The sequence below is a fragment of the Acidiferrobacter sp. genome, assembly GCF_054609335.1.
Genome location: NZ_JBTRWP010000013.1, coordinates 26,348 through 67,281, shown reverse-complemented (window position 1 = coordinate 67,281; position 40,934 = coordinate 26,348). Strand labels below are relative to the sequence as shown.

The following is a 40,934-nucleotide window of genomic DNA, read 5'->3' as shown; positions in this document are numbered from 1 at the left end:
GCCAAGGTCTCGGCATAGCGAGCCGCTACCAGCAGCTTGTCAGCGGTCGTCTGCCCCGTGAACCCCGAACCATCGATGAATTGGGGTGCGAGTACCGCGGCCAGGATACCCACCACGATGAGCACGGCCACGAGTTCGAGCAAGGTGTAGCCTGCGATGGCGACGACTGGGACAGCACTCCCTCGGTCGGGCGCACCCGGGCTGCCGTCGCGATCCATGTCCAGAAATCCAGCCATTCGCGTGCCCATAGGCGAGAAAACATGGGCCCCAGGGAATCCCGGGGCCCGGGAACCGCCTTAACAGCCGCCTGTCGTGGGCAGGACGCTCACGGACCCCACCGTCGCCGGGGCCACAGGCTTATTCAGCGTATAGACGACTTCGCAGCTGGTGTTCGCGACCCCCTTCGGCGGCGTGTACTCGAAGGTTGCGGTCGTGGTCGTCGACACAAGAGTGAAGGGGAAGGATTGCGATGGCGCCGTGGTCGCATCCTGCAGAGCCAAAAGTATGCCGCTGCTGCTTGTATCCGGGTAGCCGTATTGTGTCTTGATCGCCGTGCCGTCCGCCAGGGTCAACGTCCCACCGGTTGGCGTGTTGTTGACCTCGACCAAGGCGTGGACCATGTCTGCCGCCTCCGCGACCGAACCATTCAGGCCGTTTACGACCGACACCCGCGCATCAGTGCTCAAGCCCATGAACTTCGGCAAGGCGACCGCGGCCAAAATTCCCAGGATGATTATGACTACCACCAATTCGATTAAGGTAAAGCCCGCCTGTTGCCGTTTCATATCCAATCCCCCTATTCCTAGAACGTATTTTGATAAATCCCGAGTGTCAGGCTCGAAGGCGGCAACCATTGCCGTCGTCCTACCAACAACCTGCCTCTACCGATGCAGGAAACGTGCCGGAACGATTTCTCGCGTTCTTCTGACACGATCCGACACTCATCCCCTGTGATAACGCTTGCCAGAAACCGGGATCACCCTGGGACAAGGTACACTCGCCCACAGGCCACAGTCCTCAAGTCCCGTCCGCGCCCCGGCTTAACGGGCTCGGCGAACGCGAGGTTATCATGAACCCGGTTTATAGTGATAGCGAGCACTTATGCCAAACACCGCTCCTGCCTTGCATGTGGTCCTCTTCGAACCCGAAATCCCGCCGAATACCGGCAATGTCATCAGGCTCTGCGCCAACGCCGGGGCGGGCCTCCATCTCATCGAGCCTCTCGGATTCACCCTCGAAGACCGACAGCTGCGCCGCGCGGGGCTTGATTATCACGAGTGGGTGACGCTCAGCGTCCATCCGGACATGGAGACCTTTTTGCGGGATGCCGCTCCACGGCGTATCTGGGCCTTCTCGACCCGCGCGCAGCGCCTCTACACCGAGGCCCGCTATGAATTCGGGGATGCCTTGCTGTTCGGGCCTGAGACCCGGGGCCTGCCCGAGGACCTCCTGATGTCCCTGCCGGCCGAGCAGCGGCTCAGGCTGCCGATGCGGCCCGGCAACCGCAGCTTGAATCTCTCCAACAGCGTGGCAGTGGCGGTCTTTGAGGCCTGGCGACAGCACGGCTTCGCGGGCGGCGAATAAAGGGCTGGAAAGCCGTGTCTCCCGACCCCACATAGGTGGACATAAGGGTGATTTTGGAGGAAGGCGCGTGATGATCAAACAGCTCGTGTGCCCGCACTGTGGCCAAAAGAATCGGGTCCCGCAGGAACGTCTGGCCCACAACCCCCAATGCGGGGCCTGCCATAAGCCGCTCATCATGGCCGAGCCCATCAATGCGAACGAACAGTCGTTCGCGCGCCTGATCTCGGGCGACGACCTCCCGATCCTGGTCGATTTCTGGGCCCCCTGGTGCGGCCCGTGCCGCATGATGGCCCCGGTGTTCGCGCAAGTGGCCACCGACCTGAAACTGAAGGCGCGCTTTGTAAAGGTCAATACCGAGGAGCACCAAGCGCTCGCCGGCCGCTACGACGTACGCAGCATCCCTACGCTTGCGGTCTTCAAAGGCGGCCGCGAGGTGGCCCGCACGGCCGGGGCCATGGACGCCAATCGCCTCAAGGGTTGGATCGCTCCCCACCTCTAGAGGACTGGGTGTGCGGGGGCTTGTGATGGGACGACCCGGAGCTTCCGCTTTGGCTTGGACGGTCATTGTGGCGTGCGAGAGGCGCCGGCATGAGGGCGAACGCGGGGCCGCTCAGAAAGATGAGACCGAGAGCAAAATAGGCAATACGCATGGACACTCCTCTGCAGCCACGATGGCCGCCGGTCCTGCAAGTCTAGACGAGCGCGCGGTCCATGCCGAGCAAGCCCCGGTTACGCTGTTCTTAAGGGGACGGCCGGGCCTCTTTGGGGTCCAGAGCAACCAGGGTGCGGCCGATCCGCTCTCCCGCGAGCATCTCGGTGATCGCCGACCCCAGGCCCTGGCGGTCTATCACCCGCGCGATCGCCGCGAGGTCGGCCAGTTTCCAGGTTGTCGCCAGGCGCGCCCAGAGGGCCTCGCGGACCGGCCGCGGACACTGCACGGAATCGATGCCAAGGAGCTTCACGCCGCGCAGGATGAACGGAAACACCGAGCCCTCGAAACGCGTCCCGGCCGCCATGCCGCAGGTCGCCACCGCCCCGCCATAGCCGATCTCCTTCAAGACGCCGGCCAGGACCGCACCGCCGACGGTATCGATCGCCCCCGCGAAGCGCGCCTTGCCGAGGGCCTTGCCGGCGGTCGTTTCGTCGTCTGAGGCCCGCGGCAGGATCGCGGCTGCACCCAAACCCCGGAGATAGGCCTCCTGCGCCGGTTTGCGGGTCTGGGCCACCACCGTAAACCCGAGGCGTGCGAGCAGCATGACGGCTAGGGTGCCGACCCCGCCTGTGGCACCGGTAACCAGGATCTCGCCGCCCGCAGGATCGACACCGGCCTGCAAGAGGGCGTCAACGCTCAAAGCTGCCGTGAATCCGGCGGTGCCGAGGATCATGGCCTCGCGCATCGTAAGGCCTGCGGGTATGGGGTGGACCCACTCGGGCGGAACCCGCACATAATCGCCATAGCCGCCCCACATCTCGGTGCCGAGACCATAGCCCGTCACGAACACGGGCTGCGCTTCACGAGCGTCAACCAGAAGCCCGGCGGCGTCGATGCCGGGCACATGCGGGAAGCGATTGACTATGCCCGCCGCCCCACGCGCCGCGAGCGCATCCTTATAATTGAGGCTGGAAAAGGCAACACGGATCAGAACGCCGGATACGCCGAGTTCGCGCAGGGGACACCGCTTGAGGCCGGCCTCAAGCGCCCCGTCCGCGCCCCGGTCGATCACATAGGCATCGAAGGTCTCGTTCATGGGGTTCTCCCCGCCCAGCACGCCTAAGGCAGGCGACGTACGCCCTGGGGGGTTCCAAGCAAGAGGATATCGGCGCCGCGGCGCGCGAAGAGGCCGTTGGTCACGACCCCTGTGATGTTGTTCAAGCGTTCCTCGAGCGCCACGGGATCGAGGATCTTGAGTCCGTGAACGTCCAGGATGATATTGCCGTTGTCGGTCTGAAAGCCCTGGCGCAAGACGGGCTCGCCCCCTAAAGCGACAATCTCGCGCGCCACAAAGCTGCGCGCCATCGGTATCACCTCGATGGGCAACGGAAAGTGGCCCAGGACGTCGACCAATTTGCCCTCATCGGCAATACACACAAACGAGCGGCTGGCCGCCGCCACGATCTTCTCGCGCGTAAGCGCCCCGCCTCCCCCTTTGATCAGGGCGCGATGCGGGGTCGCCTCATCGGCGCCGTCGACGTAGAGGGCGAGCGCTCCGACCTCGTTCAGGTCCATGACCGGGATGCCGTGCCGCTTCAGGCGCTCGGCGGTGGCTACGGAACTCGCCACGGCGCCATCCAGGCGGCCCTTCACGGTCGCCAGGCAATCGATGAAGTGGTTGGCGGTGCTGCCAGTCCCCACGCCGATCACGCCCCCGCGGGGCACGAATTCGAGGGCGGCCTCGGCCGCCGCCTTCTTCATGTCATCTTGCGTCATAATGCGAGGATACCTGGGCGTCGGCGTGAAAGAAAGATCAGCCTGGCGGCCCTATCCGACCAGCGGCCCTCTTCGCGGCGACGGGACGCTGGGCTGACCCGAAACCCCGGGCAGGTGCATCCGGTCAAAGGCTCTGTTCGGCCTCGCCCAAACCGGCTGAAATTCGACAGAGTTTATGGAGCCCACGGATGGATAAGCATGGTCACACCGTTAGTTTGCGCTACAATTTATTATTCAAACGAACCGTCCCGCCGCCAAAACGGGGCCGCAAACCCGACCCAAACCCGCGCCTTGGGGGGCACCGGCCCGCCACGGGACCGCGCCTCATCCTGCTGCTCGCGTGGCTCATCGGCCCCGTCGTGGCACAAGCGGCGCTAGTACTCGGAGGCGGCCTGGGCATCGCCAACGAGCCGGGGAAGAAGTTCGGCGTGGCCGGCATGACCTATTACGCGGGGTCCGTCTGGGAAGCGGGCTACCTGAACGAAGGTGTCAATCACGGGACCGACGGGGTCTTCGCCGAATACCGACTGACGCGCAGCGTGACCAAACGCCTGCTCGTGACCCTGGCCCTGGGACCCGAGGTCCTGAATACGACCCACGACATCCGCCCTGGTGTCAGGACCAACGGCTACCACGCCTCGCTTCTCGTGTCGCTATCCGCATTCGAACGGCTTTCCCGGCGATGGCGGGTCGGCATACGGTGGAACCATATTACCTTCCAGCAATCCGCGAAATTCGGCTATCGCGATGCCGACATGGTGCTCGTGACCCTGGGGTACGGGCGTTAGCGCGAGATCCGGGGCGTCCTTACGGATTCGCCCGCCGCCAGGCGTCGAAGGCCTCCGGCTCAAGGGGGCGCGCGAGATGATAACCCTGCGCATAATCACAGCCGAGACTCGCGAGCGCCGCCATCGACTCGGCGGTCTCGACGCCTTCCCCCACGACCCGGAGGCCAAGGGAATGGCCGAGATCGATAATGGAGCGCACGATGACGCTGTCATTGCGACTGACGCCCATATCCATCACGAAGGACTTGTCGATCTTGATCTGGGCGACCGCGAGTTTGCGGAGATAGGCCATCGAGGAATAGCCCGTCCCGAAATCGTCGATGGAGACGCAAATCCCGAGATCGCTCAGAGCTCGTATAGCCGCCTGCGCCCGCTCGGGATCGCGCATCAATGCAGTCTCCGTGACCTCGAGTTCGATCAAATCGGACGAGACACCCGACTCCTTCAGGATATGTTCCACCCGACCCACGAATTCCTCGTCATCGAGATTGACGGCCGACACATTCACCGCGATCGTAAGCGGCCACCCCTGGTCGACCCATGCGCGCGCCTGGGTGACGGCAAGGCGCAGGACGCAGAGCGTCAAGGGTCCTATGAGACAGGCGCGCTCAGCCAAGGGGATGAAACGCGCGGGCGCAAGGAGGCCCTCTGTCGGATGATTCCAGCGAACCAGGGCCTCGGCCCCCGAGATCTTGCCCGTCATGAGATCGACCTTGGGTTGATAATGCAAGACGAGCCCCCCGTGCTGGATCGCGTGCTCCAGGTCGGCCTGCAACCGCAGGCGGTCATCTCCCTCTTCTTCCATACGCGGCGCGAAGAGCAGAAAACCTTGCCGTGCACGCTTGGCCTCGTACATCGCGCGATCGGCGCGCCGCAAGAGGTCGCCCACCTCGCCCCCATGCACCGGGAAAAGCGCCGCGCCGCAGCTTGCCGCAACGCGCACGCTCGCATCGTTGAGCCAGACCGGCTCCGCCAGGGCCCGCAAGAGCTTGCGGGCGACGGTTTCCGCAGCCTCCTTGGTCGCCACCGTCGGCAACAGGACCGCGAATTCGTCCCCGCCGAGACGCACGGCGGTATCGGACTGACGCAACTCACGCAGAAGGCGCGTCGCCGTCTCCTGCAGGAGGCTATCGCCCGCTTGGTGCCCCAGGCTGTCGTTCACATCCTTGAAGCCGTCGAGATCGATGACCAAGAGCGCGAACGGCGCGGGCTCCCGGCTTGCGCTGCGTATCGCCTGCAGCAGGCGGTCTTGCAGGAGGATGCGGTTGGGCAACCCGGTCAAAGGATCGTGCATAGCGAGATATTCGAGTTCGCGATTAGCGACCGCGAGGGCCTCGGTCCGTTCATGGACGCGCTCCTCAAGGCGCTCGTTCAAGGTCAGGACCTCCGCGTGGCGGCGCGCGGCCTCGGCCTGCAAGGCCTCGAGCTGCGTCGACATGGCGTTAAACCCCTCGATCATGCGCGCCAACTCATCGTGCCCGTCCACGGGGAGCTGGAAGCCAAATTCGCCTTGCGCGATACGTGCGGTACCGGCCTCGACAGCGGCAATATGGCGTATGAGGTAACGCCCAAAAAACCAAGATGCGAGCCCGACCAGCAGCATTTCGGCCAAGGCGATGGCGATGATGCGGCGGCGCGCCTGCGCAAGCACCCGCCCATAACCCCCCTGCATGAGTCCCACCTCGACCGTGCCGTAGGAGACGCCACCGACCTTGACGTCGACCCGCGCCCGCAACGCCCCCGGCCGCCCCGGATCGTGCCCCACGTGGGCTAGGCGCCGCCCGCTCCCGTCCCAGGCCGCGGCATAGAACACCCCGCGATTACGCGCCACCGCGCGCACGATGCGTTGTAAAGCGCCCATGTCCTCGCTCACAAGGGCATTGGCGGCGGCGGTCGCGAACAATTGAGCATCGCCCACCGCACGGACCCGCAAAGCTTGAGCGCGCGATTGCGACAGGACCTCGAGGCTGCTCATGAGGATTGCAAACAGGAACAAGGCCTGAATGAGCGCAATACCGACGATCATCTTCGTACGAAAGGACATGCGCTCCTCTATACCCGGGTCAGCGCGCCACAGCGCCGGGGCGCGTGTAGTCCCGGTCGCGGGTCGTGCGGAAACCCGCGAATCCGAGACGCTTGACGGCCCCTGGGGCGAGACCGGGCAGGCGCAGGAGTGCTACCGCTAGGCGTCGCACGAGCGCTGCCGGCAAGGTGCGGCGCGCAGCAAAGGGATGCGGCAGGCTCTTGGGCCCGGCCCACACGATAGTCAGCCGCTTGCGCAAGGAAGCGGCGAGCGCATCGTAGGTTTGGCGCGCCCCGCCACCGGCCGCGAAGAGGCCCGCGGCAACCCCCCTATAGACGGCGTCGTGCGAGCCCGCGTAATGGACGCGGAAGGGGATGCCGAGGGCATGCAGGGCGCGGCGTGGCTCGATGGAGGCGGCCAAAGCATGGCGCGCCGGGAAGGCGATCACCCTGTGGGCGAGGTCGGCTGGCCGCCGCAGGGGGCCGCCGCGGCGCACGACCAAAATGCCCTGCAGCGGGTCCGTCCCGCGGGCAAACGCCCGGTAGCGCCCCCGGTAACGGAGATAGTCGGCGGGATTCAGATACACAAGATCATACGCACCGCGCGCGATGCGGCGCTCGAAGCGGCTGATCGTAGGTGCAGTGCGCAACACGAGGCGGACACCGGCGGCCCTCGACCAGGCCTGCACGATCGGGGTCCAATGCTCGGCGGTCACCCACGGCGAGGCCTGGGGTACGATGCCGATCGTGAGCACAGGCGGCGCGACCCGGGCGCAAGCCACGCCCACCCAAGCGCCTAGCGCGAGGGCGGCCCCGATGACGGGAAGGACTCGCTTAAGAATCGCCATAAATCGATACCTCTTGGCCAACTATAGACGATGCGCTCCGGTCCGCTACCGGCGCACGGACCGGTCTCGCCGAGGGACCCATGGCGGAGGCGAACGGTTCCGGTGGTCCTGCGGGGTAGGCTCTGCTATGCTCGCGCGAAGACCGCATCGATGACACGCGACTACCTCAAACGCATCCTCAAGGCCCGCGTCTATGACGTGGCCGTCGAAAGCCCGCTCTCGACGGCCGGCATGTTGTCGCGCCGGCTCGGCCGGCCCGTGCTCTTAAAGCGCGAGGACATGCAGCCCGTTTTCTCCTTCAAGCTGCGCGGGGCCTACAACAAGATCGCCCACCTGAGCGCCGAAGAGCGAGCGCGAGGGGTGTTGACCGCTTCGGCCGGCAATCACGCTCAAGGCGTGGCACTTGCCGCACGGCGGCTCGGCATACGCGCGGTCATCGTCATGCCAACTATGGCGCCGCGCATCAAGGTCGAGGCAGTGCGCGCCTTGGGGGCCGAGGTCGTGCTGCAAGGGGACAACTACGATGCCGCCTACGCCCACGCCCGGAGCCTGAGCGAGAAGCAAGGGCTGCCCTTTATCCATCCCTACGATGATCCCGATGTCATTGCCGGCCAAGGGACCATCGGCATGGAGATCCTGAAACAACATCCCGGGGACATCGAGGCCATCTTCGTGCCGGTGGGCGGCGGCGGGTTGATCGCGGGCATCGCCCTCTATGTGAAGTCCCTGCGCCCCGACATCCGGATCATAGGTGTCGAGCCGGCCGATGCCGATGCGCTGGCGCGTTCGCTGCGGGAGGGCAGCCGCGTCGTCCTCGACCGCGTGGGGACCTTCGCCGATGGTGTCGCGGTCCGCCAGGTGGGGCGCGAGCCGTTTCGCATCGCGCGCCGTCTGGTCGACGAAGTGCTCGTAGTCGGCAACGACGCAATCTGTGCTGCCATCAAAGACGTGTTCGAAGACACGCGGTCGATCGTGGAGCCGTCGGGGGCGCTCGCGGTGGCGGGCCTCAAGGCCTATGCGGCCGCCCACCCGGGAGACCGGCCGCTCATCGGTATCGCCTCGGGCGCCAACATGAACTTCGACCGGCTCCGGCATGTGGCCGAACGCGCCGAGATCGGCGAGAGGCGTGAGGTCGTGTTCGCGGCGACCATCCCCGAGGTGCCGGGGAGCTTCAGAAAATTCTGCGGACTCATAGGTCAGCGCAATATCAGTGAGTTCAATTACCGGTATTCGGGACCTGCCGAAGCCCATGTCTTCGTGGGGATACAGGTAGCGGAGGGCGAGGATGCGGGCGGACTCTTTGCAAGCCTCGCCGAGGCGGGCTACAAGGTGCTTGATCTGACCGACAACGAGATGGCCAAGCTGCACGTGCGCCATCTGGTCGGAGGCCGTTGTCCGGTGGACGACGAACTCATCTATCGGTTCGAGTTTCCGGATCGGCCGGGGGCCCTGATGGGCTTCCTGAACGCCATGGGGAAGGCCTGGAACATCAGCCTCTTCCATTATCGCAACCACGGCGCCGACTACGGACGGGTCCTGATCGGCATGCAGGTCCCGCCCGCCGAGAGAAAGCAGTTGCCGGCGTTCCTTGAAACTCTCGGCATGGACTACCAAGACGAGACCGACAACGCAGCCTATCGCTTGTTTCTTCGCTAGACGGCCACCGTCCCGAGCGTTACGACCCGCGGGCCGCCAAGGCCTCATCGTTGAAGGCGCCGTCGATGGCGTGCACGGTACGTTCCATGCGCTTAAGATCGTGACCGGAGACATCCTCGCGCATCGCCTTCAGGCGCAAGGGCCCAAGCGCCGTGGTCGCCTGCGCGCGCGTAATGGCCGCGTCTGCCGTGGGTCCGGCGGCATTCTGAGCCATCGCCACGACGATCTGGCCGGCCAAGGGGTCCTTATGGGAACCTGCCAACGCCTTCTTGATGGTCTCATCGCAATCCCCGTCAAGCGCGGGATAGCCCGACTCGCGATCCAGGTAACTCAAAAGTTCACATAGAGTCATGACCCCTCCCATCAATGTCCGATCAAGCCGTCACGCAGATCGACCCCGCAGACGCCCTGAACGCGCTCGAAATAATACATGATATCGATCGGCAGGGTGATGCCGTCGAGAAGCTGCAGCGCGAAAAGGTCAGCGGTAAGCACGATATCCGCCGCCGAGAACGTCTGCGCGTAGAAGCGATGCTGGGCGAGAAACGCGCCCAAATCCTTGAACTGGGTCAAGGCGTCGAGCTGCGCGTAGGTCCCATAACGGTCATTGGCCAACTCCTCCAGGGTCGCACCGAAGCGTGCCGCGGTAGAGGTCTTGTACGAGGCGAGATGGGCTGCGACGTCACCCAGACCGCGATAGGCCGGACGCACCGGCGCATAAAGCCTTTCCAAGAGGCTGGCGGCCTTCTCGCGCCACGCCTGCAAGGCGCACCACTGCTCCTCCTGCAGGGAAGAAAAGAGCGGCACTCCCGAGCCCTGCTGGTCGATGTCGCGCAAGGTCGCCCACGAATCCGCTTGGACCCTCCCATCATCCCATTGCACGATGGGCGTCTGGCGCGCGACCCCCATCTCGAAAAAGGTCTCGTCGTCGTCATAGTCCGGGACGATGAGTTCATATTCGACCCCCCGGGCGCCCAGAGCGAGCCGAATGCGCTCGGAGGCAGGCTCAAACCAGAAGTGGTATAGCCTCATACAACGCCGGCAAGCCCGCGGATGATGCACCACTCCTCTTCGGTCACAGGCAAGATCGACAGTCGGTTGCCGCGCGCAAGGAGGCGCATCCCGGAAAGTGGCGGACAGTCCTTGAGACAGCTTAAGCTCACGGGCTTAGGGTAGCGGCTGCGAAACGCAACGTCGACCATGGACCAGAGCTCCGGGTGGGCCTGGGCGCGCGGGTCGTAGTGATGATCCTGCGGATCGAGCGCGGTGGCATCCGGGTAGTACGCGCGCACGACCTCGACCTCGCCCACAATGGCAGGCGTCGCGCAACTCGAGTGATAGAAGAAACCAAGATCCCCCACGCGCATAGCGCGCATGAAGTTTCGCGCCTGGTAATTGCGCACGCCGCTCCACGGCTCGGGACCACCGCGCGCCATCAGATCCTCAAGCGAAAACGAACTCGGTTCGCTTTTGAAAAGCCAATACGCCATCAGCCCTCGCGCACAGAAAGGCGCTGGATCCCGCGACTGCGACCGGTCTTGGCATCCACGTCTATGACCACGCCGCAGAGGGTCGCCGGTCCCTCGGCGGCCTCCAATCGTTCCGGCAGTTTTTGCAACATGCGCCGCAAGGCTTTGTCCTTGTTCATGCCGATCACGGAGTCGTAACATCCGGTCATACCGACGTCCGAGATATAGGCGGTGCCACCGGGCAGAATGCGCTCATCGGCGGTCGGCACGTGCGTATGGGTGCCCACGACCGCACTCACCTGTCCGTCGAGAAACCACCCCATGGCCATCTTCTCGCTGGTTGTTTCAGCATGGCAATCCACGAGCACCGTCTTCACGCCCTCAGGCTTGGCCGCAAGCGCCGCGCGCGCCGAGGTGAACGGGCAATCGAGGACCGGGTGCATGAATGCCGTTCCCATAACGTTCAAGACCGCAAATGGTTCGCCCGCGCGCGTCTCGCCCACGTACCAACCGCTCCCCGGCGTCCCCGCCGGATAATTATGCGGTCTCAGCAGTCGAGGCTCGCGACCCACCAAGTCCACGGCCTCGCGCTTGTCGAACACATGATTGCCGGTGCTCAGCACATCGATCTTGTGCGCAAGGCACTCGCGCACAATCTTTTCCGTGACGCCGAAACCTCCGGCGATATTCTCGATATTCACGATGGCAAGATCGATCTTGAAGCGCTCCCGCAAAATCGGGAGCCGATCCAGCAAAACCCGGCGCCCGGCGTCGCCCACGACATCGCCGATAAATAAGATATTCATGCCATCATGGGCCGCGCCCGATACAAACGCCGCTCCGTAAGCACCGCATGGAGGCGCACGTCGTGACCCTCGCGGGGGGCCGACACAAGGCGCTGACACTCATAGGCGACACCGATCAAGAGTGGGCCCCCTCGCGTCTTGCGTGCAACAAAGCCGAAGGTCCGATCGTAATAGCCGCCACCCTGCCCCAAGCGCCAGCCGCGGGCGTCGAAGCCTACGACCGGCACCAGGACCGCGTCGAGTCGCCGCGCGCACGCCCTGCGGCCCCAGCGCGGTTCGGGGATATGGAGCGGTCCCGGCGTAAAGGGGGGCCGCCAAGGAAGGAAGGAAAGCGGGCGACCGGGTCTTCTCGCCACGACCGGAAGATAGAGGATATGGCGCGTGCGCATAAGGGCGCGTGCCAGAGGCCGCGGATCGAGCTCCGCACCTATCGGCCAATAAGCGCCGACATGACGGGCGCGCCGCAAAAGTTGCGCGCCGTGCCGAGCCACACTCCTTGCGCTCGCCACGCGCGCGAGCGGCCCGATCGCCGCGCGACGCGCACGCAATCCGCGCCGCAGACCGTGTTTTTCATGCATGGAACTCGCGCTGCAAGATAGAGGCGCCCTCCGCCTGTGCCGTAACTATTCTTTGCCTCGAACCAACGGTTCAAGTGGGACACGTCCAGGCCCTTCAGGCTTTCCGCTCGAGGCGGACATGCACAACAGCACCTGGAATCGTGGTTCCCGAGGCAAGAGTTATAGGTTCAGGGGCACGGAATGGCTACGAACACCGCAGGGGGCGCCAAACCCGTAAGCGACCTTCACCCACTTCAAGGCCGCTCCTTTAACTCGTCTCGTAAAACCTCTTCGACCGTGTCGGCGAGTACCGTAACGCGCTTTACCCACTCGCTCGACGTCGAAACGGATTGCTCCCGCAATCGCAAAAGCTCATAGGCCATGTTGAGCGCCGCCATGACCGCGTGCCGCTCCATGGTGACCGGCCGCACACCGCGTAGACCTTCCTGCATACGCAGGTCGACATAACGCGCCGCTTTGACCAAGGCATCCCGCTCGTCCTCCGGACAGGATACCGCGAACTCCTTACCGAGCACGGAGATGCGGACCGTCTCCTTTTGACCCGCCATCAGCGCCCTTCGCGAGTCAAAGCCGCAACCCGCCCAATCATCTCCTCGACACGACTACGTGCGGTCCGCGTGCGCTCATTGAGTCGCACATACTCCGCCGACAAGGCCTGATGGCGTGAACGCCATGTCGCGTTGTCTTCCTGCAGTCGCCGATAGGCCGCGACCAAATCCTCAACCCGACGCTCTAAGCGACTTAGCGCATCTGCATCGGTAGGAGATTCGCCGCTCATGGGGCCCACTATAGAACCGACAGCCGCCGGGGTCAACGTCCGCCGGGAGGGGCTTGTCCAGGGGCATGGGGCGTGGTCTATCGCCGGCAAAAGAAGGGCCCGCAAGGGCGCGTGGCGGCGGGATCGGATAGAATAGAGGGATGCTAGACGACCTCTCATATGACACGTGGACTGCGGTCCTGGAACAAGCTGACGTGACGCTCGGCGCGTCTGAGGCCCATGGCGTATTGACGGGACTTGCGTGCGCCGGGATCCTTGATGATGCCTCCGCGATCGCGGCCTTGGGCGCGCACGAAAATGACGCCGAACTGATCGATGCGCTGGAGCTCGCCCGCCGCCACTTGGCGGACACCCTGGCCGAAGCCGAGCTCGGGCTCGAGCCTCTGCTGCCGAACGAGGAGCTGCCGGCGGTTCAGCGCAGCCGCGCACTTACCGAATGGTGTCACGGCTTCGTTGCCGGATTTTATTTTCATGATCGCGACAAAGAGGCCGGCGACTACCCGGACGTCGTGGGCGAAGCCTTGGCCGATATCGGAGACCTTGCTGAAGCCAGCGGCACGATCGGCGACTCGGATCTGGTGGAAGTCGTCGAATATCTGCGCGTCGCAGTGCAGCTGATCTATGAAGAGGTGGCGAACTAAGGGCCGCTACGACCCGTGGCCCCGCAGACGTGGCGCTCGCGCCGACTTCGGGCATAATACCGCCATGGACAAAAACGCCTTCAGACGCCGTCGCGCCGAATTCATGGGCCTCATGGGTGAGGCCATCGCCATCATACCAACCTCCCCGGTACGGCCGCGCAACGGCGACGTCGAATACACCTATCGCCCGGACAGCGACTTCTATTATCTCACGCACTTTCCCGAGCCCGAGGCGGTCGCGGTATTGGTCCCAGGGCGCACGCAAGGCGAGTTCCTGCTTTTTTGTCGCGATCGGGACCCGGACAAGGAACAGTGGCAGGGCCGACGTGCGGGCCCCGAGGGCGCCGTGTCTCGATACGACGCCGACGACGCCTTCCCTATAGACGACATCGACGACATCCTTCCGGGGCTTTTAGAGGACCGACGGCGCGTTTACTACAGCATGGGACGCCACCCGGAATTCGACGGCCGCGTACTGGACTGGGTGAACGAGGTCCGGAGCAAGGCGCGGTCGGGCGTGCGCGCCCCGGAAGAATTCGTGGATCCCAACCACATCCTTCACGAGATGCGGCTCACGAAAGGAGCCGAGGAGATCGCCGTCATGCGAAAGGCGGCGGCGGTCGGAGCCGAGGGCCATAGGCGCGCCATCCGCGCATGCGCTCCCGGTCTCTACGAATACGAGCTCGAGGCGGAGCTTCTCTACGCATTCCGTCGGGGTGGATCCTCCTATCCATCGTACCCACCGATCGTGGCGGGCGGCGCAAACGCCTGCATCCTTCACTACACGGAGAATGACGCCCCCCTAAAGGACGGCACGCTCGTCCTTATCGATGCGGGCTGCGAGATAGATGGCTACGCGTCAGACATAACGCGCACCTTTCCGGTAGGGTTGCGATTCACCCCCGAGCAACGAGCCCTCTACGATGTCGTGCTCGCCGCGCACGGGGCCGCCCTTGAAGTGATTGGGCCCGGCCGGGAATGGCCGGCTGCCCACGAGACGGCAGTCAAGGTCCTCACGCAAGGTTTGGTCGACCTGCGACTGCTGTCGGGGAGCGTGGAGGGCTTGATCGAAAACGGGGACTATAAGCGGTTCTATATGCACAAGACCGGCCACTGGCTTGGAATGGACGTGCATGACGTGGGCGACTACAAGGTAGGCGGCGCCGCGCGCGTTCTTGAGCCGGGGATGGTTACGACCGTGGAGCCGGGGCTCTACATCCCTGGCGGAGACGATATTCCAGAACGCTTCCGGAATATTGGGATCCGTATCGAGGATGACGTGCTCGTTACAAAAAAGGGCCACGAAATCTTGAGCCAAACCCTGCCGAGACGCGCCGAAGACATCGAGGCATTGCGAGCCGAAGGCCTTTGAAGATCCCTCGCCACGATATCGTGATATGCGGCGGCGGCCTCGTGGGAGCAAGCCTCGCGCTCGCACTCGCCCATCTGCCGCTCGACATCTGTCTGCTCGACCCGGCGCCTCATGCGCCCAAGCCGCGGACCGACGACCGGACCTTCACGATCGCCCAGGGCTCCAAGCGGGCGTTGGCGACGCTCGGCGCATGGTCCCGCCTATCCCGCAAGGACTTTCAACCCATAACTGAGATCGAGGTATCGGACCGCGCCGGGCGATTGGGGCTCACACACCTCTTCGCAGACGAACTCGGGGTCGATGCGCTCGGTTTCGTGACCGGCAACGGCGCCTTGCTCGCGGCCCTATACGAAGCGCTGAGCGAAACCGGGGTGACCTTGCGGCGTGGTCGCTTCGCGGGCATGACGACAAACGACGAATATGCGATCGTGACGCTGGCCGGCGAACAGGAAGGGGAACGCCTCGAATGCCGGCTACTCGTGGGGGCCGACGGGACACACTCGGCGGTACGTGGCGCATGCGCCATCGGCGTTTATCGCCACGACTATGGACGCGAAGCGATCGTGAGCAACTGCCGGGTATCGGCGCCGCGCCCGACCACCGCCTTCGAGCGCTTCACCCCCGATGGTCCGATCGCGGCATTACCGATCGGCGACGATCGTTATACTTTCGTCATAAGCCGTCCCGACGCGGCCGAATGGCAGGGCCTCGACGAGGACCCGTTCCGCGACCGCCTGACGAAGGCTTTTGGCGACCGCCTAGGCCGCATACTAGCCGCGAGCCCCCGTCTGCGCTTTCCTTTGATGCGCCAGCATGCCCGGGAATGGGTCGCGCCGCGCATGGCATTGATTGGCAACGCCGCCCACACCCTGCACCCGGTCGCGGGCCAGGGCTTCAATTTGGGGTTGCGAGACGTCGCGGTGCTCGCCGAGCGACTAGCAGAGGCGGTCCGCGGCGGCGCCGATTATGGCGACGCCGCATGGCTTCGGAGTTACGCGCAAGTCCGGCAGGCGGACGTCACCAATACCACACACTTTACCGACGGATTGGTGCGGGTCTTCGCGCAGCGCCTAGGTCCCGTGGCAATCGCGCGCGCGTTGGCCTTGAATCTGGTGGATGGCGTTCCCGCCTTGAAGCGCATGCTGGCGGTGCGCACCATGGGGCTCAAGGCGCCACTGCCCAAACTCTTTCGAGGGATCAAACCATGACCGGCCGCCAGCGCGTGCTTGATGTCGTCATCGTCGGCGCGGGGGCCGTCGGGGCCTGCCTTAGTCACGCGCTTACCGTACGCGGTTTCGAAGTCGGAGTGGTCGATGCCCAGACCGGGGATGAAGGCGCCTCGACACGGACGAGCGCGCTCAGCCGGGCATCTCTCCAGCACCTGTCCGACCTGGGGCTTTGGCCGCTTGAGGACGTGGAGCCTGCGGCGTTGCATGCCCTGCAGATTCTCGATCGTAGCGGCCGCGGAAGACTCCGGTTCGACAGCGCGGATCTGGGCGAAGAGGATCTCGGGGCCATCGTAAACCACGGACTGCTCGAGGCGGCGCTGCGCAAGAAGGCGCGGGCGCTCGCGGGGGCCTGGGTCCAGGAACGCGGCGAAGGAGTGGTCATAACCGACTCCGGGGTGGAAGTCGTCACGAAAGGGGGTCGGCGCATCCGCGCGCGGCTTTTGATCGCAGCCGATGGGGCGCAGTCGGTGATCCGGGAGCAACTGGGCGTGCCGGTCCTTCAGTATCGCTATGGCCAGACCGCGGTGTGCGCCGATATTCGCCTAGGGAATGCGCATGAGGGTGTGGCATGGCAGCGTTTCTTGGCCAACGGGCCCTGCGCGCTCCTGCCGCTGCCCGATGCGCATCGCGCCTCCCTGATTTGGTCTGCGGCCGACCAAGAGGCGCTGCGCCTGCGCACGCTCTCCGACGCGGACTTTGCGCGGGCCCTGCAAGACGCCTTCGGGGATCATCTCGGACCCCTGCACGTCGAGGGCGAGCGGGCTTATTTCCCGTTGGTCGCCTCCCATGCACGGCACTATACAGGTCCACGGTTCGCGCTTGTGGGCGATGCTGCGCATCGCGTGCACCCCTTGGCCGGGCAAGGGGTGAACCTGGGACTCGCTGACGCACACACGCTTATCAGGACGCTACAAAGCGCCCGCTCACGCTCGACCGATCCTGGCAGCCGTCGCGTCCTGCGGGCTTACGAGCGAGAACGCAAGGCGGAGAACCTGGCCATGCTCGTGGCGACCGATCTCCTCAATCGCGCGTTTCGCACCGACAGGGCATGGGCACGCGCGATACTGAGCGCAGGACTCAACGTTACCGACACCTTGCCTCTGCTCAAGACCTTTTTCATGGGAGCGGCGGGTGCTACGACGCCCAGGCTCACCCATGACGCCCCGTAGTGGCCTTGGTATGATGTCACGACGAGAGAGGCGGGCGAGGGCGGCGTTACGAACGAGGGCATCATAGACGGTCGGGGCGAACAGGCAGCGGCTGGGGCGCGCCTGGATGCCGCGGGCTATACCGCGCGCCACGACGAGCGCGGGCGCAACGTGGTCGTGCTCACGGGGCACTGGACACTACGTGGCATCGACGGGCGCGCCGGGGTCTTGGCCTCGGAGCTGCGAAGATACGTTGAAGAGGGCAACCAAGTCGTCTGGGACTGCCGCGAGGTACAAGCCCTCGATAATGTCGGGGCCCTCGTCCTCTGGCGCCTCCAGGGCTTCACGCGCCGCGGGGCAATCGAGGTCCGCCCCGAACACGTAACACTCTGCGAGAGATGGTCGCAGCGACAAGCGCCCCCCGATACACCTCCACATGTAGGCGCGGGACTGCTCAACACCTTGATGGCGCTTGAGCGCGCGCTTTGGTCGCACGCGCTCGACTTCACGGCGCTCGTGGGCCAAATCGCGCTCGATAGCGGACAACTGCTTCGCCAACCAAGTCGCATCCCGTGGAAAGACATCTCAGCGACCATATACGAGGCAGGAGTGCGCGCGCTCGGTATCACGGCACTGGTCGGGGCGCTCGTCGGGATCGTCATGAGCTATCTTTCAGCGCTTGAGCTCCAGACCTTCGGGGCCCAGTCTTTCATCGTCAATATATTGGGTCTTAGCGTCATGCGCGAGCTCGGGCCACTGCTCGCGGCCATCCTGGTGGCCGGACGCTCGGGTTCAGCGATGGCGGCGGAACTCGGCGTCATGCGCCTCACTGAGGAGCTAGATGCCCTCTCGGCCATGGGTATCTCCCAGACCGTGCGCCTGATTCTGCCGAAGATCGTGGCGCTCGCGATCGCGCTCCCTCTGCTCGTGATATGGACGGACGCCATCGGGCTGCTCGGCGGCATGGTGGCGGCCCACGTCATCCTCGGGATCAGCATACCGAGCTTCCTTCACGCCATCCCATCCGCGGTTCCAGTCGTCAATTTCCTGCTAGGCATCGTGAAAGGGGTAGTCTTCGGCATCGTCGTGGCGCTGATTGCCTGCCACTTCGGGCTGCGCATCCAGCCCAACACCCTGAGCCTCGGCGTGGAAACCACCAATGCGGTCGTCACGGCCATAACCGCCGTCATATTCGTCGATGCCCTGTTCGCAATCGCGTTCCGAGGCGTTGGCCTGCCATGAGCCCAGACATCATCATCGATATGGCTCGTGTCACGACACGTTTCGGGCGACATGTCGTCCACGAGGACATCGATCTGCAGGTCGCTCGCGGAGAGATCCTGGGTCTGGTCGGCGGCTCAGGCAGCGGCAAGACGACCCTCGTGCGGGAGATGATCGGCCTCGATCAACCAAGCGCGGGGCATGTCAGCCTGTTCGGCGAGCGCCTGGATCGGATCGGGCCCGGTCCGCTCGCCATGCTACGCAATCGCTGTGGCGTACTGTTTCAAGGCGGCGCGCTCTTCAGTGCCCTCACCGTCTTCGAAAACGTGGCCTTCCCACTGCAGGAATCGCGCGCCATCGAGCCCGCACTGATCCGTGATCTTGTCTACATGAAGCTTGCACAAGTGGGGCTCGCTCCCGAGGTGGCCTTGCGCCTACCTGCGGAACTCTCGGGAGGAATGGTCAAGCGCGTTGCCCTCGCCCGCGCGCTCGCCCTGGAGCCGGAGCTTTTGTTTCTCGATGAGCCCACGTCCGGTCTCGATCCGGTCACAGCCCAGGCCTTCGTGCACCACCTTCAAGGCCTCCATCGCGAGCTCGGGTTCACGGCCGTAGTGATCACCCATGACCTCGACCTCATGCACGATCTCTGCACGGCGCTCGCGATCCTAGCCGACAATCGCATCGTCGCGCGCGGAACACCGGCGGCGGTCGCCGAAAGTCCGCACCCCTTCGTGGCGACCATGTTCTCGGGTGAGCGGGGACAACGTGTGTTCAGGAGCGCGGCCTTATGAATAACCGATCCTATGCGCTACGCACCGGTCTATTCGTGGTGGTCTTCACCGCGGCCATCCTCATGGCCGTAATCTGGATCGGCGGCAGCCATGAACGCAAGCTCCCCTATATCGTGGTCACCCAAGGCAACGTATTCGGCTTGCGGGCACAATCCACGGTGTTTTATAGGGGGATCACCGCCGGTATCGTCAAACGCATAGCCGTGGACCCGCATAATCCTCGCAAGATCCTGATTGCCATCGCGGTCGACCAGGACATACCGATCACGCACGGCACGTACGCGCAACTGAAACTGCAAGGCGTGACCGGGATGTCCGCGCTTGAGCTGAACACAAACGCAGACATGCGCCCACTGCCGACATCGGCCGCGCATCCCGCGCGCATCCCGATGCATCCGTCGCTATTCTCCCGCTTAAAACACGCCGGCACCGACGCGGCGCGCCAGCTGAATATCCTAAGCCGCGATCTCGAGCAAACCCTGGGCCCCGCCAACCAACGTCATCTGGCCGCGGTCCTCGCCCGCGCTGCGCAGGCGAGTCGCCAGTGGAGCGCACTCACGACGCGGCTTAATCGCGCCGCCGGGCGCCTGCCCGCCATGGAAGACGAGGCCAATCGGACGCTTACGCAGATGGCCGGGCTCACCAGGCAGGTGCGCGCCTTAAGCCAGCACCTGAAAATCTTGAGCCAGACCGCGCAGGGGGCGAGCGATGTCGTGCTAACACGCACGCTTCCGAAGGTGAACCGCGCCCTCGACCGCTTGGCGAGCGCCGCCGCCGATGTTCAGCGCCTCAGCCGCTCGCTACGCCACCACCCCCGCGAACTTCTGCTCGGCGCCCGGCCACGCGCGCCGGGGCCAGGAGAAAAAGGTTACAAAGAGGGTCCTTGAATCATGACGAAAAGTGCTAGCGCGTTTCCCCTCATCCTGATGGTGGCAGGCCTCGCCGGCTGCAGCCTGTTTCCGTCACGCGCCCCGGAAATACTGACCGATCACGACTTCGGGCCGCTGCGCGCCCACGCCGTGCTAGCCGACGCCCCACCCGTCATCGTGCGCGCCAAAAGCCTGCCTTGGCTTTCCGGCACCACCATCCACTATCGGCTGCTCTACAAGGACCCCACGGCCCTCCACATCTACGCGCAGAACCGCTGGGTCGCACCGCCTGCCACCTTGCTGAAGGCACGCGTTCGCTGGCGGCTCGGGGCGATGCCCGCGTTCGGAGCGCAGCCTCCGAGTCACATCGATCGCCTAGTCATCGTGCTGTCGCGCTTCGATCAAGACTTCACGGCGCCGCACCACGCCTTCGTGCGACTTACGGCGAGCGCCCGCCTCTACGATATCGCAACGGGCCAAGTCCTCGCACGCCAGACCGTAAACCTGCGCCAGTCCTGCGCGCCCGATGCGCAAGGTGCCGTGACCGGCTTGAGCGAACTTGCGCGACAGGCAAGCGCCGCTTTCGTGCGTCTTGCCACGCACTCAAGGGGCGTCAAGGATCCAGGTCCTTGAGCTTGCGCGTCAAGGTATTGCGGCCGAGGCCGAGGCGCCGGGCGGCGTCCTGCTTGCGGCCCCCGGTGTGGCGCAACGCAGCCTCGATGAGCGTCTGCTCGAACTGGGTGCTTAGATCCGTATAGACCCCCTTTTCCCCCAGAGCGAGCCTCTGCTCAACGATCATGCGCAGGCCCGCGCGCCAGTCGACGCCCGTTTGTGCAGGATCGACCTCCTTCAGTTCCGGAGCCAGGTCCGCGATGCGAATCGTGCGACCAGGCGCCATGACTGTGAGCCATCGGCATGTGTTCTCGAGCTGACGCACATTCCCCGGCCACGGCAGCTTGCAGAGATACTGTTCGGCCTCCGGCGCGAGGACCTTCGCCTCAACATTAAGTTCGGTCGCCGCGGCGGCCAAGAAGTGCCTGGCAAGCACCGGTATGTCCTGCCGCCGCTCGCGCAACGGCGGTACATGGACACGAATGACGTTCAGCCGATGAAATAAGTCTTCGCGGAAAAGGCCGTCGGCGACGCGCTGTTCGAGATTCTGATGGGTCGCCGCGATCACACGGACATTGGTGCGAATCTTTTCACAACCGCCGACACGATAGAATTGCCCGTCCGACAAGACCCGCAGGAGTCGCGTCTGCAGGTCGGAAGGCATGTCACCGATCTCGTCCAAGAACAAGGTCCCGCCGTCGGCCTGCTCGAAACGGCCGCGCCGCTGCGTCAAGGCCCCGGTGAAGGCCCCCCGCTCGTGGCCGAAGAGTTCCGATTCGAGGAGGCCCGCAGGGATGGCGGCGATATTGAGGGCGATGAAGGCGTTGCGCGACCTTGGACTATGATTATGCAGGGCGCGCGCGACCAGCTCCTTGCCCGTGCCCGACTCGCCATTGATCAGGACCGTAATATGCGAGCCCGATAGCCGGCCGATAGCACGGAATACCTCCTGCATGGCAGGCGCCGCTCCCAGGATCTCAGGGGGCTCCTCGGGGCGCTCGGCATGAGTCACCTGCCCTTGACGCCGGTGCTCTATGGCGTAGCGCGCCAGACCCACCGCGTGGTCGACATCGAATGGTTTCGGGAGATACTCGAAGGCCCCGCCCTGATAAGCCGCCACCGCACTGTCGAGGTCAGAATGCGCCGTCATGACGATCACGGGCAACGACGGCTGGGTGTGGCTTATGGACTCGAGCAGCTTGAGCCCTGAAAGCCCGCTCATGCGGATATCCGTGATCACGACATCCGGCGTCTCATCCCGCAGCTCGTCCAAGGCCATACTCGCGCCCGTGAAGCAACGCGTGGCCATGCCGGCCTGCTGGAAAGCCTTTTCCAGCACCCACCGGATCGATTCATCATCGTCTATGATCCATACGCTATCCTGTCGCGTCATAGTCCTGCCTCAGAGGAAGAAACAACGTAAAAACCGTCCGTCCCGGACGACTCACATACTCGATGAGCCCGCCATGTCTGCGGGCGATGTCCTGAGCGATCGACAGACCGAGACCGCTGCCCTCGGCGCGTCCGGTCACCATAGGGTAGAAGAGGGTGTCGCGGAGGGCCTGCGGCACGCCCGGCCCATTATCTTCGACCTCGGTACGCAACACGAGCTTGTGGCGCCGCTGGCCAATGGTGAACTGCCGCTCGATCCGCGACCGCAATACGACAGTTCGGCTCGAGGACTGCACGGCGTTGCGCACGAGATTCAAGATCGCCTGGACAAGTTGGTCGGGGTCGGCGGCGAACTCCGGGATGCTGGGGTCATAGTCGCGCCGAAAGGCGACATTCTCACCGACCTCCGCCAGCAACAACGATCGGACATGCTCCAATATCTGATGGATATTGACCTGCGCCTGCAGATAGGGACGGGCAGGTTCCGCCAAGCGGTCCACCAGACTCTGCAAGCGATCCGCCTCGCGAATGATGATGCGCGTGTACTCCCGCTCGCTCTCCGTGAGCTTGCGCTCGAGGAGCTGTGCTGCGCCACGCAAACCCCCAAGGGGGTTCTTGATCTCGTGCGCGAGGCCCCTAACCACGGCCCGCTGCGCCACATGCCTATCCATCAATTCCTCCTCTTGCGCTAATCGACGCAGCCGGTCGACCTGAGTGAGCTCGAGTAGCAAAGCGGCGTCACGCCTATCGACATTGCGACCCGGCAAGAGGGCGGTGACCGTCATATCCACGATGGCCTCGCGACCCGGCAACAGTAAGGGCAGGCCACGGCGCGTGAACGAATGGGCGGTCTGCAAGGTATCGGCGAACAGGCTCACGAGGGGGGCGGTTTGCGGCCACAGCCTCTGGAGTTGTTGTCCGACCATCTGCTTGGCGCTCAACTCGAATAGCATCTCGGTCGCCGGGTTCACGGCCTGAAGGCGCAAAGCCGTATCCGCGACAACGACCGCGGTGGTCAGATTCTCTATAATGTTCTCCGCTGGACTCACCACGCTATCCCCTTTGGCAAGATTCGGGCCAGTGACGCATCCCCCAAAATACGCCATTTTCGGGCGCTACGCCCATCCCAAAATGGGGCAAATGCTCTATATTAGTGCATACTAATCCTCTTGCGTTAAATGACAATGAATCTTATTATTGTTAACGTCAACTCACGGGCATCATTCATGTCTTGGTCGCGTCGGCGCTCCGACAGATGGTCCAACCCCTGGCGCTCGGCGTTCGCCGTCATAGGCCCCGGCTTGGTCGTCATGTTGGCAGATACCGACGCAGGCAGCGTGATCACAGCCGCCCAGAGCGGCGCCCAGTGGGGCTATAAGCTTTTACTGCTTCAGGCCGTACTGATCCCCATTCTTTATATCGTCCAGGAATTGACGGTGCGCCTCGGGATCGTCACGGGCGAAGGGCATGGCGAACTGATCGCCAAGCGCTTCGGTCGCGGCTTTGCGTGGCTGTCTGTCGGGACCCTGGCCTTGTCCTGTCTCGGGGCACTCCTCACAGAACTGAGCGGCATGGCCGGGGTCGGCCTGCTGTTCGGGGTACCGCGATGGATCACCATGTTGATCCTCGTAAGCGGTCTCATCACTATGGTGTGGACCGCCTCTTATACCGGGGTGGAGCGGGTGGCGCTCGCGGTCGGCGCCTTCGAATTCGCATTCCTATTCGTCGCCTTCCGCACCCACCAGCCCCTGGGTCCGCTGCTGCGCCAAAGTCTGCAGATCCCGTTCCACGATCCGGGCTACCTCTACCTCGCAGCGGCCAATGTGGGCGCCGTGATCATGCCCTGGATGGTGTTTTACCAACAGTCGGCGGTGGTCGATAAGGGGTTGCGCCTCGATCAACTCAGGATGGCGCGGATCGACACGGCCATAGGCGCGGTCGTGACGCAGCTCATCATGGCTTCGGTGCTGGTCGCAACCGCCGCCACCATAGGGCGCAGCAATCCCCACGCCCCCCTCGACACCGTCCAGCAGATCGCCAACGCCCTGACGCCATTCTTGGGCCAAAGCACCGGCCGATTGCTCTTCGCCTTGGGGATGAGCGGCGCGGCGGCGGTCGCCACGATCGTGGTATCGCTGACGGCAGCGCGCGGCGTAGGAGAGGTCATGGGCTTCAAACACTCCCTCGAGCACCACCCGCGTGAGGCCCCGTGGTTCTACGGGATCTTCACGACCCTGCTCGTGCTCGGCGGGGCACTGGTCGCCTCCAACGTCAACCTAGTGAGCCTCGGGGTCGCGATGGAGGTCATGAACGCGATTCTCTTGCCGATCGTGCTCGGATTCTTGTACCTGCTCGCACGCCACGCCCTCCCGGGAGCTTTGCGCCTCCAGGGGCTTTACGCAGCGTTCGTGCTCGGCGTCATCACCATTACCGCAGGCTTCGGTCTCTATGCTGCGATCCAGGGGATCGTGGTCGCCTAGAGGCCTGCTTTCAGGTCACCCCGAGGTTTGCGGCCTTCTTGCCCAAAAACGGGCGGCGCGCCTCGAGACCGTGGCCGCGCCCTTAGGGGTCTCTTGCAGATCGGGTGAGCGAGCGCCAAGCGAAGTATGCGACCCAAGCCTCCCATCCCGACCAGGGAAGCGCCAAGGCGCGCGCGCAGGCCTCGCTCACGGGGGCCCCGTGGTCCTGGGCGTGAGCCAAGGCGCGCCGTAGCCCAAGATCGGCCGCCGGCCACACCGAGCGGAGCCCCAGACCACGCATCAAGACCATTTCCGCAGTCCACGGGCCTATCCCCGAAAAACGCGTCAAGGCCGCGAGCGCCTGGTCCCCCGGCAGCGCGGCGAACGACGCGAAATCGAGCGCGCCTTCCACGGTGGCCTGCGCCGCTATACGCAGAGTGCGAATCTTCGCGCGACTAAAGTGCAAGGCGCGCAGGACCTCTTCATCAACGCCGGCAAGCGCTTGTGCCTCCGGCATGATCCCGAACCGGGCCGCCCCGAACGTCGCCTCGCGGCCGACCACGTGGACGAGGGCCTGACGCAGGCTGCGGGCAAAGCCCACACCCACCTGCTGACCGATGATGGCCCATACAAGGGATTCGAACGGATCGGCGATCAAAACCGGGCGCGCATGGCGGTCATCCCCGACTAGGCGCGCAAGAATCGGATCGGTCGCCACCAGTTCCTGAAAGGCACCTGCTTCGACGTCGAGCGAAAAGATATGGCGGACCTTGCGCACCGCCTCGGCAAGCGATTTGGCATCGACGCGCGGCCCCTCCACGCGCACCCGAAGCCCCGCTACCACCTGTTCCACACTCACAAGCTCGCACGCCCGACCAGCTTGCCATGCCCGGCGATAAGTGTGGCCATCCACGGACTCGAGGACCGCCGATGGCGACTCGCGCAAGAACGCAAGCGCCGCTCCGAAATCGTAGGCGACGGGAACGGCAATCGTCGTTTGGCGGCTTGGCATGCGCCCAGACTATGCGAAATTTCGGGCCCTGCAAACGCCCGAGACTAACTTGTACATCATATTGTTGGTCTTCGGGGCCACGCCGCGATGGAACGTCGTCCACATCGGACCGCAATTTTTCCCACTGCAAGTCTTCCGCGACGACCTGCCGGATTTTTGGCTGTCGACCTTAGGCTTGGTCAAGCAAGAAACGCGATACGCGGGCCGGCGTCGTCGATCCGTTAGCGAATTGAACGGTCCCCGGCCGACAGGCATGGGCGGCCGAAATCACCAACAAGATCATGGCTCCCCGGCCGATCATAAAGCCATCTCGTATCGATCCCCTTTGCCCAGGAATTGGGGGTCTCAAAGGTATCGGCAACGGCGGAAATCGCTTTTTGGATTTTGAGCTATAACACCGCGCATCCTATGGGCACAGCCGAAGCCTTGGCCGCTAGTCAAGCTGGGGCTCACGGGTCGGAAGACCCAGGCGGGTGCTCGTGGCTAAAGTTCCGCGATACAACCGAGAATCCCGGTCACGCCCTCGACACTACGGCAGCATGCGCAGGCCAGTGCCCGCAGAACCTGAAGCCCCGACTATAGCCGTGGGAGGATTCACTGCCTTGCCCTCACTATCCCTATATAGGTATAATTGAGCGATAAAGCCTTTGTTCTGGGTAGCAAGCGCCAAAAAGGATCTCGGCGCAATGCCGGAAGATGTGCAAGACACCTTCGGTTATGCGCTCTATCTGGCGCAGAGTGGCGGAAAGCATGATCAAGCCAGCCGCTCAAGGGCTTCGGGTCGGCGGGTGTTTTGGAGGTCGTAGAGCAGTCGGAGGGCGGGACATTCCGAGCGGTTTATACGGTACGGTTTGCCGAGGCCGTCTATGTGCTCCATTGCTTCCAGAAAAAATCGACACAAGGGGTCGCAACGCCCAAGCTCGACATCGACAAAATCCGCGATCGCTTGCAAGCCGCCGAACGCCACGCGCAAAGAGGGAATTATGAATAACATTGAACGAGGTTGTGGGAACGTATACGAAGACTTGGGCCATGCCGATGCCGAAGAGATGATGGTGAAGGCCCAACTCGCCGCCAAGATCGGCGAGGTCATCGCGGAACGGCAATGGAGCCAACAAAAAGCAGCCACCGTTATCGGTCTCACCCAACCCAAACTCTCGCAAATGCTACGCGGCCAGTTCCGAGGTATTAGCGAGGCGAAGATGCTCAACGCGCTGGCGCGACTGGGGCTCGATGTCCAGATCATCATTGGGCCCGCACGAACCGATACGACCCGCAAACACGTGGGAATTGTCTTCGCGGCCTAGCCAAGCTCGACTGGTGACACCCCATCGCGTTCGCTTCGCTACCGCCACTGGACCGGTCGCGGTAGGGATGCCGATTTCTCGGCACCCGTGTGTCCTTTTATGGCGGCCGACGAACGTCCAAGAACAGGTTTTTCCGCATACAACCGTCCGAGTTGTGGAGCGGTGGAAGCTTCACCGCGATGAAGCACGAAACTCACGCGATAGCCGTCTAGGCTTGGCGGGAGCAGTTCATCTTGCTTATCCTGCCCCCCGGACACGATAATGAGGGTGTGGGCTGGTCACTGCGTAGCGGGGGCTCGCCTCTCTCATTGGGGGAGCACCACAAGGCCCAGCCCTCAATCTTCCTCGTTCGGCTCCGGTCCACGCCTCAGCGCCAGCACGCCACGTCCACATCCTCCCAACCGAGTAATCGACGCTTCATCTCGGGCCCGCCATCCGAGTAAAAACCGAGCCGTCGGCCCGCCCCCACGACCCGATGGCAGGGGATCAAAAGCGGCAGGGGATTGGCCGCGAGCGCGCTGCCCACCGCGCGCGCCGCCTTCGGGCGCCCTATGGCCTGCGCGATCTCGCCATAGGTTCGGGTCTCGCCGCGCGCAATGGCGCAGGTCGCGGCGAGCACCGAACGCTGGAAGACCGTTTCACGCACGAAACCGATCGGCCCCTCGTAGGGCTCTCCGCCGTCGACGACCGCCCGAACCACATCCTGCAATAGGCGCGGCGCCCCGTCATCCCACGCAAGGGGCGAAAGCCCGCGGGCCTGCGCCCAATCGCGCACCTCGTGCGGACGACCGAGCGACACGAAAAACGGGCAGAGATCGACGTAGGCCATGAAAAGCGTGCCAAGACGGCGGGTTTCGAACGAGGACCAGCGCATGGGACCGTCCCCCGCGACCAACGATCGGTCCCGCTCGCACCAGTCAGTCATCGTCGCGCGCAAACAGAAACGCAGCAGCTGGCAGATCGGCGCGCCGGCGCCAGGCCGCATAGAGCCCGCCGCCGATACCGAGGTAGATGAGAAAACCGTAAGCCGCCATTAAGGTCACCCCCTTTGCCCCCCAGAAGTTTTCACCAAAAACATACACCAAAAGTGGGCCCGCGATCACCAAGGCGGCAAGCGCCGGTCGCGACGGCGGCAGACCGCGGCGCCTTTGAAACACCGGGACCGCGACCATCGCCAGCAGATAAATCATGATAAACCCAAGAGCGGTAAAGACACCAAAAAGATTGATGATGACAAGCGGAGACCAATGCAAGGCGCCTGCCATAACGACAAAGCCACAGATCAAGGCGCCGAGAGCATGCAAGGCGATCGCCGGCGTACCGTGTCGACCGACCTCACCCAGAGCCGCCGGGAGCACCTTGTGCCGACCCATGGAGTACAGGATCCGGCCGAGGCTATTCATGGTGGCGATGGTGGCGCTGAAAGCGGCGATGGCCATGGCCAGATCCGACGAGAAGGCCAAGGCCGGCAAGCCCTCGCGCAGCGCGAGCACGCTGAGCGGTGTCTCGCTGTGCGCAAGCTCCTGGGCATGGCCGCCGAAACCCGTCATCTCGACATAGGCCATGAATACATAAAACACGAGACTCGCGACCACAGCCGCGAGGATGGCCCTTGGGATGTCACGCCGCGGGGCATGGGCCTCGCGTCCGAAGTTCGCCGCCGTCTCGAAGCCGCCATAGGCAAGGATGCTCAGGGTCATCGCCCGAAAAAACGGACCCGCGGCAAACGTGGCCGGATCGAACGCGGCCTTGGGCGCAGGTGCCTGCCAGAGCGTCCACACCCCAATCGCTAAAATGATCAAAAGGGACGCGGCCTCAACGATCAAACTATAGCGCGCGGCCAGATCGACATCGCGCACCGTCAGGGCCCACGACACGCCGGCAAACACCAGAGCAGTCCATGGCCAGGAAAGCGTCATGCCCACGATAGCCAGGGCCTTGGAGACGAACAAGCCACCCACGATCGGTGCGCCGATCACGGCCCCGAAATAGCCCCCGGTCATGGCCCAGCCACTCAACACCCCGGCCAGGGGGTGCAGGGTCCGGCTGACGGAGACGAATAGGGACCCTGCGGCGGGGGCCTCGCGGGCGAGCGTCGCCACCTGCGCGGCCACCAGGATCATGACGAGGCCCACCGCCAGATACACGGCCCAGGTCCAGAGACCGCCCTGTGCCGCCACGAATGAGATCGTCACCGTAGCCATGGCAGAGGGCGTGATGTTCGCGACGGCCTGCCCCAGGATCTCGATGAAGGACACGCGATCGGAGGCTAGGCGCGGTGATGCGGTAGTGATATCGGGCATAGGGCATTGTGCCGGGGATCGATAGCGGACACTAGTGGCCGGGAAGACGCCGCGATCGGCCCCGCCAAGGCAGCCCTCCGGCGGTCTTGAGTGGGCGCTTGTCGAGTAGGGCGAGCTGGCGCACAGTGACACCCATGCGGCACGACGTAGTCCTTTACCAGGGCGAGGCCCTGGGCCGTTACGGGTTCGGCGGCGGCCATCCGTTTGGCCCGGATCGGCTATCGGCCTTTCTCACGGAACTGGCGCGACAGGGTCTCGACCGCACCGTCAAGGCAGCGGCCCCGGTCGCTGCCACGGACGAGGCGCTGTCGTGGTTTCACGACGCCGCCTATGTCCGACGCGTACGCCTCCAGTCGCTGTCCGGCGGCGGCTTCCTCGATCAGGGCGACACGCCCGCCGTCCCCGGCATCTTCGATGCCGCCTCTCATGTCGTGGGATCGGTCCTGGCTGGCGCGACCCTCTTGCTACGGGGAGAGGCCTCGCGGGTCTTCGTGCCCATCGCGGGACTCCATCATGCCCGCCGCACGGGCGCGGGTGGCTTCTGCGTCTTCAACGATATCGGGGTCTTGATCGAGGCCTTAAAGCGCCAAGGACTGACCCGGATCGCCTATGTAGATATCGACGCGCACCACGGCGACGGCGTTTATTACGACTTCGAGGACGATCCCTGCGTCTTTAGCGCCGACATCCACGAAGACGGTCGTTTCCTCTACCCCGGGACCGGTGGGCGCGACGAGAGCGGCCGGGACGCGGGCGCGGGACGCAAGCTCAATATCCCGCTCGCACCTGGCGCTGGCGATCGCGAGTTCCTGGCCGCCTTTGACGAGGTGGAGGTACTCGTGCGCGCCGCACGCCCCGAGATCATCCTGCTCCAGGCGGGCGCCGATAGCGTCGCCGGCGACCCGCTCGCGCACCTCGCCCTGACACCCGAGGCCCACCGCCATGCCGCAAAGCGTCTCTGCGCGCTTGCCGGCGAATACGCGCAAGGACGGGTGCTGGCGATGGGCGGCGGCGGATACAATCGCGACAATCTCGCGGCGACGTGGACTGGAGTCGTGCGGGAACTGCTAGCCTCCCGCTGACGATTCAGGTGGATATATCCGTGACCTGCCCGCGATCACCTGCGGGCGCGAGCCCGGCGGCGGCGGGCGGGGAAACGCTCACTGCCGCCCAAACCGACGTGACTCGGACTGCGGGCATGACAGCCACGTTCGCGGGCGGTGTGGCCCCTCAGGGCTGGGCCTTCAGCAAGGCGAGCAGCGTCTCCTTCACAGCCACGCGCTGGCTCTGCGGGAGCTCCATCCATAGACGGGCTATGGCGACCGCCTCGTCGCTCAAGGCAGGCTCCCCTCGATAGTGCTCGGACGGTTCGCGTACGGCCACCTCCACCGCCCCCTCGCCAAGCAGCAACCACTCGGCATTGACCCCGAGGGCGCGGGCGATCTCGACCATGCTGCGCGGCCTGCGGACGTGACCGCCCTCGATGAATTGGATGGCCTGCGGACGAATCTTTACGCGCCTCGCGAGCTCGGATTGTGAGAGCCCCACCCGCTCCCGGGCGTAGCGCAGGCGCTTGGCCAGTGTGTCCATGGCGTGAGTCTACAAAAAGCCGTCGGACCGAGCCTTGCCAATGCCCTTGTCGCTACAATACACTTTGTGGCATGGCACCCAGTGCGGAACGAGATTACCTCGCCACTAACCTCAAGCGGGCCCGCCAGCTGCGCGGGCTTACGCAAGACGATATCGCGGCCCTGAGCGGCGTCAATCGCGCCTATGTCAGCGATATGGAGCGTGGTAAACGTAATATCGGGATAGACTGCGTAGGAAGGATTGCCGCGGCCCTCGACGTTCCCGCCGCTTCTTTATTGCTGCCGACCGAGAAGGCCCGCGTACGGGCCCGTAACTCGAAATAAACCCGGCCGCAAATCACACATCAGGACGCGAAGCGGCGCCCGCCCCACCCCAAGAATAGGCGCCGCCTCACCCCTGGAATCAAGAACCCTCGCGCCGGTACTGAGCGGCCGCTCGCGCGCATAAGCGCCTCACGGCGATCGGCGGGCGATCACCGCGCCCCTTTGGCGGCGATCTCCTCGAGCTTGCGTGCGCGGATGATCTGGCCGTCGAGACCAGCGTCCTTCGCGCTTCCGCCGTAGGCGACCGCCATAAGCTGGCTATAGTAAGTCACGGGCATATTGAACTTCGTCCCGTAGCGCTTATTGATCTGGCCCTGATAGACCTCGACGTTCATTTGGCAGACGGGGCAGGGGGTCACGATCATTTCGGCGCCATGATCGTAGGCTGACTCTATGATTTTCTTGATCTGCGCCTGGCTTTTCTCCGGCTCAGAGAAGGCCAGCGCGCCGCCGCAACATGTCACCTTCTGATCATATTTCTCGACCGGCTCGCCACCTACGATCTCAACGAGCTTATCAAGATATTTCGGGTTCTCGAACGACTCGCCCACGATCCCGAAGGGGCGGTTCGTCTGACAGCCGACGTAGCCCGCGAACTTGATGCCCTCCAAAGACTTCACGACCGGTTTCTTCAACTCGTCATAGCCCAGGTCCTCGATCAAGACCTCGACCATATGCCGAACCTCCTGCTCCCCCTTGTACTGGAGATTCATGCCAGCCTCGCGTAAGGCCTCATTGGTCTCGGCAAGCAGATCGCTGTCGTGGGCAAGGCGGTCTTTGGTCTCCCGCGCCCCGAGCCAACAAGCCGCACAGGTGGCCACGACATCCTGGCCCTTATTAACCTGTTCGGAGATCGCGAGGTTGCGAGCGTTCATCACATGGCGCGGCAACTCACCGCCCTCGGCATAGCCGATGGAGGCGCCACAACAGTTCCAGTCCGGGATCTCGTTTAGCTGAACGTCAAGCTTCTTGCACATGGCCTCGACCGATACCATGTAATTGGATGCAGACGTAAGGCGTTCCGACGAACAGCCGGGGTAGAAGGAATATTCTTTTCTTGCCATATGGGGACTCCTCAGGCGGCAAAGCCTTTACGCCGATCCTCGATCTCTCGCGCCTTCTTCAGCATCTTGTGGATGCCCTTCTTGTCCTTACAGCCCTTGTGCGTCAGAAAACCAAAAGGGTTCAGGCGCTTCGCCTTCAACATTCCGATCCCGATGTCCTTCATAGCCCAGGCCCGAGCAATGCCTGTCTTGAACCCGTCCATGAAGTAAAGGCCTACGGATAGCTCGATCTCGTTTACGCGCCCCGACTTCGCAAGATTGTTCCAGAATTTCTTGGCAAAGCGGCGCGTCGGGTTCATCTTGGGGGCGAGCCCCATTCTATGCGCGTAGTTGGCGAGCCCGTGCATTATGTGCGTGATGGGCAGTTCGCGCGGGCAGCGCACGATACAGTTGTAGCAGGACGTGCACATCCACATGGACTCGCTCTTCAAGACTTCGTCGCGTCGGCCGGCGCGTATCATCATGAAGAGCTCCTGCGGAGGATGCTCCCAGGCCGGGCCGAGCGGACAGGAGCCCGAACAGACGCCGCACTGCATGCACATCTTGACCCACTGGCCGTCCTCGACGTTCGCCTCGACTTCCTTCAGGAAATCGTTGCGGTACTGCTCCGCCATTGCCGTGTTGATATCGCCCACTTCTGCCTCCTAGAAGCCCTTGAACGGACTCATGCCGATTTCCTTGATCTTGGCGGCGTAGTCGTTGATGAGCGCCGGAACCCGGCCTATGTCCGCGATGGCGACCTCGAGCGCCCGCACCCGATCTTTCTCTAGGTTGAGGTTTTTCAAGGTGTCGTCAATCTTGCTCATGCGGTAACTCGCAAGCTCCGAGCCTTTCACGAAGTGGCACTGATACTCGTCGCCATGTCGGCAACCCATTAACATGACTCCATCATAGCCGCTATTCAAGGCATCGGTGATCCATATCATGTTCACCGAACCCAGGCATCGGACCGGGATGGTGCGGATGAAGGCGCTCGAGGTATGTCCCGCGACCCCTGCCATATCGAGCGCCGGATAGGCGTCGTTTTCACAGGCGAGCAACAGGATGCGGGGCTTTTCGGAAAACTCGTCCGGCACGTCAATGGCCTTGATCTGGGAACCGACGCTATCAACGGAGTAATTCTCGAAGGATATGACGCGCACCGGGCATGCCCCCATGCATGTCCCGCACCGACGGCAGCGGCTTTCGTTGAACTGCGGATAGCGCTGCTCGTCCTCGTCGATGGCGCCAAACGGGCATTCGACCGTACAGCGCTTGCACTGCGTGCATCCCTCGCGCCGGAACGTCGGGAAACTCAAGTCACCCGATCGTGGGTGAGCAGCGCGCCCAAGGCTTGCGTTCTCGACGGCTTGGATGGCCTTCAGGGCAGCGCCTGTGGCGTCCTCCACCGCCTGCGTGATATCCATCGGCCGCCGCACGGGACCTGCGGCATAGATGCCGGTGCGGCGAGTCTCATAGGGAAAGCATATGAAATGCGAATCGGTGAAGCCGTATTTCAGTTGCGGAATGTCGGGACCCTGGCGGTAGGTGAGGTTCAGCACCGACACGGCGTGCTCGCCCGCCTTCGCGGCGTCCACATCCTCCGCGTCCGGCGGAATATCGATATTGACGCCCGAGTTCGGAACCTGGCCTGTGGCAAGGACCACGAGATCGACGCCCCGCATGGTCGCGGCCTTGTCATCCAGGATCAGGTCATGAAAGTGGACGGTTGCCGAACCGGCGCCATCCACGTCGATCGACCCCACCTTGCCCTTGGTGAAGATCACTCCCTTCCTTTGGGCGCTCCGGTAGAAGTCCTCCCCATTTCCAGGCGTCCGAAGATCGGTATAGATGATGGCCGTGTCTATGTTGGGGTTTTGCTCCTTGAAATACATGGCCTGCTTCATGCTCGTATTACAGCAATGGCCGGAGCAGTACTTAAGGTGGGTACCGGTGGCGTCGCGCTGGCCCGCGCACTGAACGAAGACCACGCTCTTGATCTCCTTCCCGTCCGAGGGCCGCCGCATAGGCTCGCCCTTCGCCGCGGCCGTGCGCGCGAGATCCTCGAGACCTGCCTGGTCGACGACATTCTGGCTCTTGCCGTAGCCGAGCTCGGGAAGCTTGGTCGCGTTGTAGGGACTAAAACCGCTCGCCATGACAATGGCGCCGACATTTTCGGTCGCGGTCTGGCCGCTTTCCGTCGTGATGTCGACGCTGAAACGCCCGGGGGCGCCGCTCGTCCGCGTCGTCGTGGAGTTGAGGTAAACCTTGATATGCGGATCCTGGCTCACCAAGGCCGCGAGCCCCTCGATGCCGGTGGCCTGGGGGTCGGCGAACGGCTCCTGGTACGGGACCCGCTTGTGGAGCTTGGCCATATAGCCACCCAAAGCGCCTGTCTTCTCGACCAAGAGGACGTCGTAGCCGGCGCGGGCCGCCTCGAGGGCCGCGGTCATCCCGGTAATACCGCCGCCCACCACCAACACCCGTTTATCGGTCCCGTGTTCGGCGTTCGGGGTGGGGGCCACCACCTTCTTCGCCTCAGCGCAGCCCATGCGCACATAATCGGCGGCCATTTCCTGGGTGAGTTCGCGGGCCTCGTCCGTGGCGGGCTGCGCCCATATCACTTGCTCGCGGAGATTCACGCGCGAGACCGCGACGTTCTCGAAGCCGAAGGCTTCCGTCTTGGCGCGCCGCGAGCAGGCAGCTATGACCACCCTGTTCACACCCTCGTCGATATCCTTTTGGATCATCGCGATGCCCTGGGCGTTACAAAGAAATTCGTGTTCGCGCACCAGGTGCGCCTTGCCTTCTTTTTGCGCCACCAAGGTCAAGGCCTTGGTGTCCAGCCGTTCACCCAGACCGCAACCTTGGCACACGTACGCGCCGATCTTCATGTCCGCCATATCTTAACCCTCCGCCTTAGCGACGCGGTTCACCACCTGCACGGCGCGCAAAACACTTGCGGTGGCGCTCTGCACCGACCGGTTCACGTCGAGAGCGTTGGCCGCGCAACCGGCGCCGAATATGCCCCCGTCGGTCGCACCCAGCTCTATGAAGCCGCTCGCATCGACTCGCACATCGGCGATCGACCGGACATCGACACTCGGTTCCATGCCGACCGCCAAGACGCACAGGTCGTGGCGATTGTCGTAGCGATGGTAGCCTTCGGTATCAACGCCGTGCAGGATCACATCACCCGTCGCTTCGTCCTCCGTTATGTTGGCGACCTTCGATTTCAGGAAACGAACCGCGGGATCGGCCTGTACCTTCTGATAGAAATCCTCGAATCGATCTATGGCGCGAATATCGATGTAGTAGATCGTCGACTGCGCCTCGTCGCCGAAGTGCTCGCGCATATAGGTCGTCTGCTTCAGGGAAGCCATGCAACAGATACGCGAGCAATGCTTTAAATGATTGCGGTCGCGGGATCCCGCGCACTGGATGAAGGCCACGTTCTTGGCCTCCTTGCCATCGGAGGGGCGCACGATACGGCCCGCTGTCGGCCCACGCGGGTCCGACAGGCGCTCGAACTCCACGCTCGTAATGACATTGGCGAAGCGGTCGTAGCCGTAGGGCTGAATCTTAGCCGCGTCATAAGGCCGCCAGCCGGTCGCCCAGACCACGGCGCCCGCACTTAAGGTGATGGTCTCGGGTTTCATGTCGAGATCGATGGCGCCGTATTTGCACGCGGCCTTGGCCTTCTCGGCGTCGGCCGTGCCGAGGATCGAAGGATCAATCACATAACGCTGGGGATAGGCCATCAGCGAGGGTAGGTAGGCCGCCTTCATGCGGCTCATACCGTAATCGAAGGGGTTGGGAATCTCGGCGGACACCGCCTGGCCGCATTCGCCGCAGGCCGTACAGTTGTCGTTCACATAGCGTGGGTGGAGGGTTACCGAAAGTTTGTAATCGCCGGCGTGCCCCTCGATCTTGCGGACCTCGGCCTGCGTCAGCACCTTGATGCGCTTGTTGCCTCGTAAGCGACGGAGATTGATCTCCATGCCGCAGGTGGGGTGACACAATTTCGGGAAATACTTATAGAGTTGGCTGACGCGGCCCCCTAACGAAGGCGCCCGCTCAAGCAGGATGACGTTCTTGCCGGTCTCAGCGGCCTCGACGGCAGCGGTCATGCCGCTTATACCGCCGCCCACCACGACGATGGTCTCATGTGTTGCGACTACATCCGCCATTAAGCGACCTCCTCAGGGGTGCGTTCACCCAAAGCCAGCTGCGGCTCGCGCCGGTAGGGGACGTGCACTTTATACGCTCAAATAGCCCGTAAGAGCCACAACCAACATTAGAAAATTTCTATGAGGCCATAAGAGAGAGTCGACGAGCGCCGGGACGAGCGACCACGCTGCCAGCGCGGGAAGAACCCCGCGGTCCCGCATGATCGATTCCATTGTGGAGAGACCTGGGGTACCCGTCAATCGCTTTTCGGGGACATGATGATTTTGGCATACTGGGAAGGTCTGCGGGGCAACACACAGAGGGACACGTGAAAACAAACGTCATGAGAACCGAGGCCCTCCTCATCACGAAGGAGCCCTACTACGAGCCCCAAGGCGACGAGATTGCTCTATTCGAAGGGGCCTATCGCAATAAAATTCCGGTACTCCTGAAAGGCCCCACGGGCTGCGGCAAGACGCGATTCATGGAGCATATGGCGTGGCGCCTCAAGCGCCCGCTCGTGACGGTCTCCTGCCACGATGATCTCACGGCCTCGGATCTCGTGGGACGCTATTTGATCACCGCGGGCGAAACCGTATGGATCGACGGTCCGCTTGCGCATGCGGTGCGCGTGGGCGGGATCTGTTATTTGGATGAGATCGTGGAGGCCCGCAAGGATACGACCGTCGTCATCCACCCCCTGGCCGATGATCGGCGCACCTTGCCGATCGAAAAAACCGGAGAGGTCTTGAACGCACCCCCCGAATTCGCCTTGGCGATTTCGTACAATCCGGGCTACCAGAGCGTATTGAAGGATCTGAAGCAAAGCACCCGCCAGCGCTTCGTCGGCCTTGAGTTCGATTACCCGTCGGCCGATCTCGAAAAATGCATTGTCGACCACGAAAGCGGGGTCGGCGACGAGATCGCCGCCAAGCTGGTCCGTTTCGCGGCCATGACACGCAACCTGAAGGGCAGCGGTCTCGAAGAAGGCGCAAGTACGCGGCTCCTCGTGCACGCCGCCAAACTCATGGCTTCAGGAATCAGTGCCCAAGCCGCGTGTCGCGGTGCGATCGCCCAGGCCCTCACCGACGACCCGGAGATGCTCGCCGCTATCCATGAACTCAGTGCCTCGCTCTTTTAGCGGCCACCACCGCGCGCACGGCCGCCGCGTCCAGACGATAACGGCAGACCTCCGCGCCCTCGTGGACCAATACCGGAACCGCGAGACCGTAGCGCTCCTCGAGCGCGGGGTCGCTATCGACATCGACCATGCGGACGACAAGACCGGTCTCGGCGGCAATCGGGGCAAGGGCTTGCGCCATTTCTTCGCAGAGGTGGCAATAGGGACGGTGATAAAGGACGATCTCCATGGCCTTGAGGATAACAGAAAGGAAGCGCGCGCGTTGCGGGGCCAGCCTGTCTGTCAGGGGTGCACATAATGGCCAATTCCCAAGCCCTGACGGCCGCAGAGATCGAGGACTGGCTTGATGAGGAGCTCGACGCAGCATTGTCACTGCGCCGCACAAGCCATGCGGCCGCCGTGTCGCTTGCCTCGCTCGCTCGGGACCAGCAGGACTTCGCACGCCACTGGATCGCTATTGTCGCCAAGACCAATCCCGAGCTCGCGTTCCATCTCGCAAACCGCGCCGCCGATGGCCTGAAACGCATGACCCAAGACGACACTGAGGCCTGGATCATCCAGGCGATGGACGTCTACGATAAAATGGGGCTGTATCCCGCAATCGCGGCCCTAGGCGCGGTCGAGGCCTTTGCCACCGCGCGCGCCGAGCGCGGGCGCGCGGTCACGCTCGAGGATGTGGGCCCTATGCTGGAGCTCTTCCTGCAAGCCCTGTCGGGTAGGCGACTTCGCCTGGAGGTCGGCGAGCACGCCTTCACCGACACGACACGCCTCTTTCTGCCCGCATCGATCGCGTGTCGCCCGACGCGGGCAGAGAATCTGCGCCTCTACAAAGCCATGGCTGCCCACCTCTGGGCGCAGACGTGGTTTGGGACCTTTCCAGGCCGCGATCCGGAGCGGCTCGTGACATGCTGCCACGCCTTCCCCGACCCGGACTACGCCTGTGCACTCTTCCATGCCCTGGAGACCATCCGGCTGGACGCCTGTCTGGCGCGCGAGCTCCCCGGGCTGTATCGCGAACTGCGCGCCCTTCACGACCGTCCGCCAGCCGCCCAAGCATGGCGGCCCTGGATTGCCCGCCTGGAAACGGCAGACGCGACCGTCGACGCAACTTATGATGCCTTGACCGCCCTGTACGGCGAACCCATCCCCGAACCCCGTCCCTACCAGGGGGTGCTCGACGGTGGCGCCGTGGCCGCAGCACTCGCCGAACGCATCGAACAAGAGCGCGTGGCCCTGCAAAACGCCCTAAAGAAGCTGCTCGCTGGAAAGATGCCGCCGCCCCCGGGCCAAGACGAGCGCCGATTTGCCGCGGGCAAGGAACAATCCGACCACAGCGAGACTACGCTGCTCCTCGACGGCGAACAGCTCGCCACGCCTCCGGATGTGCGTGCCCTGATGCAATCGATCACCCAGGATCTCGGTGACATCCCCGACGAATATCTGGTGCCTGCGGGTGATGGGGGCTACGCCCCCGAAAGCGTGAAGAAGGCCGAGGACGTCTGGAAGGGTACTTACCACGAAGAGGGTGCCTTCCTCTACAACGAATGGGATTACAAGCGTCAGCATTACCGCAAGGAGTGGTGCGTCCTGCGCGAGATCGACGTCCATCCCGTGGACGAACCATTCGTGGCGGAGACCTTGCGCAAGTATGCGGGGCTCTCGGCAAGACTACGCAAGACATTCGAGGCCTTGCGCGGGGAACACGCCGTGCAGCGGCGCCAGAAGCACGGCGATGAAATCGACTTCGACGCCTTGATCGAGGGCTACGTCGACCTGCATTCGGGGCGCGAGCTTCAAGACGGACTTTTTTTGCGCAACAAGCGGCTGGCGCGCAACATCGCCGTCATGTTCATGGTCGATATGAGCGGGTCCACCAAGGGTTGGATCAACGATGCGGAGCGCGAGTCGCTCGTACTGCTCTGCGAGGCCCTTGAGATCCTGGGCGACCGATACGCGATCTATGGCTTCTCCGGCATAACGCGCAAGCGCTGCGAGATGTATCGCGTAAAGCGCTTCGACGAGCCGTACAATAAAGACGTCCGGGCCCGCATCACCGGCATCAAGCCGCAGGACTATACCCGCATGGGGGTCGCGATCCGGCATCTCTGCGGCATCTTGAAGGGTGTCGAGGCGCGTACCAAGCTGCTCGTGACCCTCTCTGACGGCAAGCCCGACGATTATGACGGCTACCGGGGAGAATATGGGATCGAAGACACGCGGCAGGCGCTTCTCGAAGCCAAACGCGACGGCATCCACGCCTTCTGCATCACCATCGACACGGACGCGCGCGACTATCTCCCGCATATGTACGGCGCCGCCAACTACGCACTGATCGACGACGTGCGCAAACTCCCCCTCAAGGTCTCCGACATCTACCGCCACCTGACAAGCTGAGAACGCGGAACGCGTCGCAGCAACTGCCTGGGGCGGGCCGGTAGCGCATAACCACAAGCGACGCGGGCGGCCGCAGCCAGACACACTGGCCGCACCCGAATCCGTCGAACGTCCTACCAGCCTTGCTGGTCCCCGACCTCTGGAATACATTGGGCCGTCCATCATGGGGAGTGCCGACATGAGTACATCATCCCGATTATCCCGACGCGCGTGGCTGAAGACCATGATCGTGACGGCCTCGGGAGCGGCCGCGCTGCCCTTGCTCGGGCGTGCCGCGCAGGCCGCGCCCGCCAAGGTATCGAAAGCGATCGCGCACTACCAAGATCATCCCAACGGCCGCAAGATGTGTAGTATGTGTCGCTACTTCATCCCTGCAGGCGGCACCCGTGGGCACGGAATGATGGGCGGGGCCATGGGCCCCGGCATGATGCGGGAAGGGCACTGCCAGGTAGTGCTGGGGCCGGTCAACCCTCGTGGCTACTGCCTCCTCTATCAGCACGCCTGACGAGAGATTCTTGCGAACGGGCCTGCTTGCGCGGCCCTATCGGCGCAAGCACGGGATATCAGCGGCGGACGGGGTCTTGGCAAGGGCGTGGTCCTGTATTATGCGGCGCGGCCCCTCCGGACAAAAAATTGGAGGGTCCGCCAGTTAGGAGAGATATCGGAACCCGTGATCATCAGACCAGAGAACGTGTAGGTGCGTGATCTCGACCGTTAACCGTACTATTCGGTAAGAAGCTCACCCGCTTGAGCGGGTTGAGAGTGTCACCGGTGTACGATCGTCATCACAGCCGGCATTTGCTGACTGACGATAAAGCCTGGATCGAAGGCGCGATGTTCGTCGCTGAGCGCGAAATCCTGGCGCGACCGCGCAAGCATACGTGCTTTATGGAATGTCTGAACCTACGCTGCACGTGTCAAGAAGTCTCCCGCAAGGCCGCCTCCCAGATCTTGGATCTT

General features: G+C 63.5%; 44 protein-coding genes, 1 other RNA gene and 1 pseudogene. 21 read left to right on the top strand and 25 right to left on the bottom strand.

Annotated elements, in window-relative coordinates; genetic code table 11:
- Both ACYCTF_RS05280 and ACYCTF_RS05275 read right to left on the bottom strand, forming a co-directional pair.
- Nucleotides 1-236: type II secretion system protein (locus ACYCTF_RS05280; RefSeq protein WP_461284595.1), on the bottom strand; the 236-nt coding region annotated here is incomplete at its 3' end.
- A gap of 60 nt (nucleotides 237-296) precedes the next feature.
- Nucleotides 297-785: a type II secretion system protein gene (locus ACYCTF_RS05275; RefSeq protein WP_461282046.1), complete on the bottom strand. Its 489-nt coding sequence runs from the start codon at nucleotides 783-785 to the stop codon at nucleotides 297-299.
- A 316-nt stretch (nucleotides 786-1,101) separates the two neighbouring features.
- On the opposite strand from ACYCTF_RS05275, the gene ACYCTF_RS05270 reads away from it, so the two are divergent.
- On the top strand, nucleotides 1,102-1,584 hold the full coding sequence (locus ACYCTF_RS05270; protein WP_461282047.1) for a tRNA (cytidine(34)-2'-O)-methyltransferase: 483 nt from the start codon (nucleotides 1,102-1,104) through the stop codon (nucleotides 1,582-1,584).
- Nucleotides 1,585-1,654: 70 nt separating this feature from the next.
- Nucleotides 1,655-2,083: a thioredoxin TrxC gene (gene trxC, locus ACYCTF_RS05265; protein ID WP_461282134.1), complete on the top strand. Its 429-nt coding sequence runs from the start codon at nucleotides 1,655-1,657 to the stop codon at nucleotides 2,081-2,083.
- Between the two features lie 241 nt (nucleotides 2,084-2,324).
- On the opposite strand, the gene ACYCTF_RS05260 is transcribed toward trxC, so the two are convergent.
- Nucleotides 2,325-3,332, bottom strand: coding sequence for an acrylyl-CoA reductase family protein (locus tag ACYCTF_RS05260; RefSeq protein ID WP_461284594.1), 1,008 nt, complete (start codon nucleotides 3,330-3,332; stop codon nucleotides 2,325-2,327).
- A 23-nt stretch (nucleotides 3,333-3,355) separates the two neighbouring features.
- A complete protein-coding gene (gene rpiA / locus ACYCTF_RS05255; protein ID WP_461282049.1) occupies nucleotides 3,356-4,012 on the bottom strand; it encodes a ribose-5-phosphate isomerase RpiA in 657 nt (218 codons plus the stop codon).
- A gap of 188 nt (nucleotides 4,013-4,200) precedes the next feature.
- Between rpiA and ACYCTF_RS05250 the strand changes: the two genes are divergently transcribed.
- Complete coding sequence (locus tag ACYCTF_RS05250; RefSeq protein ID WP_461282050.1) at nucleotides 4,201-4,800, top strand: hypothetical protein; 600 nt, start codon at nucleotides 4,201-4,203, stop codon at nucleotides 4,798-4,800.
- 19 nt (nucleotides 4,801-4,819) lie between these two features.
- Here ACYCTF_RS05250 and ACYCTF_RS05245 read toward each other — a convergent pair whose 3' ends face one another.
- Nucleotides 4,820-6,844, bottom strand: coding sequence for a putative bifunctional diguanylate cyclase/phosphodiesterase (locus tag ACYCTF_RS05245; RefSeq protein WP_461284593.1), 2,025 nt, complete (start codon nucleotides 6,842-6,844; stop codon nucleotides 4,820-4,822).
- 19 nt (nucleotides 6,845-6,863) lie between these two features.
- Nucleotides 6,864-7,670 (bottom strand): phosphate/phosphite/phosphonate ABC transporter substrate-binding protein, encoded by an 807-nt coding sequence (locus tag ACYCTF_RS05240; protein ID WP_461284592.1) that lies wholly within the window; start codon nucleotides 7,668-7,670, stop codon nucleotides 6,864-6,866.
- A gap of 150 nt (nucleotides 7,671-7,820) precedes the next feature.
- Between ACYCTF_RS05240 and ilvA the strand changes: the two genes are divergently transcribed.
- Nucleotides 7,821-9,326, top strand: a complete 1,506-nt coding sequence (gene ilvA, locus ACYCTF_RS05235; RefSeq protein WP_461282053.1) for a threonine ammonia-lyase, biosynthetic — start codon at nucleotides 7,821-7,823, stop codon at nucleotides 9,324-9,326.
- 19 nt (nucleotides 9,327-9,345) lie between these two features.
- On the opposite strand, the gene ACYCTF_RS05230 is transcribed toward ilvA, so the two are convergent.
- The 8 genes from ACYCTF_RS05230 to ACYCTF_RS05195 all read right to left on the bottom strand — a co-directional run bounded on the left by ACYCTF_RS05230 (nucleotide 9,346) and on the right by ACYCTF_RS05195 (nucleotide 12,957).
- Nucleotides 9,346-9,678, bottom strand: coding sequence for a hypothetical protein (locus tag ACYCTF_RS05230; RefSeq protein WP_461282054.1), 333 nt, complete (start codon nucleotides 9,676-9,678; stop codon nucleotides 9,346-9,348).
- A gap of 11 nt (nucleotides 9,679-9,689) precedes the next feature.
- Complete coding sequence (locus ACYCTF_RS05225) at nucleotides 9,690-10,358, bottom strand: glutathione S-transferase (RefSeq protein ID WP_461282055.1); 669 nt, start codon at nucleotides 10,356-10,358, stop codon at nucleotides 9,690-9,692.
- Nucleotides 10,355-10,816, bottom strand: a complete 462-nt coding sequence (locus ACYCTF_RS05220) for an EVE domain-containing protein (RefSeq protein ID WP_461282056.1) — start codon at nucleotides 10,814-10,816, stop codon at nucleotides 10,355-10,357. The genes ACYCTF_RS05225 and ACYCTF_RS05220 overlap by 4 nt, the downstream gene beginning before the upstream one ends.
- Nucleotides 10,816-11,601, bottom strand: coding sequence for a TIGR00282 family metallophosphoesterase (locus tag ACYCTF_RS05215; protein ID WP_461282057.1), 786 nt, complete (start codon nucleotides 11,599-11,601; stop codon nucleotides 10,816-10,818). Before ACYCTF_RS05215 ends, ACYCTF_RS05220 begins: the two co-directional genes overlap by 1 nt.
- Complete coding sequence (locus ACYCTF_RS05210) at nucleotides 11,598-12,179, bottom strand: 5-formyltetrahydrofolate cyclo-ligase (RefSeq protein ID WP_461282058.1); 582 nt, start codon at nucleotides 12,177-12,179, stop codon at nucleotides 11,598-11,600. The genes ACYCTF_RS05215 and ACYCTF_RS05210 overlap by 4 nt, the downstream gene beginning before the upstream one ends.
- A gap of 23 nt (nucleotides 12,180-12,202) precedes the next feature.
- Nucleotides 12,203-12,384: non-coding RNA, 6S RNA (gene ssrS / locus ACYCTF_RS05205), on the bottom strand.
- Nucleotides 12,385-12,412: 28 nt separating this feature from the next.
- A complete protein-coding gene (locus ACYCTF_RS05200; protein ID WP_461282059.1) occupies nucleotides 12,413-12,727 on the bottom strand; it encodes a cell division protein ZapA in 315 nt (104 codons plus the stop codon).
- Nucleotides 12,727-12,957: a TIGR02449 family protein gene (locus tag ACYCTF_RS05195; RefSeq protein ID WP_461282060.1), complete on the bottom strand. Its 231-nt coding sequence runs from the start codon at nucleotides 12,955-12,957 to the stop codon at nucleotides 12,727-12,729. Before ACYCTF_RS05195 ends, ACYCTF_RS05200 begins: the two co-directional genes overlap by 1 nt.
- Before the next feature lie 140 nt (nucleotides 12,958-13,097).
- Between ACYCTF_RS05195 and ACYCTF_RS05190 the strand changes: the two genes are divergently transcribed.
- The 8 genes from ACYCTF_RS05190 (at nucleotide 13,098) to ACYCTF_RS05155 (ending at nucleotide 20,861) form a co-directional block, all read left to right on the top strand.
- A complete protein-coding gene (locus ACYCTF_RS05190) occupies nucleotides 13,098-13,598 on the top strand; it encodes a UPF0149 family protein (protein ID WP_461282061.1) in 501 nt (166 codons plus the stop codon).
- 64 nt (nucleotides 13,599-13,662) lie between these two features.
- Nucleotides 13,663-14,970, top strand: coding sequence for an aminopeptidase P N-terminal domain-containing protein (locus ACYCTF_RS05185; RefSeq protein ID WP_461282062.1), 1,308 nt, complete (start codon nucleotides 13,663-13,665; stop codon nucleotides 14,968-14,970).
- Nucleotides 14,967-16,178: an FAD-dependent monooxygenase gene (locus ACYCTF_RS05180; RefSeq protein ID WP_461282063.1), complete on the top strand. Its 1,212-nt coding sequence runs from the start codon at nucleotides 14,967-14,969 to the stop codon at nucleotides 16,176-16,178. Before ACYCTF_RS05185 ends, ACYCTF_RS05180 begins: the two co-directional genes overlap by 4 nt.
- Entirely contained in the window at nucleotides 16,175-17,368 is a 1,194-nt protein-coding gene (locus ACYCTF_RS05175) for an FAD-dependent oxidoreductase (RefSeq protein WP_461282064.1), read from the top strand. The genes ACYCTF_RS05180 and ACYCTF_RS05175 overlap by 4 nt, the downstream gene beginning before the upstream one ends.
- 150 nt (nucleotides 17,369-17,518) lie before the next feature.
- Complete coding sequence (locus tag ACYCTF_RS05170) at nucleotides 17,519-18,589, top strand: MlaE family ABC transporter permease (RefSeq protein ID WP_461284591.1); 1,071 nt, start codon at nucleotides 17,519-17,521, stop codon at nucleotides 18,587-18,589.
- Entirely contained in the window at nucleotides 18,586-19,359 is a 774-nt protein-coding gene (locus ACYCTF_RS05165) for an ABC transporter ATP-binding protein (RefSeq protein ID WP_461282066.1), read from the top strand. Before ACYCTF_RS05170 ends, ACYCTF_RS05165 begins: the two co-directional genes overlap by 4 nt.
- Nucleotides 19,356-20,246, top strand: coding sequence for an MlaD family protein (locus ACYCTF_RS05160; protein WP_461284590.1), 891 nt, complete (start codon nucleotides 19,356-19,358; stop codon nucleotides 20,244-20,246). Before ACYCTF_RS05165 ends, ACYCTF_RS05160 begins: the two co-directional genes overlap by 4 nt.
- A 3-nt stretch (nucleotides 20,247-20,249) precedes the next feature.
- Nucleotides 20,250-20,861: an ABC-type transport auxiliary lipoprotein family protein gene (locus ACYCTF_RS05155; RefSeq protein ID WP_461284589.1), complete on the top strand. Its 612-nt coding sequence runs from the start codon at nucleotides 20,250-20,252 to the stop codon at nucleotides 20,859-20,861.
- On the opposite strand, the gene ntrC is transcribed toward ACYCTF_RS05155, so the two are convergent.
- Nucleotides 20,842-22,233, bottom strand: coding sequence for a nitrogen regulation protein NR(I) (ntrC, locus tag ACYCTF_RS05150; RefSeq protein WP_461282069.1), 1,392 nt, complete (start codon nucleotides 22,231-22,233; stop codon nucleotides 20,842-20,844). The genes ACYCTF_RS05155 and ntrC overlap by 20 nt on opposite strands.
- Nucleotides 22,217-23,284, bottom strand: a complete 1,068-nt coding sequence (gene glnL, locus ACYCTF_RS05145) for a nitrogen regulation protein NR(II) (protein ID WP_461282070.1) — start codon at nucleotides 23,282-23,284, stop codon at nucleotides 22,217-22,219. The genes ntrC and glnL overlap by 17 nt, the downstream gene beginning before the upstream one ends.
- Before the next feature lie 174 nt (nucleotides 23,285-23,458).
- Between glnL and ACYCTF_RS05140 the strand changes: the two genes are divergently transcribed.
- Nucleotides 23,459-24,712 (top strand): NRAMP family divalent metal transporter, encoded by a 1,254-nt coding sequence (locus tag ACYCTF_RS05140; protein WP_461282071.1) that lies wholly within the window; start codon nucleotides 23,459-23,461, stop codon nucleotides 24,710-24,712.
- Between the two features lie 82 nt (nucleotides 24,713-24,794).
- Here ACYCTF_RS05140 and ACYCTF_RS05135 read toward each other — a convergent pair whose 3' ends face one another.
- Nucleotides 24,795-25,703: a DNA-3-methyladenine glycosylase family protein gene (locus tag ACYCTF_RS05135; RefSeq protein WP_461282072.1), complete on the bottom strand. Its 909-nt coding sequence runs from the start codon at nucleotides 25,701-25,703 to the stop codon at nucleotides 24,795-24,797.
- Nucleotides 25,704-26,389: 686 nt separating this feature from the next.
- Here ACYCTF_RS05135 and ACYCTF_RS05130 point away from each other — a divergent pair.
- Nucleotides 26,390-26,694, top strand: a pseudogene (locus ACYCTF_RS05130) (type II toxin-antitoxin system RelE/ParE family toxin).
- The gene (locus ACYCTF_RS05125; protein WP_461282073.1) at nucleotides 26,687-27,010 is read left to right on the top strand and encodes a helix-turn-helix domain-containing protein; all 324 of its coding nucleotides are present in this window, start codon (nucleotides 26,687-26,689) and stop codon (nucleotides 27,008-27,010) included. Before ACYCTF_RS05130 ends, ACYCTF_RS05125 begins: the two are co-directional and overlap by 8 nt.
- 367 nt (nucleotides 27,011-27,377) lie before the next feature.
- On the opposite strand, the gene ACYCTF_RS05120 is transcribed toward ACYCTF_RS05125, so the two are convergent.
- Both ACYCTF_RS05120 and ACYCTF_RS05115 read right to left on the bottom strand, forming a co-directional pair.
- Nucleotides 27,378-27,884 carry a methylated-DNA--[protein]-cysteine S-methyltransferase gene (locus ACYCTF_RS05120; RefSeq protein WP_461282074.1) on the bottom strand — a complete coding sequence of 169 codons (507 nt, stop codon included), beginning with the start codon at nucleotides 27,882-27,884 and terminating at the stop codon, nucleotides 27,378-27,380.
- A 43-nt stretch (nucleotides 27,885-27,927) separates the two neighbouring features.
- Nucleotides 27,928-29,313: an APC family permease gene (locus ACYCTF_RS05115; RefSeq protein WP_461282075.1), complete on the bottom strand. Its 1,386-nt coding sequence runs from the start codon at nucleotides 29,311-29,313 to the stop codon at nucleotides 27,928-27,930.
- Nucleotides 29,314-29,447: 134 nt separating this feature from the next.
- On the opposite strand from ACYCTF_RS05115, the gene ACYCTF_RS05110 reads away from it, so the two are divergent.
- Nucleotides 29,448-30,395, top strand: coding sequence for an arginase family protein (locus ACYCTF_RS05110; RefSeq protein ID WP_461282076.1), 948 nt, complete (start codon nucleotides 29,448-29,450; stop codon nucleotides 30,393-30,395).
- Nucleotides 30,396-30,543: 148 nt separating this feature from the next.
- Here the strand turns inward: ACYCTF_RS05110 and ACYCTF_RS05105 are convergent, their stop codons facing one another.
- On the bottom strand, nucleotides 30,544-30,903 hold the full coding sequence (locus ACYCTF_RS05105) for a helix-turn-helix domain-containing protein (RefSeq protein WP_461282077.1): 360 nt from the start codon (nucleotides 30,901-30,903) through the stop codon (nucleotides 30,544-30,546).
- 71 nt (nucleotides 30,904-30,974) lie between these two features.
- Between ACYCTF_RS05105 and ACYCTF_RS05100 the strand changes: the two genes are divergently transcribed.
- Nucleotides 30,975-31,226, top strand: coding sequence for a helix-turn-helix domain-containing protein (locus ACYCTF_RS05100; protein ID WP_461282078.1), 252 nt, complete (start codon nucleotides 30,975-30,977; stop codon nucleotides 31,224-31,226).
- 149 nt (nucleotides 31,227-31,375) lie between these two features.
- On the opposite strand, the gene ACYCTF_RS05095 is transcribed toward ACYCTF_RS05100, so the two are convergent.
- The 4 genes from ACYCTF_RS05095 to ACYCTF_RS05080 are packed head-to-tail and all read right to left on the bottom strand — an operon-like array spanning nucleotide 31,376 to nucleotide 36,459.
- On the bottom strand, nucleotides 31,376-32,290 hold the full coding sequence (locus ACYCTF_RS05095) for a CoB--CoM heterodisulfide reductase iron-sulfur subunit B family protein (RefSeq protein ID WP_461282079.1): 915 nt from the start codon (nucleotides 32,288-32,290) through the stop codon (nucleotides 31,376-31,378).
- A gap of 11 nt (nucleotides 32,291-32,301) precedes the next feature.
- Nucleotides 32,302-32,904 (bottom strand): 4Fe-4S dicluster domain-containing protein, encoded by a 603-nt coding sequence (locus tag ACYCTF_RS05090; protein ID WP_461282135.1) that lies wholly within the window; start codon nucleotides 32,902-32,904, stop codon nucleotides 32,302-32,304.
- Nucleotides 32,905-32,934: 30 nt separating this feature from the next.
- Nucleotides 32,935-35,172 carry an FAD-dependent oxidoreductase gene (locus ACYCTF_RS05085; protein ID WP_461282080.1) on the bottom strand — a complete coding sequence of 746 codons (2,238 nt, stop codon included), beginning with the start codon at nucleotides 35,170-35,172 and terminating at the stop codon, nucleotides 32,935-32,937.
- A 3-nt stretch (nucleotides 35,173-35,175) separates the two neighbouring features.
- Entirely contained in the window at nucleotides 35,176-36,459 is a 1,284-nt protein-coding gene (locus tag ACYCTF_RS05080; RefSeq protein ID WP_461282081.1) for a CoB--CoM heterodisulfide reductase iron-sulfur subunit A family protein, read from the bottom strand.
- 323 nt (nucleotides 36,460-36,782) lie between these two features.
- Here ACYCTF_RS05080 and ACYCTF_RS05075 point away from each other — a divergent pair, with 323 nt between their 5' ends.
- Nucleotides 36,783-37,580 carry an AAA family ATPase gene (locus ACYCTF_RS05075; protein ID WP_461284596.1) on the top strand — a complete coding sequence of 266 codons (798 nt, stop codon included), beginning with the start codon at nucleotides 36,783-36,785 and terminating at the stop codon, nucleotides 37,578-37,580.
- Here the strand turns inward: ACYCTF_RS05075 and ACYCTF_RS05070 are convergent.
- Nucleotides 37,561-37,809 (bottom strand): glutaredoxin family protein, encoded by a 249-nt coding sequence (locus tag ACYCTF_RS05070; protein ID WP_461282082.1) that lies wholly within the window; start codon nucleotides 37,807-37,809, stop codon nucleotides 37,561-37,563. The two genes, ACYCTF_RS05075 and ACYCTF_RS05070, sit on opposite strands and share 20 nt — an antisense overlap.
- A gap of 68 nt (nucleotides 37,810-37,877) precedes the next feature.
- Here ACYCTF_RS05070 and ACYCTF_RS05065 point away from each other — a divergent pair, with 68 nt between their 5' ends.
- From ACYCTF_RS05065 to ACYCTF_RS05055, 3 genes are all read left to right on the top strand, one after another.
- The gene (locus tag ACYCTF_RS05065; RefSeq protein WP_461282083.1) at nucleotides 37,878-39,974 is read left to right on the top strand and encodes a nitric oxide reductase activation protein NorD; all 2,097 of its coding nucleotides are present in this window, start codon (nucleotides 37,878-37,880) and stop codon (nucleotides 39,972-39,974) included.
- 178 nt (nucleotides 39,975-40,152) lie between these two features.
- A complete protein-coding gene (locus ACYCTF_RS05060; RefSeq protein WP_461282084.1) occupies nucleotides 40,153-40,479 on the top strand; it encodes an iron oxidase in 327 nt (108 codons plus the stop codon).
- A 257-nt stretch (nucleotides 40,480-40,736) separates the two neighbouring features.
- A partial coding sequence (locus ACYCTF_RS05055; RefSeq protein ID WP_461284588.1) for a hypothetical protein occupies nucleotides 40,737-40,934 on the top strand: 198 nt, incomplete at its 3' end.

Excerpts from the sequence above, each read along its gene's own strand:
- ACYCTF_RS05215 (WP_461282057.1), bottom strand. The coding sequence starts at position 11,601 with ATGAATATCTTATTTATCGGCGATGTCGTGGGCGACGCCGGGCGCCGG.
- ntrC (WP_461282069.1), bottom strand. The coding sequence starts at position 22,233 with ATGACGCGACAGGATAGCGTATGGATCATAGACGATGATGAATCGATC.
- ACYCTF_RS05190 (WP_461282061.1), top strand. The coding sequence starts at position 13,098 with ATGCTAGACGACCTCTCATATGACACGTGGACTGCGGTCCTGGAACAA.
- ACYCTF_RS05220 (WP_461282056.1), bottom strand. The coding sequence starts at position 10,816 with ATGGCGTATTGGCTTTTCAAAAGCGAACCGAGTTCGTTTTCGCTTGAG.
- ACYCTF_RS05105 (WP_461282077.1), bottom strand. The coding sequence starts at position 30,903 with ATGGACACACTGGCCAAGCGCCTGCGCTACGCCCGGGAGCGGGTGGGG.
- ACYCTF_RS05230 (WP_461282054.1), bottom strand. The coding sequence starts at position 9,678 with ATGACTCTATGTGAACTTTTGAGTTACCTGGATCGCGAGTCGGGCTAT.
- ACYCTF_RS05125 (WP_461282073.1), top strand. The coding sequence starts at position 26,687 with ATGAATAACATTGAACGAGGTTGTGGGAACGTATACGAAGACTTGGGC.
- ACYCTF_RS05260 (WP_461284594.1), bottom strand. The coding sequence starts at position 3,332 with ATGAACGAGACCTTCGATGCCTATGTGATCGACCGGGGCGCGGACGGG.
- ACYCTF_RS05175 (WP_461282064.1), top strand. The coding sequence starts at position 16,175 with ATGACCGGCCGCCAGCGCGTGCTTGATGTCGTCATCGTCGGCGCGGGG.
- ACYCTF_RS05160 (WP_461284590.1), top strand. The coding sequence starts at position 19,356 with ATGAATAACCGATCCTATGCGCTACGCACCGGTCTATTCGTGGTGGTC.
- ACYCTF_RS05060 (WP_461282084.1), top strand. The coding sequence starts at position 40,153 with ATGAGTACATCATCCCGATTATCCCGACGCGCGTGGCTGAAGACCATG.
- ACYCTF_RS05155 (WP_461284589.1), top strand. The coding sequence starts at position 20,250 with ATGACGAAAAGTGCTAGCGCGTTTCCCCTCATCCTGATGGTGGCAGGC.
- ACYCTF_RS05200 (WP_461282059.1), bottom strand. The coding sequence starts at position 12,727 with ATGGCGGGTCAAAAGGAGACGGTCCGCATCTCCGTGCTCGGTAAGGAG.
- ACYCTF_RS05140 (WP_461282071.1), top strand. The coding sequence starts at position 23,459 with ATGTCTTGGTCGCGTCGGCGCTCCGACAGATGGTCCAACCCCTGGCGC.
- ACYCTF_RS05070 (WP_461282082.1), bottom strand. The coding sequence starts at position 37,809 with ATGGAGATCGTCCTTTATCACCGTCCCTATTGCCACCTCTGCGAAGAA.
- ACYCTF_RS05110 (WP_461282076.1), top strand. The coding sequence starts at position 29,448 with ATGCGGCACGACGTAGTCCTTTACCAGGGCGAGGCCCTGGGCCGTTAC.
- trxC (WP_461282134.1), top strand. The coding sequence starts at position 1,655 with ATGATCAAACAGCTCGTGTGCCCGCACTGTGGCCAAAAGAATCGGGTC.
- ACYCTF_RS05100 (WP_461282078.1), top strand. The coding sequence starts at position 30,975 with ATGGCACCCAGTGCGGAACGAGATTACCTCGCCACTAACCTCAAGCGG.
- ACYCTF_RS05120 (WP_461282074.1), bottom strand. The coding sequence starts at position 27,884 with ATGCGCTGGTCCTCGTTCGAAACCCGCCGTCTTGGCACGCTTTTCATG.
- ACYCTF_RS05095 (WP_461282079.1), bottom strand. The coding sequence starts at position 32,290 with ATGGCAAGAAAAGAATATTCCTTCTACCCCGGCTGTTCGTCGGAACGC.
- ACYCTF_RS05075 (WP_461284596.1), top strand. The coding sequence starts at position 36,783 with ATGAGAACCGAGGCCCTCCTCATCACGAAGGAGCCCTACTACGAGCCC.
- ACYCTF_RS05065 (WP_461282083.1), top strand. The coding sequence starts at position 37,878 with ATGGCCAATTCCCAAGCCCTGACGGCCGCAGAGATCGAGGACTGGCTT.
- ACYCTF_RS05085 (WP_461282080.1), bottom strand. The coding sequence starts at position 35,172 with ATGGCGGACATGAAGATCGGCGCGTACGTGTGCCAAGGTTGCGGTCTG.
- ACYCTF_RS05250 (WP_461282050.1), top strand. The coding sequence starts at position 4,201 with ATGGATAAGCATGGTCACACCGTTAGTTTGCGCTACAATTTATTATTC.
- ACYCTF_RS05165 (WP_461282066.1), top strand. The coding sequence starts at position 18,586 with ATGAGCCCAGACATCATCATCGATATGGCTCGTGTCACGACACGTTTC.
- ACYCTF_RS05080 (WP_461282081.1), bottom strand. The coding sequence starts at position 36,459 with ATGGCGGATGTAGTCGCAACACATGAGACCATCGTCGTGGTGGGCGGC.
- ilvA (WP_461282053.1), top strand. The coding sequence starts at position 7,821 with ATGACACGCGACTACCTCAAACGCATCCTCAAGGCCCGCGTCTATGAC.
- ACYCTF_RS05090 (WP_461282135.1), bottom strand. The coding sequence starts at position 32,904 with ATGGCGGAGCAGTACCGCAACGATTTCCTGAAGGAAGTCGAGGCGAAC.
- ACYCTF_RS05210 (WP_461282058.1), bottom strand. The coding sequence starts at position 12,179 with ATGCATGAAAAACACGGTCTGCGGCGCGGATTGCGTGCGCGTCGCGCG.
- ACYCTF_RS05225 (WP_461282055.1), bottom strand. The coding sequence starts at position 10,358 with ATGAGGCTATACCACTTCTGGTTTGAGCCTGCCTCCGAGCGCATTCGG.
- ACYCTF_RS05275 (WP_461282046.1), bottom strand. The coding sequence starts at position 785 with ATGAAACGGCAACAGGCGGGCTTTACCTTAATCGAATTGGTGGTAGTC.
- ACYCTF_RS05240 (WP_461284592.1), bottom strand. The coding sequence starts at position 7,670 with ATGGCGATTCTTAAGCGAGTCCTTCCCGTCATCGGGGCCGCCCTCGCG.
- ACYCTF_RS05115 (WP_461282075.1), bottom strand. The coding sequence starts at position 29,313 with ATGCCCGATATCACTACCGCATCACCGCGCCTAGCCTCCGATCGCGTG.
- ACYCTF_RS05135 (WP_461282072.1), bottom strand. The coding sequence starts at position 25,703 with ATGCCAAGCCGCCAAACGACGATTGCCGTTCCCGTCGCCTACGATTTC.
- ACYCTF_RS05270 (WP_461282047.1), top strand. The coding sequence starts at position 1,102 with ATGCCAAACACCGCTCCTGCCTTGCATGTGGTCCTCTTCGAACCCGAA.
- rpiA (WP_461282049.1), bottom strand. The coding sequence starts at position 4,012 with ATGACGCAAGATGACATGAAGAAGGCGGCGGCCGAGGCCGCCCTCGAA.
- ACYCTF_RS05185 (WP_461282062.1), top strand. The coding sequence starts at position 13,663 with ATGGACAAAAACGCCTTCAGACGCCGTCGCGCCGAATTCATGGGCCTC.
- ACYCTF_RS05245 (WP_461284593.1), bottom strand. The coding sequence starts at position 6,844 with ATGTCCTTTCGTACGAAGATGATCGTCGGTATTGCGCTCATTCAGGCC.
- ACYCTF_RS05195 (WP_461282060.1), bottom strand. The coding sequence starts at position 12,957 with ATGAGCGGCGAATCTCCTACCGATGCAGATGCGCTAAGTCGCTTAGAG.